At 60.5% G+C, this 57,671-nt stretch carries 42 protein-coding genes and 7 tRNA genes (2 of these 49 only partly in view); 27 read left to right on the top strand and 22 right to left on the bottom strand.

Annotation, left to right across the window (positions count from 1 at the left end; all coding sequences use genetic code 11):
• The 8 genes from nrfF to nrfA form a co-directional block, all read right to left on the bottom strand.
• Nucleotides 1-964, bottom strand: the 5' portion of a protein-coding gene (gene nrfF / locus I6L49_RS06555) for a heme lyase NrfEFG subunit NrfF (RefSeq protein WP_254127595.1). It extends 200 nt beyond the left edge of the window; 964 of the gene's 1,164 nt are visible here — the first part of the coding sequence; it begins with the start codon at nt 962-964; its stop codon lies beyond the left edge, outside the window.
• Between the two features lie 38 nt (nt 965-1,002).
• Nucleotides 1,003-1,593: a DsbE family thiol:disulfide interchange protein gene (locus I6L49_RS06550; protein WP_216950896.1), complete on the bottom strand. Its 591-nt coding sequence runs from the start codon at nt 1,591-1,593 to the stop codon at nt 1,003-1,005.
• Complete coding sequence (nrfE, locus tag I6L49_RS06545) at nt 1,590-3,557, bottom strand: heme lyase NrfEFG subunit NrfE (RefSeq protein ID WP_216950895.1); 1,968 nt, start codon at nt 3,555-3,557, stop codon at nt 1,590-1,592. The genes I6L49_RS06550 and nrfE overlap by 4 nt, the downstream gene beginning before the upstream one ends.
• A 46-nt stretch (nt 3,558-3,603) precedes the next feature.
• Nucleotides 3,604-4,047, bottom strand: a complete 444-nt coding sequence (locus I6L49_RS06540; protein ID WP_201987746.1) for a hypothetical protein — start codon at nt 4,045-4,047, stop codon at nt 3,604-3,606.
• A 119-nt stretch (nt 4,048-4,166) separates the two neighbouring features.
• Nucleotides 4,167-5,120 (bottom strand): cytochrome c nitrite reductase subunit NrfD, encoded by a 954-nt coding sequence (nrfD, locus tag I6L49_RS06535; RefSeq protein WP_216950894.1) that lies wholly within the window; start codon nt 5,118-5,120, stop codon nt 4,167-4,169.
• Between the two features lie 87 nt (nt 5,121-5,207).
• Nucleotides 5,208-5,900 carry a cytochrome c nitrite reductase Fe-S protein gene (nrfC, locus tag I6L49_RS06530; protein WP_216950892.1) on the bottom strand — a complete coding sequence of 231 codons (693 nt, stop codon included), beginning with the start codon at nt 5,898-5,900 and terminating at the stop codon, nt 5,208-5,210.
• A complete protein-coding gene (gene nrfB, locus I6L49_RS06525; RefSeq protein ID WP_216950890.1) occupies nt 5,897-6,496 on the bottom strand; it encodes a cytochrome c nitrite reductase pentaheme subunit in 600 nt (199 codons plus the stop codon). Before nrfB ends, nrfC begins: the two co-directional genes overlap by 4 nt.
• Before the next feature lie 53 nt (nt 6,497-6,549).
• Nucleotides 6,550-7,992 (bottom strand): ammonia-forming nitrite reductase cytochrome c552 subunit, encoded by a 1,443-nt coding sequence (nrfA, locus tag I6L49_RS06520; protein WP_216951607.1) that lies wholly within the window; start codon nt 7,990-7,992, stop codon nt 6,550-6,552.
• 720 nt (nt 7,993-8,712) lie between these two features.
• On the opposite strand from nrfA, the gene I6L49_RS06515 reads away from it, so the two are divergent.
• On the top strand, nt 8,713-19,407 hold the full coding sequence (locus I6L49_RS06515; RefSeq protein ID WP_216950888.1) for a retention module-containing protein: 10,695 nt from the start codon (nt 8,713-8,715) through the stop codon (nt 19,405-19,407).
• Between the two features lie 98 nt (nt 19,408-19,505).
• Here I6L49_RS06515 and glpC read toward each other — a convergent pair whose 3' ends face one another.
• From glpC to I6L49_RS06495, 4 genes are all read right to left on the bottom strand, one after another.
• Entirely contained in the window at nt 19,506-20,708 is a 1,203-nt protein-coding gene (gene glpC / locus I6L49_RS06510) for an anaerobic glycerol-3-phosphate dehydrogenase subunit GlpC (RefSeq protein ID WP_069529317.1), read from the bottom strand.
• A gap of 51 nt (nt 20,709-20,759) precedes the next feature.
• Complete coding sequence (gene glpB, locus I6L49_RS06505) at nt 20,760-22,025, bottom strand: glycerol-3-phosphate dehydrogenase subunit GlpB (protein WP_216950887.1); 1,266 nt, start codon at nt 22,023-22,025, stop codon at nt 20,760-20,762.
• On the bottom strand, nt 22,015-23,688 hold the full coding sequence (glpA, locus tag I6L49_RS06500; RefSeq protein WP_005352453.1) for an anaerobic glycerol-3-phosphate dehydrogenase subunit A: 1,674 nt from the start codon (nt 23,686-23,688) through the stop codon (nt 22,015-22,017). Before glpA ends, glpB begins: the two co-directional genes overlap by 11 nt.
• 242 nt (nt 23,689-23,930) lie before the next feature.
• Complete coding sequence (locus tag I6L49_RS06495) at nt 23,931-24,386, bottom strand: YchJ family protein (RefSeq protein WP_204483412.1); 456 nt, start codon at nt 24,384-24,386, stop codon at nt 23,931-23,933.
• Between the two features lie 123 nt (nt 24,387-24,509).
• Between I6L49_RS06495 and I6L49_RS06490 the strand changes: the two genes are divergently transcribed.
• The 4 genes from I6L49_RS06490 to I6L49_RS06475 all read left to right on the top strand — a co-directional run bounded on the left by I6L49_RS06490 (nt 24,510) and on the right by I6L49_RS06475 (nt 29,428).
• Nucleotides 24,510-26,177 carry a methyl-accepting chemotaxis protein gene (locus I6L49_RS06490; protein WP_005352447.1) on the top strand — a complete coding sequence of 556 codons (1,668 nt, stop codon included), beginning with the start codon at nt 24,510-24,512 and terminating at the stop codon, nt 26,175-26,177.
• A gap of 132 nt (nt 26,178-26,309) precedes the next feature.
• Nucleotides 26,310-27,521: an ROK family transcriptional regulator gene (locus tag I6L49_RS06485; RefSeq protein WP_005333476.1), complete on the top strand. Its 1,212-nt coding sequence runs from the start codon at nt 26,310-26,312 to the stop codon at nt 27,519-27,521.
• 174 nt (nt 27,522-27,695) lie between these two features.
• Nucleotides 27,696-28,451 (top strand): tRNA-uridine aminocarboxypropyltransferase, encoded by a 756-nt coding sequence (locus I6L49_RS06480; RefSeq protein ID WP_216950886.1) that lies wholly within the window; start codon nt 27,696-27,698, stop codon nt 28,449-28,451.
• Between the two features lie 200 nt (nt 28,452-28,651).
• Nucleotides 28,652-29,428, top strand: coding sequence for a TSUP family transporter (locus tag I6L49_RS06475; RefSeq protein WP_005333472.1), 777 nt, complete (start codon nt 28,652-28,654; stop codon nt 29,426-29,428).
• A gap of 76 nt (nt 29,429-29,504) precedes the next feature.
• On the opposite strand, the gene I6L49_RS06470 is transcribed toward I6L49_RS06475, so the two are convergent.
• Both I6L49_RS06470 and I6L49_RS06465 read right to left on the bottom strand, forming a co-directional pair.
• The gene (locus I6L49_RS06470) at nt 29,505-30,371 is read right to left on the bottom strand and encodes a LysR family transcriptional regulator (protein ID WP_216950885.1); all 867 of its coding nucleotides are present in this window, start codon (nt 30,369-30,371) and stop codon (nt 29,505-29,507) included.
• A 70-nt stretch (nt 30,372-30,441) separates the two neighbouring features.
• On the bottom strand, nt 30,442-31,359 hold the full coding sequence (locus I6L49_RS06465) for a DMT family transporter (protein ID WP_216950884.1): 918 nt from the start codon (nt 31,357-31,359) through the stop codon (nt 30,442-30,444).
• Nucleotides 31,360-31,532: 173 nt separating this feature from the next.
• Here I6L49_RS06465 and I6L49_RS06460 point away from each other — a divergent pair, with 173 nt between their 5' ends.
• The 3 genes from I6L49_RS06460 to I6L49_RS06450 all read left to right on the top strand — a co-directional run bounded on the left by I6L49_RS06460 (nt 31,533) and on the right by I6L49_RS06450 (nt 35,229).
• Nucleotides 31,533-32,411 (top strand): helix-turn-helix domain-containing protein, encoded by an 879-nt coding sequence (locus I6L49_RS06460; RefSeq protein ID WP_216950883.1) that lies wholly within the window; start codon nt 31,533-31,535, stop codon nt 32,409-32,411.
• Between the two features lie 262 nt (nt 32,412-32,673).
• A complete protein-coding gene (locus tag I6L49_RS06455) occupies nt 32,674-34,311 on the top strand; it encodes an ATP-dependent endonuclease (protein WP_069555949.1) in 1,638 nt (545 codons plus the stop codon).
• A 198-nt stretch (nt 34,312-34,509) separates the two neighbouring features.
• A complete protein-coding gene (locus tag I6L49_RS06450; RefSeq protein ID WP_005361023.1) occupies nt 34,510-35,229 on the top strand; it encodes a hypothetical protein in 720 nt (239 codons plus the stop codon).
• A gap of 94 nt (nt 35,230-35,323) precedes the next feature.
• Here the strand turns inward: I6L49_RS06450 and glgX are convergent, their stop codons facing one another.
• A complete protein-coding gene (glgX, locus tag I6L49_RS06445) occupies nt 35,324-37,387 on the bottom strand; it encodes a glycogen debranching protein GlgX (protein ID WP_058058466.1) in 2,064 nt (687 codons plus the stop codon).
• A 196-nt stretch (nt 37,388-37,583) separates the two neighbouring features.
• Between glgX and I6L49_RS06440 the strand changes: the two genes are divergently transcribed.
• The 9 genes from I6L49_RS06440 (at nt 37,584) to yjjG (ending at nt 41,023) form a co-directional block, all read left to right on the top strand.
• Nucleotides 37,584-37,660, top strand: a tRNA-Met gene (locus I6L49_RS06440).
• A gap of 95 nt (nt 37,661-37,755) precedes the next feature.
• Nucleotides 37,756-37,832, top strand: a tRNA-Met gene (locus I6L49_RS06435).
• An 88-nt stretch (nt 37,833-37,920) separates the two neighbouring features.
• A tRNA-Met gene (locus I6L49_RS06430) sits at nt 37,921-37,997 on the top strand.
• Between the two features lie 88 nt (nt 37,998-38,085).
• Nucleotides 38,086-38,162 (top strand) — tRNA-Met (locus I6L49_RS06425).
• 88 nt (nt 38,163-38,250) lie between these two features.
• Nucleotides 38,251-38,327 (top strand) — tRNA-Met (locus tag I6L49_RS06420).
• Nucleotides 38,328-38,415: 88 nt separating this feature from the next.
• Nucleotides 38,416-38,492 (top strand) — tRNA-Met (locus tag I6L49_RS06415).
• 88 nt (nt 38,493-38,580) lie between these two features.
• A tRNA-Met gene (locus I6L49_RS06410) sits at nt 38,581-38,657 on the top strand.
• Nucleotides 38,658-38,828: 171 nt separating this feature from the next.
• Nucleotides 38,829-40,328 (top strand): leucyl aminopeptidase family protein, encoded by a 1,500-nt coding sequence (locus I6L49_RS06405; RefSeq protein WP_216951605.1) that lies wholly within the window; start codon nt 38,829-38,831, stop codon nt 40,326-40,328.
• A gap of 14 nt (nt 40,329-40,342) precedes the next feature.
• Nucleotides 40,343-41,023, top strand: a complete 681-nt coding sequence (gene yjjG, locus I6L49_RS06400) for a pyrimidine 5'-nucleotidase (protein ID WP_005333455.1) — start codon at nt 40,343-40,345, stop codon at nt 41,021-41,023.
• 116 nt (nt 41,024-41,139) lie between these two features.
• Here yjjG and I6L49_RS06395 read toward each other — a convergent pair whose 3' ends face one another.
• The 3 genes from I6L49_RS06395 to dusC all read right to left on the bottom strand — a co-directional run bounded on the left by I6L49_RS06395 (nt 41,140) and on the right by dusC (nt 43,430).
• Nucleotides 41,140-41,859 (bottom strand): ABC transporter substrate-binding protein, encoded by a 720-nt coding sequence (locus tag I6L49_RS06395; protein WP_019445806.1) that lies wholly within the window; start codon nt 41,857-41,859, stop codon nt 41,140-41,142.
• A 160-nt stretch (nt 41,860-42,019) separates the two neighbouring features.
• A complete protein-coding gene (locus I6L49_RS06390; RefSeq protein ID WP_110303814.1) occupies nt 42,020-42,388 on the bottom strand; it encodes a conjugal transfer protein TraR in 369 nt (122 codons plus the stop codon).
• Between the two features lie 97 nt (nt 42,389-42,485).
• Nucleotides 42,486-43,430, bottom strand: a complete 945-nt coding sequence (gene dusC / locus I6L49_RS06385) for a tRNA dihydrouridine(16) synthase DusC (protein ID WP_047436768.1) — start codon at nt 43,428-43,430, stop codon at nt 42,486-42,488.
• A 123-nt stretch (nt 43,431-43,553) separates the two neighbouring features.
• Between dusC and I6L49_RS06380 the strand changes: the two genes are divergently transcribed.
• The 5 genes from I6L49_RS06380 (at nt 43,554) to nfo (ending at nt 48,939) form a co-directional block, all read left to right on the top strand.
• A complete protein-coding gene (locus I6L49_RS06380; RefSeq protein ID WP_216950882.1) occupies nt 43,554-43,931 on the top strand; it encodes a YbaN family protein in 378 nt (125 codons plus the stop codon).
• Nucleotides 43,932-44,065: 134 nt separating this feature from the next.
• Nucleotides 44,066-44,611 carry an adenine phosphoribosyltransferase gene (gene apt / locus I6L49_RS06375; RefSeq protein WP_005352403.1) on the top strand — a complete coding sequence of 182 codons (546 nt, stop codon included), beginning with the start codon at nt 44,066-44,068 and terminating at the stop codon, nt 44,609-44,611.
• Nucleotides 44,612-44,783: 172 nt separating this feature from the next.
• Nucleotides 44,784-47,336: a DNA polymerase III subunit gamma/tau gene (gene dnaX, locus I6L49_RS06370; RefSeq protein WP_216950881.1), complete on the top strand. Its 2,553-nt coding sequence runs from the start codon at nt 44,784-44,786 to the stop codon at nt 47,334-47,336.
• A gap of 114 nt (nt 47,337-47,450) precedes the next feature.
• Nucleotides 47,451-47,780 (top strand): YbaB/EbfC family nucleoid-associated protein, encoded by a 330-nt coding sequence (locus tag I6L49_RS06365; RefSeq protein WP_005333445.1) that lies wholly within the window; start codon nt 47,451-47,453, stop codon nt 47,778-47,780.
• Nucleotides 47,781-48,096: 316 nt separating this feature from the next.
• The gene (gene nfo / locus I6L49_RS06360; RefSeq protein WP_216950880.1) at nt 48,097-48,939 is read left to right on the top strand and encodes a deoxyribonuclease IV; all 843 of its coding nucleotides are present in this window, start codon (nt 48,097-48,099) and stop codon (nt 48,937-48,939) included.
• A 96-nt stretch (nt 48,940-49,035) separates the two neighbouring features.
• On the opposite strand, the gene I6L49_RS06355 is transcribed toward nfo, so the two are convergent.
• Entirely contained in the window at nt 49,036-49,941 is a 906-nt protein-coding gene (locus I6L49_RS06355; RefSeq protein WP_216950879.1) for a LysR substrate-binding domain-containing protein, read from the bottom strand.
• Nucleotides 49,942-50,043: 102 nt separating this feature from the next.
• Between I6L49_RS06355 and I6L49_RS06350 the strand changes: the two genes are divergently transcribed.
• The 4 genes from I6L49_RS06350 (at nt 50,044) to I6L49_RS06335 (ending at nt 54,488) form a co-directional block, all read left to right on the top strand.
• Nucleotides 50,044-51,036, top strand: a complete 993-nt coding sequence (locus I6L49_RS06350) for a TDT family transporter (RefSeq protein WP_216950878.1) — start codon at nt 50,044-50,046, stop codon at nt 51,034-51,036.
• Nucleotides 51,037-51,294: 258 nt separating this feature from the next.
• Nucleotides 51,295-52,284, top strand: coding sequence for a lauroyl-Kdo(2)-lipid IV(A) myristoyltransferase (lpxM, locus tag I6L49_RS06345; protein WP_216951603.1), 990 nt, complete (start codon nt 51,295-51,297; stop codon nt 52,282-52,284).
• Between the two features lie 152 nt (nt 52,285-52,436).
• Nucleotides 52,437-53,432, top strand: coding sequence for a lauroyl-Kdo(2)-lipid IV(A) myristoyltransferase (locus I6L49_RS06340; protein WP_206829764.1), 996 nt, complete (start codon nt 52,437-52,439; stop codon nt 53,430-53,432).
• A gap of 195 nt (nt 53,433-53,627) precedes the next feature.
• On the top strand, nt 53,628-54,488 hold the full coding sequence (locus tag I6L49_RS06335) for a PA4780 family RIO1-like protein kinase (RefSeq protein ID WP_216950877.1): 861 nt from the start codon (nt 53,628-53,630) through the stop codon (nt 54,486-54,488).
• 60 nt (nt 54,489-54,548) lie between these two features.
• On the opposite strand, the gene I6L49_RS06330 is transcribed toward I6L49_RS06335, so the two are convergent.
• The 3 genes from I6L49_RS06330 to I6L49_RS06320 form a co-directional block, all read right to left on the bottom strand.
• Nucleotides 54,549-55,073 carry a GNAT family N-acetyltransferase gene (locus tag I6L49_RS06330; protein WP_216950876.1) on the bottom strand — a complete coding sequence of 175 codons (525 nt, stop codon included), beginning with the start codon at nt 55,071-55,073 and terminating at the stop codon, nt 54,549-54,551.
• Complete coding sequence (locus I6L49_RS06325; RefSeq protein ID WP_216950875.1) at nt 55,070-56,308, bottom strand: GGDEF domain-containing protein; 1,239 nt, start codon at nt 56,306-56,308, stop codon at nt 55,070-55,072. Before I6L49_RS06325 ends, I6L49_RS06330 begins: the two co-directional genes overlap by 4 nt.
• A 208-nt stretch (nt 56,309-56,516) precedes the next feature.
• A complete protein-coding gene (locus I6L49_RS06320) occupies nt 56,517-57,008 on the bottom strand; it encodes a prolyl-tRNA synthetase associated domain-containing protein (RefSeq protein ID WP_216950874.1) in 492 nt (163 codons plus the stop codon).
• Nucleotides 57,009-57,174: 166 nt separating this feature from the next.
• On the opposite strand from I6L49_RS06320, the gene I6L49_RS06315 reads away from it, so the two are divergent.
• Nucleotides 57,175-57,671 carry the 5' portion of a DNA polymerase II gene (locus I6L49_RS06315; protein WP_216950873.1) on the top strand. The gene runs 1,930 nt beyond the window's last position, so only the first 497 of its 2,427 coding nucleotides appear in the window; it begins with the start codon at nt 57,175-57,177; its stop codon lies off the right edge, out of view.

The raw sequence follows: 57,671 nt of genomic DNA, 5'->3' as shown, positions 1-57,671 counted from the left end.
TTGCCTCGGGAGTCAGCTGCTGGCCCGCCTGATAGTAGAGCACAGTGGCTTGGGCGGCCTGGGTCGCTGCACTGGCTCCCCCCTCCAACAGGGCGATACGCTGATAGGCGAGCAGGGCGTTGTCATATTCGCCGCGATAGAGATAGAGCTGGCCGAGCGCCGCCCAGCTGTCGAGATCGGCGGGGTTGCGTTGAAGCTTCTGATGCAGACTCCCCAGCTCCTTGTCCTGCAGATCCCGCGGGCTCAACCCCGCCAGCGGATCGGGACGGGATGCATAATCCTGCCATGCCTGATAACGGCCGGTGCTGAGATACACAGCTGCAACGGCTACGCATGCCATGATGCCAAGCAGCAACAAGGCCCGCCCGTGCCGGTTATTGCGGCCGCGATTGTCATGCTGGTTGGCCAGTTGCGCGCGCAGGGCCAGCTCAGTCGCCGGGATGGCGTTGGCCAGGCGGGCGGCGCTCAGCTCCCTGTAGAGTGGTTGGTCGGGGGAGAGACCTGTCTGCTCCCCATGCATGATCAGCCAATTCAATTCGCTGCGCGGATCGGCCGCAGGTTGATGAATGGGTTCAATCATTGCTCTAACGACAGGGATGGCTTGTACCTTTGTGCGCGTGAGGCGGCGAAACAGGGTCAACAGCGCCAGCCCCAACAGCAGCAGGGGACCGCCCCACAGCAGCGCCGTGCTGGCCTTTAAGGGGGGATCGTAGCGGACGAAATCGCCGAAGCGCTCCGTCATGCGGGCGATCACCTGCTCATCTGACTGCCCCTCGTCCACCCAGCGGTAGACCTCTAGCCGCAGATCCTGGGCGATGGGGGAGTTGGACTCCACCAGATTCTGGTTCTGGCACTGGGGGCAGCGCAGGGCGCGGGCCAGCTCTTGCGCCCGATTTTGCAGCTCGGGGTGGCGAAACTGATAGGTGTCGACCCCGCTGGAATATACAGTTGCACTCAGCAGCATGCCGAGGGCCAGCAGGGCGCAGGTAAGAGAACGGCACATCATGGCTGTTTCTCCCGAGCTGATATTGCAATAGCTGGTGCAGTAGTGGCGGCGTTCATTTGCGCATCCGCTCGCGCCTTGTCGAGCAGGGGGGCAAACTGGCGTTGCCAGATCTCCTGGGTGAGCAGGCCGGTATGACGGGTCAGCAGGGTGCCATCGGCATCAAACAGATAGGTCTCCGGCGTGCCGTAGACGCCGAGCTCAAGGGCCAGTTTGCCGTCGGGGTCGGCCAGTACGGCGCGATAGGGGTTGCCCGCCTGGATAAGCCAGGCGCGGGCGGCATCCCTCTTGTCCCGGTAGTTGAGACCGTAGAGGGGCACTGTGCCCGCGAGCTCGCTGAGCAGCGGATGCTCGGCGCGGCAGTTGGCGCACCAGCTGGCCCAGACGTTAAGGACAAAGGGCTCGCCCTTGAGGCTGGCAGTCTGGATCGGACTCCCATCCAGCAGATTGTTGCTTTGCCACGCAGGCAGGGTACGGCCGAGCGTCGCCTCATCCTGGCTGTAGGGATTGTTGCCAAGGCTGAGCCAGAGCAGGATGCCGAGGCTCAGGGTAAGGAGCAGTGGAAGAAAGAGGCGCAGGCGGGATCTCATAACGCCTCCTGTTCGAGCCGGGGATGGGAGGTGCCAACCACAACGGGGCGGGAGGCGAGCAAGGGGTGACGGGCGAGCAGGCGCAGGGTGCCGCCCGCCATCATCAACAGGCCGCCGAACCAGATCCAGCGCACCAGCGGCTTGTAGTGCAGCCGCATGGCATAGGCATCTGGTCCCATCTTCTCACCCAGTACCACGTAGAGATCGCCGAACATTCCCCACGCGATGCCGGGTTCGTTCATGTTCATGGTGCGAACGCTGTAGTGGCGCCGCTCCGGCGTCAGCCGCGCCACATCTTTACCGTTCTTATGCACGCTGAGCGTGATCCGCTCGGCGGTATAGTTGGGGCCGATCACCGGCTCGCGCCCCTCAAAACGAAACTCGAAGGCGCCGAGCTGGTAGGGCTTGTCGGCGGCGAGTACGACGCCCCCTTCCTGACTGTGATGACTCACTTGGGCAATGCCGAGGGCGCATACCGCCACCCCGAGGTGGGCCAGCAGACTGCCGAGTCGGTTAAGGGTGAAATCGCGGAATGAAGTCAGTTGCAAGAGCGGGAGCAACAGACTGGCCATCAGCCAGAGGCTCACCATATTGGCGAGGATGCCAATCCAGCTACCGGAAAACGATCCCTGTTCCAGATAGGCAAGGCTAAGCAGCCCGCCGCCAAGCAGGCCAAACAGCGGCGGTAACAGCGCGTTGAGTCGGGAACCTGCGACAAGCAGCTGCCAGCGCAGGCGCGGCAGTTGGGTCATCAGCACCATCAGGCAAAGGGCCAGCGGCACGAAGATGGTATTGAAATAGGGGGCGCCCACCGACAGCGAGCCCAGATGGAGCGACTGGAACACCATGGGGTAGAAGGTGCCGAGCAGCACGCTGGCGCAGGCCACGCAGAGCAGCAGGATGGCGGCGCCGAGCAGCCCCTCTTTTGACAGCAAGCCAAAGCGGGCATAGGGGGCGCGAATATCCGCCCGCAGGGCAAACAGGGTGAGGGCGCTGGTCAATAGCAAGCCGAGCAGCAACAAGAGGGTGAGGCCGCGGCTGGGGTCCACCGCAAAGGCGTGTACCGAGGTGAGCACTCCGGAGCGCACCACAAAGGTGCCGAGCAGGCTCAAGGCGAAGGTGAAGATGGAGAGCAACAGCACGGCGTGGCCGTAGGCGCCGCGCTTCTCGCAGACTACAAGAGCGTGCAGCAGGGCAGTGCCCAGCAGCCAGGGCAGCAGGGAGGCATTTTCCACCGGATCCCAGAACCACCAGCCGCCCCAGCCGAGCTCGTAATAGGCCCACCAGGAACCCAGCACAATGCCGGCGGTGAGAAACACCCAGGAGCCGAGTGCCCAGGGGCGGCTCCAGTGAGCCACGGCGCCATCGAGCCGGCCCGAGTGCAGCGCCGCCATGGCGAAGGCGAAGTTGACCGCAAAGCCGACGTAACCGAGATAGAGCAGGGGCGGGTGGATGATGAGGCCGATATCCTGCAGCATGGGGTTGAGATCGCGCCCCTCCAGCGGCCCCGGGAACTGGCGGTCAAACGGGCTGGAGAAGATCAGGGTATAGAGGCCGAACAGCCCGACGATCAGCCCCATGATGGCCAATACCCGGGTGCGGATGAGCGGATCGACCCGCCTGGAGCAAAGGGCCACCAGCGCGCCCCACAACCCCAGCGCAAAGACGAAAAAGAGCATGGAGCCTTCATGGCCGCCCCACACCGCCGCCAGCTTGAAGCCCAGCGGCAGGGCACTGTTGGCGTGCTGGGCCACATAGCTGACGGTGAAATCATCCTGGCCAAAGCAGCTGGCGAGCAGCAGCAGGGAGGCCAATAGCAGGACGGCATTGATCAGCGCCAGCGGCGCTGCGCTGCGCAGCAGAGTCGGGGAGGCGAGCCGTAATCCCAGCCAGGGCAGTGTGCCCTGCAGCAAGGAGAGTGCCGCCGCCAGCAACAGTGAGAGATAGCCGAGCTCCGCCAGCACATAACCTCCAAATGCAATTAGAAATTAATTGAATTAATTACAAATTTCAGTCTTTCAACTCAGGCTCAGAAGGCGCTTCTGAGTAGACGTGGAACGTTTCCACAATGGTGCTTTGAGGAAACTCGCCTTTGAAATAGATCCAATGTTCGTCATCCGAAGGGACTGAGGGGGTATCAAGGCAATCATTGACTCGATAGATGGTTACGCCAGCTTTCTTTAATTCTGGGATGGACATTCGGATGACATGGCCGTTGGCAAACCTTCCATTTCCCAAGGCATAGCGTTTGGCTACTTCAAAATGCGGGGTAGTCGATATCCCTCCCGTTGGTTCACCATTCCCACCGTATTCGTGTGAGTGAATGGTATTGGTGATAGAGAGTCCGCATGTGAAATCTGAGTCTCCGCATTGAACTCTGTCATCACCAAACTCAGCGCCTTGCTCTGGATCATCCGATAGCGATTTGGGAACCATGGCATCGGTCACTGTCATATGGCAGTTGAACCCTCGATAAAGAAATTCCAACGTTGTTATCCCCATTTAGATTTCACTTGCGAATCAACGAGCCAGCGCCAGTCACCCGAAGGTGGCTGGCGCTGGTGATCATACCTTTAAACTACAGTCATCTGGCCGGCATAAAGCACGAAGTAGCGCAGCAGCAGGATCCCCACTAGGGTCAGGCTGCAGACCAGCACCAGATGGCCGTTTCGCTCCCGCAGGGGCGCCGGGGTCAGCAGGGCCAGCAGCTGGGGCAGCAGCATGCCGACCCCCACCACGCCGACCCAGAACACCTGAGCCCAGAAGCCGCTGCCGATGGCGGCCCACATCGCCACCTCTTTCTGGCCGCCACCGAAGTAGAGGCCGGTAAAGAAGCAGACCAGCAGCAGCACCTCCACCGCCAGCACGGGTCGCTCGAAGCGATGGACAAAGCTCACCCCCTGGCTGTGGTGGTTCTCCTTGAAGAGCGTCACCGCCAGCAAGAGGGTGGAGGCGATGCCGGAGCTGATGCCCGAGACCAGAAACAGCACTGGCAGCACCGGGTTGTTCAAGAGCGGATAAGTCTTGAGGGCCGACAACAGAAAGCCGGTGTAGGCCCCCAGCAGCACGGCGAGCAGCAGCAACAGCGGGGCCAGCAGCCGCTCGATGCGGGCAAGCCAGCCAATCAGCCCATCCACAAAAGCGAACTTCTCTTTCAGCAACCGGTGGCGCAGGGTTTCGATCTCGGCGCGAAACACCACCGCCAGCCAGGCGAACAGCACCGCCATATAGAGCTGAAACAGCATGACCCCCATCGACATCACGGAGTCGAACTGGTAGTGGAACATCAGCTTCCAGAAGGTCCAGGGGCGGGCCAGATGGAAGATAAGGATCAGCAGCCCCAATATCACGCTCGCTGGCGCCAGAATGGCGGTCGCCTTGATGATGCCGCTCTCGCTGCCTGCCCCCTTGCGGCGCAGCAGCACCGAGAGGGTGGTGGCCCCGGCGGAGATGCCGAGTAGAAAGAGATAGATGGCGATGGGCCAGTCCCACACCAGCGAGGAGAAGTGAAATGCGTCATGCAACATGATCCATTCCTCCTTCTGTTACTGCGGTAGATGGCGATCGGACAAATCCCCACACGAGGGAAGGGAAGTGAAATGCCTCTTGCATCGTCATGACTTTATCTCCCCTTTGGGCACGCGGTACATCTTGGGTGAGGTGCCGAGCGCCTGCTTGTAGCGATAGGTGGTCTCCTTCACCAGCCGTTTGGCGATGGGGCTGTCCGGATCATCCAGATTGCCGAACACCAGTGCCTTGGTGGGGCAGGATTCCACGCAGGCTGGGTCCTTGCCCGCCGCCAGGTTGGTCTTGCGGCAAAAGTCGCACTTGTCTGCCACTCGGGTCACAGGGTTGATAAAGCGCACCTGATAGGGGCAGGCGGCCAGACAATACATGCAGCCGACGCAGAGATCCGCGTCGACGTCGACGATGCCATCCTCCTTGCGGATATGGGAGGCGCCGGTGGGGCAGACATGCACGCAGGGGGCGTTGTCGCAGTGCTGGCAGGACTTGCGAAAGAAGCGGTACTCGGCGTCGGGAAATTCACCGACCGGGCCTGATCGGATGATCTCGAGGCGCGAGACCCCCTGTGGCACCTGATTCACCTCCCGGCAGGCATCCATGCAGGCGGTGCAGCCGATGCAGGCCGTCTCATCGTGGATCATGCCGTAGCGGACCCCGTCGATGGTCTGGCTATGGGCAAGGGGGGGGGCAAGGGAGCGGGTGTTGGCACGAGCAGTCCCCGTCATCATGATAAGGGCCCCTGCGCCCATGCCCGCCATAAAGTCACGGCGAGAGCAGCTCATGATGCCTCCTTGCCGGTAGCCGGTTTGGACTGCTCCTGCCGGGCCTTGCTGGCCTCATGCTGCTTGCTGTGACAGTCGACGCAGAGCTTGATGCGGGATTTTTCCGGGATCCCCACCATGGGCTCCTTGGCCGGATGCAACTGGTGGCAGCTGGTGCAGGTGAGCTTGGTGGCGTGCACGTCGTGGGCCCAGAGCGCCTCGTGAAGCGGTTTGGGCTCGTGGCAACTCATGCAGACTCCATTCTGCTCGCTGATGGGATAAAGCTTGATGCTCTCTTTATCCTTCAGGCTGTGGCTAAAGCGCATCACATCTTTGACCCCTTCCCTGTGCTGGGGGGAGGGCTGGCCGTGGCAGTTGGTGCAGGTGACAGGTGCCAGGTTGTTGGGATTGGTCGCCTGACCATGCTTGCCGTGCATTCCCTCGCTCTGCTCCTTGTGACAGTCGGTGCAGGCCTTGTCGGGATTGCGTAAAAATTCCACCTCATGTGTAGCTGGTACAGGGGCTGCTGCCGGCTCGGCCGCCTGACCCTGCAGGCTGGTGAGCAGCATGGCTGCCATCAGCATCAGTCGTAAAAAATCCATCGTTAAATCACCCATAGGAAGCCTCCATCCGCTGCGGGCCCGACTTGGCGCCGGGCCCGCAGGCGCCGTTACTGTGCCAGCCGTCCGGCCGCTTTAGCCTCGGCATCCCAGGCGGGGACCGTGGTCTTGAGGAACTGGGCCTTGTCGCTGTTGAACTGCTTCATATCCATGCCAAGGGCGGCTTGCGCTTTCTCCTTGGTGGAGATGTCGGGGATGGCGATCTCGTGGCTGATCCCCTTGCTGGCCAACAGGCGCGCCAGCTTGGTGCGGGCGTCAGCGGCTTTATCCAGCGCGCTGCCAAGTACCTTGAGGGCCACTTCGGGGGCGTGCATCTGCACCCCGTGGGAGGCGATGGCGTAGTCCCAGCGCCACTGGGCGTGACGGATGTCCTGCAGAATATCCTTCATCTCAGCCTCGGTGGCGCCGGCATCCCAGGCCGCCTTGGCTTCAAAGTGGGCGTGTACCAGCTGCTTCTCGACCTTCAGCTTGGTTTCGATTACCGCCTCTTTGCGCTGCTTGACGATCCCCTGCAGCATCTCCTTGCTCTGGGTATGACAGTTGCGGCAGGTCTGCTCGAAACGATCGAAGGGGTTCCCCACTTTGTGATCCGTGTAGACCTTGCCCTGCTCGTTCTGCACCTTGGGCATGTGGCAATCGACACAGGCGACGTTGTTCTGGCCGTGAATGCCGGCGCGCCAGGTTTCGTACTCGGGGTGCTGGGCTTTCAGCATGGGGGTTTTGGAGAGGGCATGAGTCCAGTCGGCAAAGCCGATTTCATCGTAATAGGCCTCCATCTGCTCCACCGTGGTGCCCTTGTCCCAGGGAAATTTGACCGCCTTGGTGGGGCCGCTGAAGTAGTACTCCACGTGGCACTGGCCGCACACCTGGGACTGCTGATCAAAGCGCCCCTGCTCCTTGAACTGCTTGCCGATGGCTGTCATGGCCCGATCGGCATAGGGACGGGAGAGGTGCAGGGCCGGTTTGCCCTCCTTGAACTCCTTCGAGGCGGTGTCGTGGCAGTCGGCGCAGCCGATGGTGTTGACTACTTCCGGCCCGCCCTTGGCCCACATCCCCTTGAAGTAGCCATCCTCACCCTGCTCGTCGATGACGCGGGCCACATCCGGGCCTTTGCAGCTCCAGCAGGCCATCGGCAGCGGGCCATCTTCGGCTGTCTTGGGGGCGCCGGTACGCAGGGTTTCCCGCACGTCGGTCAGCGCATAGAAGTGGCCCCGCGGCTTGTTGTAATCCTTGGCGAAGGGGTAACCGCCCCACAACACCACCATGTTGGGGTCTTCCGCCAGCGCGTCGGTGCGCTCCTTGCTTTCGCTGGTGGCTTGCCAGCTGGTGAACTGATCGGCGTGATCCTTGGCGAACAGCTCGCTGCGCGCCTCTATCTTGCCATTGGTGGTTGCGTCATCAGCCAGTGCCCAGCCGCTGGTGCCAAGGCTGGTAGTCAGCAGCAGGGTGGCGAGGCCCAGTTTGATATGCCTGTGTTGTGAACCCACGTTTATCACTCCCAGATAAATGTTTTGGTCTCGTCTGACCCGTTCCATCTTGGTGTGGATCTTCCCCCCGTCGGGCGGGGTGGGCAGACATTCGCTTGCGGGTGAATAAAACCGCGAAATATATGATTGCTCGAGGGTTACCCTAACAAATAGGTAAATTTAATGATGATTTATCGGAGGGAGAGTTGTGCCAGATCAATTGGCGCACAGGATTGATCGCTGAAATGAGATCTGGATTAAATTTTATGGAAACTCAACTTCTTGTTAACTGCCGAGCATTCGATGGCAGGCGTTTGAACGGTACAGTTGCGTACTGGCACTTTTTGCTGCTGATCCTGATTGCTGCCGTATTGTTCACATATTCTGGCAATATCTTATGCTAATAATTGACTGAATATGCAAGTTTGCGGTGTTGTGGTGTGAGCTTTTGACCTTCGGATTATGATCCATTTATTGAAGCTGCAGTGGATTTATCGTCAAACGACAGAAATGGTCACATGAGGTCTGATAGACCTATTAATAAAGGTGCTGGAATTGGGTTCATCCAAATCTCTTTTTATTAAAAAGGGCCTGTTAGATGCACAATCTTGTAAGTTATGGCCATTTTATGGCAATCATTGTCGAAAATAGCGAAAAGACCCACTTAGTCTGGTGCGGTATGATTATTGAACAGACAAGTACCCTGTAGGTACTGATGTTGGTGGTTAAGGTTTTGCTGGAGGTTGTATGGCTGAGTTGCAAATTGAAAAGTCCACGGTGATCTCCCAACTCGAGGGCTCCGTGTTTGTCATCAGTGCAGATGGATCTGTCATACGAGCAAAGGTGGGGATGGCATTGCAGCCGGGGGATCGCCTGCAAACTGCCCAAGGGGGCCACTTTCAACTAGCCGAGCCGGGCAGTGAGCCTGCTGGTGAGCAAGATATGGCCGCCCAACCTGAGCCCGCCACACCTGCTGCTGATGGGCAACCGGCCGATCCGGAACTGGCCTCGTTGCAGGAGGCGATCCGTCAGGGTATTGACCCGACAGAGCAGTTTCAAGCGGCGGCCGCCGGTAACGCAGCCGCTGCGGGCAATATCGGTGGTGTAGCAGGTTCCAGCTCGGGTGGATTTGTGGTGGTCGATCGTACCAATGACGCCACCCTGGCCGAGGCCGGTTTTGATACCGACCATGCGGTGCAACCTGTTGGCGATGAGCAGCTGTTTTCCGAAGAGCGTGATTTCTTTGCCGCCATCACCATCACCGAGCCCCAAACAAGCGACAACATTATCAACGCCGATGAAGCGGCTGGTGTCATCATTCGTGGTGTGGTGGATGATGTGGAGGTAGGCCAGCCAGTCACCGTCACCCTTATCGATCAGGCGGGCAATTCACTGACGGTGACGACTGTGGTACTGCCCGGCTTGGTGTGGGAAGCCAATTTTGGCGATGTGACCGGCAAGCTGGTGGATGGCCCGTTGCAGATTGTGGCCAATACCCAGGATCAGGCTGGCAACAACGCCAGCGACACCGGACAGACTCTGCTCGATACCATCACCACCATTACCCTCGATCTCGCCGATGAGAGCGACACCGGCGCCAGCCAGACCGATGATCTGACCCGTGACAATACCCCGCTGCTGGAAGGGAAGGGGGAGCCCGGCGCCACCGTCACCCTGAGCCTTGGCGGCAGCGTGCTCACCGTCCTGACGGTGGATGCCGCCGGTAACTGGCAATATCAGTTGCCGCAAACCCTGGCCGATGGCCAGTACCAGTTTCAGGTCAATTCCGTGGATATTGCCGGCAACCGCGCCAGCGATACCCTTGTTATCAATGTCGATACCCAGGCCTTTATCGATATCGATGATCTCGATACCACTGCCCTGTTTGGCAACAGCAGCGCCACCCTGAGCGGTTCCACCAGCAATGTGGAAGCGGGTCAGAGTGTCACCATCACACTTGTTGACAGCAATGGCCAGCCGCTGTTGACCACCTCGGCACAGGTCGGGGCCGATGGCCGCTGGCAGGTATCAGGTCTTGATCTCTCCGGTATCAATCAATCCTTTGAAGTGCGTGCCAGTGTCACCGATCTGGCGGGCAACAGCGCCAGCGATGGTGCACCGCTGATCGGTCTGAGCGAAACCCTGACGCTCTCCGAAGCCGGATTGGCCGGTGGCCCGATCACCACGACCGGTAGTCTAAATACCGGTGCTGGCCAGGATGGCAATCTGCAAGTCCAGTTCGCCGCTGATCAGAGTGCCTTGGAAGGGCTGGGGCTCGTCAGCCATGGCGCGCCCCTTGGCTACACCATCAACGGTCAGACCCTGACCGCCAGTGCCGGTGGGGCGACTGTCTTCACCCTGACCCTCAACAATGACGGAAGTTACCGCATCGTCTGGAGTCAAAGCCTGGATCACGGTCAGGACGTGTTGCGCCTGCCGTTCAACCTCGAATATCGCGACAGCGACGGCGATCTGGTGAAGGCGCCGCTGGTGATCAATCTGGTGGACAGCAATCCGCCCAACTTTGACGTTGATCTCCCGCCCATTACCCTGACCGAAGATGCCTTTATCAACGGTGCTGCCGTAGTGGGTGAGAGCCGTTTTGTAGTCAAACACGGTGTCGATCCTTTGTTGGCGGATTCGCTGGTGTTCAGTAATCAGAACAGTACCCTGACTACCCTCAACGGCTCGGGTCTTGCCAGCGATGGTCATCCGCTGACCTTTGAATTTGCCGATGATCGCACCTTGGTGGGTTACTACCTGGATGGCAGTGGCCAACGGGTGGAGGTGCTGCGCGCCGAATTGAATGCGCAGCAGCAGGGCAGCGATCTGGCTGGGCGGGTGGTGGTTACCCTCACCGGCCCGCTCGATCATCAGGGCAGCGACATGCTTTCCCTCGATTTGCAGGTGAGCGCCAACGAGATAGATGGGGACAGCACCAGCGCCAACCTGACCCTGACCGTCAATGATGGCAGTGATCCCGCATTGGGCATCGACAAGGGGGTCGCCCTGCAAGAAGGGGGCAACCAGAGCATCGATGGCCAACTGCCGGTGACGGTGGGGAGTGATCGTCTGGTCTCCCTCAACTTTGAGGCGAACCAGCCGGCGTTGGTGGGGCTCACCAGCCAGGGCAAGGCGACGACTTACGAGGTTCAAGACAACCAGCTGATCGTCAAGGATTGGCAGGGCAAGCCGATCCTCACCGTTACCATCGGGCTGGATGGCAAATACAGCGTCTCCCTGACCGGCGTGTTTGACGAACCGGAAGCGACCAACAGCCTCAACCTAGGCCTGAAGGTACAGGGCACCGATTTTGACGGCGACAAGAGCAACCTCGGCACCCTCAATATCACCATTACCGATGGTGCCTTACCGCAGGTTAATCCTGTCTCCCTCACGCTCACCGAAGATAGCAACTGGCAGCAGGGCCAGACCCTTGACGGTGATTTGACCATCACCGCGGGCAGCGATCCGCTGGCCAGCATCACTTTCGATGCCAATCAGCCGGGGCTGCAAGGGTTCACCTCGGGCAAGCAGGCCGTGACGATCACGGTGGCTGATCATCTTATCGAGGGACGTACCCCAGATGGCAAGCTGGTGTTTGAGCTGACCCTCGGCAACGATGGCAAATACAGCTTTACCCTCCATCAACCGCTGGATCAGGGCAGTGCCGACAGCCTGCTCAAGGCGGGCTTTACCCTGCTCGACAGCGATGGTGACAAGGTATCCTCCACTATTACCGTGGCGGTGGGGGATGGTGCCAATCCGACCATCTCCGCCGTGACCGGCACCACCATCACCGAGATGGCGCAAGGGGAGGCGGCTGCCGTCAGCATCATGAGTTTCTCGGTCGCGCACGGTAGTGATGCCCTTGACCCTAACTCCCTTGGCTTTGATATCGCCGCTATCCAGAGCACCCTGACCGGACTGACCAGCCACGGTAACCCGGTCACTTTCGCCGTTGATCCCGCAACCGGCCAGCTGGTCGGAACCGCCGGTGGCCAGGTGGTGCTGCGCGCCGAGCTGAGCCTGGTCGATAACAACGGTAACTGGATCGTCACCGCCAAGGTCACCCTGAGCGGCGAGCTGGATCACAAGGGGAGTGAATCCCTCAACCTGCCGCTGGCCGTCACCTTGGCTGACAAGGATGGCGATCGCATCGGTACCACGCTGCCGCTCACCATTGCGGACGGCAAGGCGCCGAGCTTTATTCCGGGCAAAGGCGTGTCCCTGGATGAGGGGGACCTCACCGGCAGCAACAGCTTGAGTCAAACCGGTCACTTCGATGTGCAAGCCGGGTCGGATCGGGTGATCGAGGTGGCGTTTGCCGATGCCAGCGAACAACCTGCGCTGACCGCATTGGGTAAACCGGTGCAGTACGAGCTGGTGGATGGTGACCCGCTGATCCCGGGCAGCCAGCTGCTCAAGGGTTATGTGATGGTGGATGGCCAGCGGGTCGAGGTGTTCGAGGTCAAGCTGATTGGCAGCCTCGATCAGGCGGGCAAGAACGGGTTTGACTATCAGGTCACCCTCTATCAGGGGCTTCATCAGGGCGGCAACGCCGTGACAGAGCTGCCCATCAAGGTGAGCATCAACGACTACGACAAGGCGGGCGGTAACAACGACAGCACCAGCGGCACCCTCAATATCCAGATTGGGGAAGGGGAGAAACCGACCCTCACCCTGACTGGCGTCACCTTAAGCGAAGGGCGTTTCGATGGCGCGAACTCGACCACTGATGACCAGCAGGCGATCGGCAAGATCACCATCAACGCTGACTCGGATCCGGTGACCGATGTGCGATTGACCCTCTCCGGTCAGGTCATGGATGCCAGCGGCAAGCCCATCACCCATAACGGCGAAACCCTGACCTGGAAAGCGGTTGGCACCGATGGTCACACCTTCCAGGCGGTGACCAGTGGTGGTCTGGTTGTGATGACGGTCTCCATCCCCACAGTGCCCGCCACCATCGCCGCTCACACCAGCGCAGAGATCGGTTATCAGGTAACGGTACATACCAACCTGGATCACGGGGCAGACAACAAGCTGGAACTGAATCTGCCGGTCGAAGTCACCGACAGCGACGGCAGCAAAAATCAGGGCACCGTCACTGTCACGGCGACTGATGGCATCAACCCGATCATATCCGCCATTGAACCGGTTCGGGTCGAGGAGTCGGATCTCGATGCAGTGAACGGTCAGCATCCGGGGACCACACCTGCAGGGAGTGGAGAAACCGATAGTGGCAAGGTGACCATCACTGCCGGTTCGGATCGGGTTGCCTCCCTTGAGCTGGATGTGGCTGCATTCAATCAGGCCAATCACCTCACGTCGGGTGGCAAAGCGGTTACGCTGGCTGCACACAGTACCGGCTGGTATCTGGCTACGGCCGAGGGGGGCAAACCCGTTTTCTGGGTCCACCTCGATGTTAACGGCAGTTACAGCGTCCATCTGGTAGGCCAGCTTGATCACGGTGCACAGGGCAAGGATGAGTTGACCATCGAAGTGCCGCTGTTTGTCACCGATCATGATGGCGATCGCAGTCCGAACGTCAGCGTGAGCGTGACGGTACAAGATGACATGCCTATCGGCACTGTGTTGGCACATACCCTGAGCGAGGGGAGCAGTACCGTGACCGGCGATCTGCTGCCTACTGCCAATGAAGGTGCGGATGGTGCCCGCGTCGAGTCGATTACCATCAATGGCCAGACGTACGCCATCAATGGCTCTTTGATACAAGATGTGATGAGCCCCGATGGCAAGCAGGTGATGGGAACCCTGACCATCTCTGCCGATGGATCCTACTCCTTCAAGCCTGCGGCCGGTTTCAATCACGATGCAAGTCAGCTCAGTCAGGTGGTGACAGCCCATCTGGTCGATGGCGATGGCGATCGTGCAGACAGCACACTGACCCTCAATCTGCAGGATGAAGCGGTGCGCTTTACCGTTAGCGCAGCCATTGGTAACGAAGATCAGGGGGCGCAAGACCCGAGGCAGGGTATCCCTATCAACATGCAGCTCGATATTGGCGATTTCGATCGCGGTGAGCACGTGGATCAGTTGCTTATCCAGGCGCCTGCCAATGCCCATGGCACCTTCTATTACAACGGCGTTGCCCTCACCACCACGGCTGATGGCAAGTGGTTTATCGTGCCGCCAGCGGCCATGGTGACCAGTGATAATGTTCACTACACCACTCAGGGGGTGACCTTTGTGCCTTCAAGCAACTGGTCGAGCTGGAGCAATGGCGGTCAGCCGCTGCACTTCCAGGTGCAACTGCAGGTCGGTGTCACCGAAGGGGCGGCACCTGCGGCTGTAACGGGGGATCTGGCTGTGACGGTACGCGGTGTTGCCGACAAGCCGATGTGGGACACAGCCAACACCACTCGCCACTATGACACCAATGAAGACAGCACGGGTATCAAGCTGGACGTCAAGGCGAGCCTGACTGACACCGACAGCTCCGAGACGTTGACCTATCAGATCAAGCTGGAAGCGGGCAAGGGAACCTTGATGCTCAACGGAGTCGAGCTCAAGCCAAATAGCAGTGGTATCTACACCGTTTCGGCCGGCAACATCAACAAGGTGACTGTGGTTCCGGGCAAGGATTTCAGTGGTGACATCAAGCTGTCGGTGACGCCGATCAGCACCGAGAAGAACCCGATCGCTCAGGGTCAGGGTACGGCGCAGGGAGACAAGATTGATCTGGTGATCAACGTCAATCCGGTGGCCGATGACGCCAAGCTCACCGTGCGGGACATTCAGGGCAAGGAAGACACCCTGCTCGATCTGGGCAGCAAGATCGCCCTTGCTCATCTGGGTGACAAACTCGATGGCTCCGAACAGATGTTTGTCCGCATCAGTGGCCTGCCTGACGGCGCAACCTTGTTGCTGGGTGGTTCCGCCGTTGCACAGAACATAGCCGGTTACTATGAGGTTCCTTTTGATCGGATTGGCGAACTCAAACTGCAACCGCCGAAAAATAGCAACGTCGATTTCGATCTGACCATCAAGGGGGTGGTGAAAGACACGGCGACCTTGACCGATGCCAACGGCCAGACCCACATCGTGGTGAACGAAAAGGAGACCGGCTCCCAGACCCTTCATGTGGATCTGGTGGGGGTGGTGGATCAGCCTCACTTCGAGCTTGGCAATACTGGCTGGGAGGCCGAGGGGACAGGCTATGCCATCACTGTGGGCGAGGATGGGCGGGCACCGCTCAACTTTACCCTCACCTCGGGCGAGTGGGTCGATACCCCGCATGACACTTCCGAGAGCCTCAACGTGGTGCTGCAAGGGCTGCCGGAAGGTGCTCGGGTCTTTGATGCCAATGGCAAAGAGCTGACTCTTACCTTTGCCGGACTTGACGCCCATGGCAAGCCGACCTATCAGGTCGATGTCTCCGATTTTGGCAACCTGCTTATTCAGCCGCCCCATAACAGCACGGCGGATTTGAACCTGATCGCCAAGGTGGTGGTGACCGAGAACGATGGCGACCACAAGAGCTTCGATGTGCCGCTGCATATCAAGGTGGAACCGGAGATTGACGCCACCGACTACAGCAAGACCAGTCATGGCCTGGAAGATCAGTTCACCGTGCTGGACTGGCATCCGACCCTTACTGACGGCGCCGAGAAAGTCACGGCGCTGAGTCTCTCCGGGGTGGAGGATGGCTACCAAATCTGGCTGCGAGTCGGCAGTGTCGAGAGCCAGCTGACCGTGGTCAGTGGCAAGGTCACCCTGACTGCCGCCCAGCTCGACAGCCTGCTCAACGGGGGGCAACTGCTGGTGAAGGCGCCGGAGGATAGCGATCGGGATACCAATATCCAGAGCCATGTCACCGTGACCCAGCATGATGTGGATTCGGGCGCGGTGGCCGAGAAGGTGATCGATGGCAATCTGCATGTCGATATCCAGGCCGTGGTGGAGCCCGATGGCGTGCTGACCCAGAGCGGTGGAGCTCTCGTGGGGCAGAGCGGTGCTGATATAGACCTGACTGGACGCTTCGTCTTTACCGACCTCGATCCCTCGAGCGTGGAGGAGATCGACTATCTGGTGATCAACCTGCCGGTGTTGAACGGTGGTGCAGGGGATCAGTTCGTGGTGGTAGGCGGTATCAACAACGGTAACGGCAGCTGGATCGTGCCGGCGGGCAATCTCGGCAGCTTCAAGCTGCATGCGCCGGACGGGTTTGTCGGCAAGGTCGAACCGATCCGCATCGATGCCATGGTGATCGACCGGGGCGATGATGGCGATGCCAGTGCCCATGTCAAAGTGAGCCTGGAAACCAGTGCCGAATTTGAAAACAAGCCAGTGACGCCCAAGACACCGGCAGCGACCGTCGATATCGACGACAACGCCGTGCTGGTGGGCAAGGAGGATATCCGGGTTGATTTTGGTCAGCAGCTCAAAGGCGTGATCCATATCGGCGCCGCCGACCAGGCGAGCGACGAGGTGACCATTGTCCTCAAGGGGTTGCCGGCGGGCGTGACCATCAGCGGGGCCGAGTACAACATCTCGACCGGTGAGTACGTCATCAAGGTGCCGCCGTCACTGGCGGGCCTGGAGGGGTTGACCCTTGGCTTGCCACAGGACTTTGCCGGTTCGCTCAATATCGAGGTGAAGGTGGTGAATACCGATACCGCCAGTGGCGATATCAAGGTTGACAGCAGCACGGTTAGGGTCGATGTGGCCCCCGTAGTCGATGTGAATGGGGGTCGTGGCGAGCATCCGGAACTGACACTGACCGTGCAGGACACCAACCAGGATGGACAGCCGGACAATCTGGAAGATAGCAAGATCCACCTCGATCTCTCGGTGAAACTGGCCGATATCAGCCCCTCCATCGCGGGTGGCGGCCTCGAAACCGTGGAGCGGGTCACCATCACGGTGGATGCCAAATATGGTTACTTCCTCGATGGCAGCGGCAAGCCGGTCAACATTCTGGTTGTGAGTGATATGGCGGCACTTAAGGATTTGGTGTTTGTGCCCAAAGAGCATTTCAGCGGTCAGGTACCGCTCGACATCAAGGTCGATATCGTCGATACCGCGCTGGTCGGCGGCCAACAGGTGACTGACAGCGGCAGCTGGAGCGGCCAGGTAGGCTTTGAGGTGAGACCAGTCAACGATCCGGCCCAGCTTTCGGTGCACAGCGTCACGGGGAGCGAGGATGACACGGTCAACCTTGCCGGATTTGGCGCAACCCTAATCGATAACGATGGCTCGGAGCAGATCGTCGCGCTGCAGATCAAGGGGGTACCGGATGGCTTCACCCTGTCGGCTCCGGCGGTCAACAATGGTGGCGGCGTCTGGCAGGTACCCGTGGGGACCGATTTCTCCAAGCTGACCCTGATCCCGCCAGCTGATTTCAGCGGCACCGTGGAGCTGTCACTCAGCGCCTTTACCCTGGACAAGGGGCTCACCATCCCGCTCGAAACCAGTGGCAGCTTTACCGTCACCGTCAATCCGGTGGGGGATGCCCTTATCGCCGACATTCAGGGTCAGGCGAGCGGTACCGAAGGGGATGTGATCACGCTGGATCTGGGGCTGGAGACCCGGGATAACCAACCAACCGGCGGCAATGCGGGTAATGTGCATGAGAATAAACCGGAGCAGGTGCGGGTCACCATCGAAGGGGTGCCTGACGGTGCCCAGATCCGCTTGCCAAATGGCGTAGCGGGGACGGTTGTTGATCTGGGTGGCGGTCGCTGGCAGGTCACCACCGAGGGCGGCAAGCTGGGTGCAGTCGAGCTGGTGACCAATGATGCCAACGGTGCACTGGATCTCAAGATCACCGCCCAGAGCCTCGACAACGGCGCCCTTGGCCCCGAGGTCAATGGCACCATCCATGTGGATGTAAGCCCGGTCAACGATGCGCCAATCAACGTATTGCCAACGACCCCTCAGGTCGCGCAGGAAGATCAGCCTTTTGTCATCCACGGTTTGCAGGTGAAAGATGTGGATGCGGGCCACAGCCCCATCAAGATCACCCTGTCGGTGGAGCATGGCACCCTGACGCTACCTGCTGGCAGCGGCGTGACGGTGGTCGGCAACGGCACCGGTTCGCTGGTGCTGACCGGCACGCTGGCCGATCTCAATGCCTTGCTCTCTGGCGGGGTCACCTATCAGGGCAACAGTGATTTCTACGGCAATGACGCCCTGACCATGGTCACCAACGATCAGGGAAACACGGGTAGTGGCGGGGCACTCAGCGATACCGATGTGCTGCCCATCGAGGTGCAGCCGGTCAACGATGCCCCGGTCAATCAGCTGCCTGGCAGCATGACGGTGAAGGAAGATGGCTCCCTGTCGCTCTCCGGTGTCAGCGTGAAGGATGTGGATGCAGGCAGTGCGCCTGTCTCCATGGTGCTGCGGGTCGAGCATGGTGTGCTGACCTTGCTGGGTGCAACCGGTGCCGTGATGGTGCAGGGGGCGGGTACCAGCGAGATCACTCTGGTGGGGTCGCTGGCTGATCTCAACCAGTTGCTGGCAAGCAACCTGCACTATGAACCGGTCAAAGATTTCTGGGGAGAGGATACCCTTACCGTCACTACCTCCGATCAGGGCAACACTGGTGCGGGTGGCCCGCTGAGCGACACCGATCAGGTGACCATCACTGTCACTCCCGAGCCGGATATGCCGTGTCTGACGGTGGATCAGCATGCGTTCCATGCCTTGCAGGGGGCCGTTATCCCCCTTGGCATCAACGCCAGCGTGGTCAATCCGGCCACCGGCGAGCTCTCCATCCGCATCAGCGGCCTGAATGGGGCGCAGGTGCAGGACGAGCATGGTCAGATCGTTGGTCATGCCGATGGCAATGGCGACTGGCTGATCCCGGCCGATCACTCGGTTCCGCTCTACTTCAGCGGTTTTGGCGACGGTGACCATGTGTTGGGGATCAGTGCCGAGTCGAGTGTCGGCGGCTCAACCGTCAGCACGCCCCTTGAGACCATCACGGTGCACGGCCAGAGTGGTCATGAGCTGGTCGGTTCCGATCGGGGGGATTGGCTGTTTGGCTCCTCTGGCGATGACCGTCTATTGGGGGGGCATGGCAACGACATTCTCACCGGCGGGGCTGGCAGCGATCTCTTCGTTTGGCAGCACGGGGACGAGGGGAGTCAGGGACAGCCCGCCATCGATACCATCACCGACTTCCATCCGGAGCAAGGGGACAAGATCGATCTGGCTGATATGCTGCAAGGGGTCACTGGCAATGGTGTCGATGATCTGCTCAAGCATCTCTCAGCCTCGGTGACCACGGGGAGCAATGGCCTGAGCGATGTGAATCTCTCGGTTTCCCCCGCGGGTGATGGCCAGATAACTCAGCAGATCACCCTGAAGGATGTGGACCTGACCAGCTGGAATCTCACCAGTACCTCGTCCCACGATATCCTGCAGAGCATGCTGGAAGATCAACATAGCCTGATCATCCAGCACCCCTGATAGCGAGCGTGAAGCGTAAAAAGAAGAGCCGGCAATTGCCGGCTCTTTGTTTATCTCTGCGTGGATTGTTTTTATGCGGCCGCAAGGGCCGAGGGGATTCAGGCCAGCGCCTGGGCCAGCAGGTGGATCGGATGTTCACAGCGGAAGCTGGTGCTCATCTCGATCTGCCATTTGCAGGTCTCGCAGTCGGTGATCACCAGATCGGGGGAGAGGCGGTTGATTTGATCAAATAGCCCCTCGCCGATGGTCTGGCTGGTCTGGTAGTTCTCCGACTTGAAGCCGTAGGTGCCGGCGATGCCGCAGCACTGGGACTCCAGTACCGTCACCTTGACCCCGGGAATGGCGCGCAGCAATTCGAGGGTGTAGATGACGCCCCCCATCTTCTCCATGTGGCAGGGGGTGTGGTAGGCGATGTGCAGATTGAGCGGCTTCATCGCCGGTTTGTTGCCCTTGTAGAACTCGTTCCACAGGAAGCGGGTCACTAGTGAGATGCGATCTCGCACCTTGTGGTTGTCCTGCTCCAACAGGTGGGGATATTCATCGCGCAGGGTAAAGCCGCAGGTGGAGGAGGTGGCCAGCAGCGGCATCTCGTTCCCCAGCAGGGAGTTCTCCATCTGCTTGATATTGAAGGCCGCCTGCTGCTTGGCCTTGTCCATAAAGCCGTTGGCAATCAGTGGCACGCCGCAGCACTTCTCCCGTTCAAGCAGCTGCACGCCGATGTTCATTGCGTTGAGCACCTGTACCAGCTCCTTGCCAAGCTGCGGGTGGTTGTAGTTGACGTAGCAGCCGTGGAAGTAGGCGATCTGGCGCTTATAACTGGCCTGGGTCGCCTTCTGCTTTTTGTACCAGCCGCGGAAGGTGCCCTGGGAGTATTTGGGCAGGTCGCGGTGGGAGGAGACCCCCAGCGCCTTGTCCAGCACCAGCTTCATCGGCTTGAGACCGGTGGTGAAGTTGACCACCGGAGCCATCAGGGTAGACATGCTGCCCATCAGATCGGTGTGGGAGAGCACGAACTCGCGGATCCCCGGTTTGAAGCCGCTGTATTGGTGCTTGGCCTTGGCGATGATATCGCCGATGCGCACCCCGCTCGGGCAGGCAACTTCGCAGCGCTTGCAGTTGGTGCAGTGCTTGAGGGCGCTATCGAACAGCTCGGGGCTCTTGATCCGCAGCCGCTCGCCATCCGGGCCCGCCTGTTTCGGGCCGGGGTAGGCGGGGTTGGCCTTGGCCACCGGACAGTAGGCGGTACAGACGGTGCATTTGATGCACTGATCGAAAGTTTGGTTGGCGTGATCCAGTAGCATGTCAGTTCTCCTCCCGGCGATGATGAAGACACGGGATATGGGACGTAGTAATCATTGGGCCGCGCCCAGAATATGGCCGGCAGCCTGCCAGCCGGTGGCAACGGCAACGCCGGAGCCGGAACCTTCACGAATTGGGTCGTAATGGGCCAAGACACTGCCCGTGCCATAGAGGTTGGTGAGCGGCTTGCCGCCACGCAGCACTCTGAGCTTGTCGTCGGTCTTGACCCCGAAGCCCATAAAGGGGTGGTGATCGAACAGGCGGCGACCGGCCCAGGCGTCACGCTCCTCCAGACTCAACACATCGGCATCGAAGATGGGTTCGCGAATGCCACGCAGACGGGACTCCAGCCCGCGGCTGAAGAAGCTGCCGGAGGCAAGCACGAAGTTGTCTGCCTCAAACAGCTGATCATCGCCATTCTGGGTATGTACGCCGACCACCCGGTCACCTTCGTAGCGGGCGCCCAGCACCCGCTCGCTGGTGAGGAAGGTGCCGCCAAGGGCCATAAAGCGGCGCTTGAGCGCCTCCTGCATCCGCATTCCGATCAGAGACGGCGGCATGGTGGCCACCTCCTTGATGGTGCAGCCGGTGCGCTGCTCCAGCTCCGCCAGACGCGCGCCAACCAGTCCCAGAGACAGGCAGGCGGGCAGCACGATATGGCGGCAGCCGGGTACACCGCTCTCCTGCACCATGCGGCTGATCTCGCGGGCCAGGTCCGCTACCAGATGGTGTTTGTCACACAGGCGCGCGATATCGGCTGAGCGAAACTCGTGGGGATTGCGGCTGAATTCCGCCAGCTGGGGCAGGCGGATTTCGCCGGTCAGAATGCGGCAGTGGGCAAAGCGCGGATGGGTCGCCAGATTGGCGGCCGCCAGTGCCGGATGAAAGTCGCGAAAGCCCTCAAGGGTGGCCAGCAACAGCACGTCCGGGATCGGCGCATCGGTGACACAGGCGCAGGTATCGGGGGAGAGCCAGGTGCGCTTGAGGGTACCGATGGGGGTCAGGCGCTGGTGGTTGGTCTCGTGGCGAACCAGCGGCAATCCCTGTTCGGCGCAGTGGCGCTGCAGATCGGCCAGACTCGCTTCGATATTTTGCATTCCTACTTTGCTGTAGGGGTGATCCGGATGGGCAGCCATAAAGGCGGGCAAGGCGGCGCGGGGATCTCCCTCGCTTTCGAGCAGATCGACCGAGCCGGAGGAGAAGTGCAGGGCACTCTGGCCGGAGGCCATCAGCAGGGTCTTCTGGCCTGCCTCCACCAGCCGCAGGGCAGCCGAGAGTCCCGCCATGCCACCGCCGATAACGATATTGTCAAACTTCATGACGGCTCTCCTTGTGAGTGGTCTCGCTGGTTGAGCCGCGTGGGGTATCGGCAACCAGTTGCGGCGCCGTCCATTCCCCCAGGCCAAACAGCCCTTCGTAGATCCAGTAGGTGAACTCGGCCTCGCGCAGGGCATCGCCCCACAGAACGGGGCGGGTTCCCTTGTAACGCTCCTCCAGGAACTGGCGCAGCATGACGCAGGCCTGACGGCCATCGGCCTTGCCGTACTCCTGCATCAGACCGGCGGCGCGGTAGGCGCAGAGCTCGCCCTGACAGGGCCCCATCCCCAGACGGGTGCGGCGGCGCAGATCGATGAGGTTGTCCACATCCAGCTCGCGCAAGGCGTATTCGATTTCGCCCGCGGTGACCATTTCGCACTCGCAGATCAGGGCGTTGGCCTTGGGATTGTCACGGAAGAAGGCGATGACCCGCTCGCCGTGGCGGTACTGGGCGGAGCCTTCGACCGGCACCGAGAGACCGGGGGCGGAGACCTTTTCCGGATCCCGCGAGCCGGGCAGGCTCAGTTCGGCGGTCTGGCAGGGCTTGCTGTTGCCGAGTTTCTTGGCCAGCAGGTCGGTGGCCCATTCCGCCATCAGGCGGTAGGTCATCAGCTTGCCGCCGGTGATAGTGTTGAAGCCCTTGAGGCCATCGCGCTCGGCGTGATCCAGCAGCACGATACCGCGGCTGATGTTGCGGCCGGTGTCGTCACCGTCCACCGCCACCAGCGGGCGTACCCCGGCGTAGGCGCGCAGCAGACGGGTGCGGGCCATGATGGGGGCGAGCTTGATCCCTTCGCGCAGCAGCACTTCGACCTCTTCGGGCTCGACGGTGAGCTGGTCAATCTTGTTGTAATCGATGCGACTCGAGGTGGTGCCGATGAGGGAGATTGTATCGCCTGGCACCAGAATGTCCGCATCCGCCGGTTTGCGGGCGCGGTTGAGCACCAGCTGGTTGATGCGGTAATCCATGATGAGCAGGGAGCCCTTGGCCGGGAACATGCGGATGCCGAGATCGGCATATTCGCAAATTTGCTGGCCCCAGATGCCGGCGGCGTTGATCACCTCCTGACACTCCACCTCGAACGCTTCGCCGGTTCGGGTGTTGATGGCCTTGACCCCGTGCACCCGATCTTGCGTGCGCAACAGCCCCAGCACCTTGCAGTGGGTGAAAATGCGGGCGCCATGTTCTTTGGCGTCCAGCACGTTGGCTGCGGCGAGGCGGAACGGATCGACCGTGCCATCCGGCACATGGATGGCGCCGATCATCGCCGGGTTGGCGTTGGGCTCCATGCGCAGGGCTTCACCGGGATCGAGCTGGCGGGTTTCGATACCGGCCAGGGCGCAGGCATCCATAAAGGTAGTTTGGAAATTGATGTCATCTTCCGGCAGGGTGAGGAAGAGGCCGCCCGTGTCCTCGACACAGTGGCTGGCGATCCGCTTGAGGATGCGGTTTTCCTGGATGCATTCGCGGGCGGACTCCTGATCTGTTACCGCGTAGCGGGCACCGGAGTGAAGCAGGCCGTGGTTGCGGCCGGTGGTGCCGGCGGCGATATCATCGCGCTCGAGCAGGATGCAGTCGATGCCGCGCAGTGCGCAATCGCGCATGATGCCGGCCCCTGTGGCACCGCCGCCTATGATGACGACTTGTGTAGTTATTCTTTTCATTGTTGCCCGTCTCATCTCTTCCAGATGAGGCCAGTGTGGCCTACTTCTGAGTGGAAATGTTTGATATGGGCCAAATTTGCGCTCGCAAACGCTCATTTGCTCGCGCGTTAATGAGCATTATGTGACATTTGTCACGCTTGTTATCGCAGCGGTTAATGGACTGGTGGCGAATAACAGGCACAAAAAAGGGGCATTGGATGCCCCTTGTCACTGTTTGACGAGTCTGGTGGGTGTGTTATTGGTCAGCCGCAGCACTTCTTGTGCTTTTTGCCGCTGCCACAGGGGCAGGGATCGTTGCGGCCGGTTTTGAGGGGCGCCGGATCCTGCTCTCCATCGGTGTAGACCCAGCGGCCCTGATAACGCACGAAGCGGGAACGCTCATGGAGGCAGTGACGCTCATCCCCCTCCAGAAACCAGGCTTTGAACTCCACCATCCCGGTTTCATCCTCCGGGCCGCCCTGGCTGGCGATGATCTCGAGACCATCCCAGCGGGTGTCGATGCGTGAAAGCTCTTCGGCGGTGAGACCGCCAAGGTGAGCCGGATGCCAGCTATGGACCAGATACTCCCCCAGACCGAGCACAAAAGCGCTGTAGCGAGAGCGCATCAGCTGCTCCGGGGTGTCAGCCACTGCGCCACTGTGACGTGAGCCACAGCACAATTCGAGAGAAAGGGTTGAGCCGCAAGGACAAAGATTCATGATTTTCACGTTCTGGCCGATTTGTTTAAGGGAATTGTAACGAAAGCTGGGCTCGCCCTGCCAGCACCTATACTGATGAGTAAGCAAGGAATTCCAATAAAAACAGCTGCAAGGATGTGAAAGATGACGCTAAAGCAGAAAATCCTGTTACTGGGTGCAGTCCCCGTACTGTTGATGGCCCTGGTGGTCAATCTCAGTAACTACATGGTCTCCAAGCGCGATCTGGAGTCTGATCTGGTGGTGGCGAGGGAAAATGCCATCAAGGAGCGTAAAGCGCTGCTCAGCAGTTACATCATGATGGCCAAAACCGCCGTCGATGCCGTGTATTCCCTGCCAGATTCACCGGAAAATCGTCAAAAGGTCAAAGAGTTGCTCAGGCCGCTGCGTTACAGCAGTGATGGCTACTTCTTTGTCTATGACTTCGAGGGCAACACCATACTGCTGCCGGTGCGTACCGAGCTGGAGGGGAAAAACCGCTGGAACGACAAGGATGCCAAGGGCAAGTTGCTGATCCAGGAGATCCTCAAGTCGGCCCGTCAGGGGGATGGTTTTACCGAATACTGGACAGCCAAGCCCTCCATCGGTCGCGATGCCCCCAAGCTTGCCTTTACTCTGGTGCTGGACAAATACCAGTGGGCCATTGGTACCGGTTTTTATATCGATGATATCGACAACGAACTTGCGGCCTTGCGGGCAGAGCGCGAGAGCAACATGCATGCGTCGTTGCAGAGCAGTGTGCTGGTGATCCTGCTGATCCTGGGTATCACCCTGGCGGCGACCGTCATTGTGGGCAACCGGGTCACCAAGCCGCTGGCGGATGCGGTGCTGGCATTGAACGATATTGCCAACGGCGACGGGGATCTGACCCAGCGCCTCAAGGTGCAGAGTCAGGACGAGATTGGCCAGCTGGCCAGCGCCTTCAACCGCTTTGTCGAGCGGATCCAGTCGGTGGTGAGTCAGGTGGGCGAGACCAGTAATCACCTCTTCAGCGCGGTCGACAAGTTGCACCATCTGAGCGAGCACTATGACCATCAGATGCAGGGCCACAGCCGCGAGACCGATCAGGTGGTCACCGCGGTGACCGAGATGAGCTCCACTGCGCAGGAGGTGGCGGCCAGTGCCTCCAATGCCGCGACGGCAACCAGCGATGCGGCTCGTGAATCGGACGCCGCCCGAGGAGTGGTGAGCGGGGCTATCAACAGTATCAACCGGCTGGTGGGGGAGGTGCATACTGCCTCCGGCGTTATCGAACAATTGGCGCAAGAGACCGCCAAGATTGGCTCGGTGGTGGAGGTCATTCGCGGCATTGCCGAGCAGACCAACCTGCTGGCGCTGAACGCCGCCATTGAGGCGGCCCGCGCCGGTGAGCAGGGGCGGGGCTTTGCGGTGGTGGCGGACGAAGTGCGTTCGCTGGCCGGCCGTACCCAACAAAGCACCAAAGAGATCAACGAGATGCTGCAACGTCTGCAGGGCGGGGTGAAGCAGGCGGTGGAGGTGATGCAGGCGAGCGAGGATCGCAGCCAGGAGACGGTGCAGGAGGCGAGCCATATCGCCAGCTCCCTCGATAGCATGGTGATGGCGGTCAGTACCATCAACGACATGAACATCCAGATCGCCACCGCCGCCGAGGAGCAGCACGCGGTCTCCGAGGAGATCAACAAGAACCTGGTGGCCATTCAGCAGATTGTCAGCGAGCTGACCAGTGCGGCGGTGGAATCCAACAGCACCACCCGCGATCTGGCCAGTACCGGTGACAAATTGCGCAAACTGGTCTCGCAATTCCGTTATTGATCTTGCAATGGTCCGTGACGGCCACCACAAGATGCGGCCTGACCCCCGGTTCAGGCCGCACTTTATTTGGGGATTGACCAATAATGTGTGAAAATTGCCAGCCTCTTTTTTTCAGCCTTTGCCCCATACCCTATGAATGAGATCGTGAAAGGTAGTATCGATTTGATCCGGCAGCTCAACTACGGCCTGGTCTATGCCAGCCTGGAAGAGCACAAGGAGCTGTCGCGCACCGATCTCTCCCGCCTGACCGGCCTTTCGCCTGCCAGTATCACCAAGATCACCAGGGAACTGCTCGATGGGGGTCTGGTGGTCACCTGTGGTGAAAGTTCAGTGGGGCGCGGCCGTCGTCAGACCTTGCTGCGCATCAACGAGCGCCGCTTCCAGTTTCTCTCCATGCGTCTTGGCCGTGGCTACGTGGATATGGCGCTGTTTGACTTTTCCGGCCGTTCGCTGGCCCGCCAGCGCCACCTCTTTACCGAGGAGGAGCGCGCCGATCTGCTGGGCAGTCTGGTACACGCCATCAAGGTGTTTTTGCCGAGAAAGTCTCTCAGTCTGGCCTGTATCGCCCTCTGTCTGCCGGGTCAGGTAGAGCGCCACTCCGGCATGGTCAAGCACTTCCCCTTCTACGATCTGCGCAACTGGCCCCTTGGCCCAACTCTGCAACAGGCGTTCTCGGTACCTGTGCTGGTGAGCGGTGACGTGCGCACCTGGATCCAGGCCGAGCGGGAGTGGGGGGCCGCCAAGAATTGTGCCGATGCGGTGTTGGTGTTTGTCCACAACGACATCGGGGTCGGCATGGTGGTCAATGGCCAGCTCATCGAGAGTGAAAATGCGCTGCTCGGAGATCTCAGCCACCTGCAGCTCGAGCCCTATGGCCAGCGCTGCTACTGCGGCGGCTTTGGCTGTGCCTGCACCCTGGTGACCAATCAGGCGCTGGAGGCGCAATACCGGGATCTGCGCGAGCGGATGCAGGAGCACGACTTGCCCGAGAGCGTCACCATCCGCGAGCTCTGCGAGCTGGCGCTTGCAGGCAACAGCCTTTGTCAGGATATTCTCCATCAGGCGGCGGGTCGCCTCTCCAAGGTGCTCTCCAATCTCATCTGCCTGCTCAATCCGGGCAAGCTGCTGCTCGGGGGGGAGATCACCCGTGCCGATCGGCTGCTGTTTCCCATGCTGCACCAGTCGCTGGCCAGCCAGTTGCCCGCCGAATATCTGGTGCGGCTGCAGATTGAATCGACCCACTTCTACGAAGATCCCACCAAGCCCACTTCGGTGCAGGTGCACAAGGCACTGCGCGATGGCAGCCTGTTGCTGGAGCTGCTGCGCAGCTGTCAGGAGTCGTAAGACAAGAGAGGTTGGCACTGTGTTGGGCGAAAGGGGCAGGGATTGCTGTTCCGCCAGCGCGTAACTCGGTACAATCTTGCGCTTTTCCGGCAGCCCCCCTGTTATCGCGCCCTATGGCGCCGTGACATGTTGGCACCGCTGCCGTTCCTGTTTTGACTCCAGTTGTGAACCTAGATGAAGCCTGTTCCTGATCACGCCGTCAACCGCCTGCGGGCCTGGCGCAAGAGTATCTCTACCCGACCGTTTCTTGCCCGTGGCGGCACCCTGGCTCGCTGTCCGGCCTGTCAGCTGCGCGAGGATTGGTGTGCCTGCGAGTGGCGCCCCGAGCTCAAAGCGGAGGCCGGTTTCTGCCTGCTGATGTATGATAGCGAGCCGATGAAGCCCTCCAACACCGGTCGCCTGATCGCCGATGTGTTGCCGGATACCACCTGGGCGTTTCTCTGGTCACGTACCCAGCCCCATCCCGAGTTGCTGGCCCTGCTGGCCGATCCCGTCTGGCAGCCCTATGTGGTCTTTCCCGCTTGCGAGAAGGAGCCTGCCCGCCTGACCGGCGAGGTGACGCTGGCACCGGGTAAAAAACCGCTCTTTATCCTGCTCGACGGCACCTGGCCGGAGGCGCGCAAGATGTTCAACAAGAGCCCCTATCTCGACGGTTTTCCGGTGCTCGCCATCAAACCCGATACGCTCTCCACCTATGGTATGCGGGTGGCCAACTGCGAGGAGCACCTTTGCACCGCCGAAGTGGCGGCCTGTGTGTTGGAAGTTGCGGGAGAGCTCAAGGCGGGGCAGGCACTGCAGCACTGGTTCAATCTGTTCAGCAGCCGCTATATGGCCGGGCGGGTCAGCCGTTTCCCCGGTGCCGATGAGGAGCATCTCTGTGAGGCACTGGCGGCCATCAAGGAAGCGAACGTCGCTTCACCGGCTTGCTAACTGACCCTCTGAGGGGGCAGGGGCCTGACAGCTCAAATCAATGAAAATCAGGAATCAATTGTCTGCCACTGTTTCGTTAGATTCATGGTCAGGGGCCCGCTAGGATAGCGGGCAGCCTGTGCAGCCCCCCGCACAACGTCGTTTTGGTTATATCCGGTCGCCCGGCCCCTTCGGGCAACCCACTCTCGTGAGGTCTATGGATGGAATTGGAACTGGTTACCCTGTTTGCCCTGTTCGGTGTAGCGCTTGTCGCCGGCTTTATCGATGCCATCGCTGGTGGCGGCGGTCTGTTGACGGTACCGGCTCTGCTGGCCACCGGCATGCCGCCCGCGCTGGTGCTCGGCACCAACAAGCTGCAGAGCAGTTTTGGCTCCTTCTCTGCCACCTGGTTCTATGCTCGCAAGGGGCTGCTGGAGTGGGCCATGATCTGGCCTGCGGTGATCTGCACCTTTATCGGCGCGGCCATTGGCACGCTGGCAGTGCAGACCATAGACGCCGCCATTCTCGAGCGCCTGCTCCCTTTCCTGCTGATGGCTTTTGCCTGCTACTTCTACTTCTCGCCGCGGGTAAGCGATGCCGAAAGCTCCCGCCGTCTGACTCCCATGCTGTTTGCGCTGCTGGTGGGGGGCGGTGTCGGCTTTTATGACGGCTTCTTCGGGCCGGGCACAGGTTCGTTTTTTGCCATCGGTTTCGTGGCGCTGGCGGGCTTTGGCATGGCGCGCGCCACCGCCCATACCAAGCTGCTCAACTTCACCTCGAATATCGCCTCCCTGCTGTTCTTTGCGCTCGGTGGCAAGGTGGTGTGGAGTGTCGGTTTTTGCATGGCGCTGGGGCAGTTTATCGGCGCCCGCTTCGGCTCCAAGATGGTGCTGAAAAAAGGGGTGAAGCTGATCAAGCCGCTGCTGGTGACCGTCTCCCTGCTGATGTCCGCCAAGCTGGTGTGGAGCCAGTATCCCGAGCTGTTTGCCTGGATCTGATGTGCGCCTTGCTTGCCGCATCGCAATTGTTAACGGGGCCCTCGGGCCCCGTTGTCATATCTGGTGTTTTACAGCGCTAGCGCGGTGTGTCGCTGCAGTGGCGAAAGTGTTGGTGCAGGGCGCTCACCAGCCTGGCGATCCGCTCTCGTTTTAGGCTGTTTGGCCGGTAGACCAGATGCAGGGGGCGGCCCAGCCCGGGCATTGGACGCGCAATATCCCCCTGTTCTCCCACCTGCCCCAGCAGGCCAGCGGGGAGCAGTACCGGGCCAATGCCCGCCTTGGCGAGTTCGATGAGCGCCAGATAGGAGTCGAGCTCCATGGCGGGCTCCAGCCCCAAATCAGCCAGCGGTTCGCGCAGGTAGCGGTTGGAGGGGTTCTCCAGATCCATGGTAAGGATCTTGCGCCTGCTTTCTGCGCTGGCTGGTGGCAGGCTCTGCTGCGTTTCGCCCACCAGATAAAAGGGCTCCTCAAGCAGCAGATCGGCGCCAAGGCCATGGCCGGGCGGGAGCCGACCGGCGCAGATGCCGAGCAGGGCATCGCCGCTGCGCACCCGCGCCAGAATGACCGGCGTGTGGTGGGTGGAGAGGGCAAGGTGGGGATCGTGCTCCAGATAGTCGCGCATAAAGTGGGCGAGATAACCGGCCAGCAGGGTTTCGGAGCAGGCGATGGGGAGGGGACTCTGATCCGCCAGATCCTGGCTATCGGCCAGCACTCCTTTCATCTCTGCCAGACTCGGGGCCACTCGCTCAAGTAGCTCCTTTGCCTGCGGGGTGAGGCGGATCTGGCGCCCCTCCGGCTCAATCAACTTCTTGCCAAGGCGCTGCTCCAGCTGGGCAATCCGCTTGCTCACCGCCGACTGGCTGATATAGAGGCGACTGGCCACCTTGGCCATGGTTCCTTCACTTGCCAGCAGGCTCAGCGTCTCCAGCCCTTCCAGTAACATCTCGCCCCCCTTGTTTATCGCCATCAGGATCGTCACAGATTGATCAGCGCTACCTTAGGTGCTGACTGGCTCAGGAGCAAGGGTCGTTTGCTGTCTTGGCCGGTCGAATGCGCCACTCGCTCAAGGGCGGCGCGAAGATCACCAGATTGCCGATCAGGCTGATCACCACTCCGGCCACCGAGACCGGCTGCCAGACAAAACCTTCGTAAAAGGTGGAGAGGGTAAGCGCCACCAGCGGAAAGAGCACGGTGGCGTAGGAGGCCTTGCTGGCACCGATGCGCCCCACCAGCGTCAGATAGGCGGTAAAGGCGATCACCGAGCCAAACAGGGCGAGGTAGACCATGGCCGCCAGATAGTGGCCATCGGTTGGCACCACCAGTTGCTGCCCGAGCAATGTGACCCAGCCCAGCAACAGCACTGCGCCGTAAACCATGCCCCAGGGCACCAGTTGCAGTACGTGGTAGCCGTGGCGCTGGCCCCGTGCCGAGACCAGATTGCCCAACGAAAAGCAGAGGGTGCCACCGCAGGCGAGCAGCAGCCCCTCCCAGCCGTTTGCACCCAGTTGCGCATCCGCCAGCACCGGCCAGAACAGTAACAGGGTGCCAAAGAGTCCCAGCAAGGAGCCTTGCAACCAGCGCAGGGTGGGGCGCTTGCGCTCGAACAGCCAGAGGTTGAGGCCGTTGAAGATGCTGGCACTGGCAAAGATCACCGCCGACATGCCGCTCGGGATATAGCGGGTGGCGTGGTAGAAGCAGAGAAAGTTGGTGGAAAAGAGCAGGGCACCGAGCAGTGCGGCGTAACGCTGGCCGTGCCAGGGGAGGCGTGGAAAGCGGCCGCTGGCGGTGAGCAGGGCAAACAGTGCCACCGCTGCCAGGGCGAAGCGATAGAGCACCGAGACCTCGATGGGAATGGGGCCAAGTTGCCAGGCGATGGCAATCCAGGTGCTGCCCCAGATAAGCACGGTAGCAAGATAGAGCATCAGGTTCATCACAGTTCCGGTGAGTCAGGGAGAGATGATCTACTATGGGGCGAGCCCTGATGGCTGGATTGCACCATCTTGCGGTTTTTCATCGCCCTGCGCTGTCATCTGCGGGCGCGGTCGGTAAGATGGATGGCAGCGGCATAACCCGTACACATAACCGGAACAGGTGGCAGGGGCGAATGAAAACAGCAGGGGTATTTGATGCACTGGTCAGCACCGGCGCCCGGCTGGAGGACGCCTGCTGGCTCGAACCCGGGCTCGGGGTGGCCAGTTGGCGCAACTGCTATGACCAGACCCGTTATCACAAGCCGGGCCACCACACCCTGAGCGTCTATCTGCAGGGGGGCGAGCAGACCGAGCGACTCGATGGGCCGGGTGGCCACGGCGGCACCGGCAAGGTGTGCATCATGCCGGATCACCACAGATCCGAGTGGCTGGTGCGCGAAGAGTTTCGCTTCTTTCATCTCTACTTCACCCCGGCTCACCTCACCCGTATCGCCGAGGAGGTGTGTGACAAGGAGGGGCGCCACCTGCAACTGGTGGACAAGACCTTTATCGACGATCCGCAGGCGGCCGAGCTGGTGCAGCGCCAGCTGATGCAACTGCAGTGGCAGCACGGGGTCGATCGGCTGGCGCTTTCACACGGCGCCTGGATGTTGATCCTCCACGCCTACCGCCACCACACCGAGGAGGCTCCCGGTTTGCCGCCTCTGCGCGGCGGGCTGGCGCCCGTGGTGATCAAACGGGTGCAGGAGTATCTGCAGGCCCATCTGGCCGATTCGGTCACGCTGACAGAGCTGGCCCAGCAGGCGGGGCTGAGCGAGTATCACTTTGCCCGCATGTTCGGTCAGAGTCTCGGCTGCCCGCCCCACCGCTATCTGCTTGGGCTGCGGCTCAAACGGGCCAAGCAGCTGTTGGCTGGCCCTGAGCCGCTGGCCAGCATCGCCAGTCAGTGTGGCTTCTCTTCCCAGGCCCATTTCGGCAATCGTTTTCGTGAGGCGTTTGGTTTGACGCCGGGGCAGTGGCGGGCGCAATTGTCATCTTCTCGTCACAGATAACCCTGAGACTTTGGGCAAAAGAGGTGTACTCTCTACCACTTATCCATTGAAAGGAATGCCCATTGAATTATCGCAAACGTCAAATCCGTACCCGTCATCTCTGGTTCAGCCACTGGAATGCCCCGCAAGATCGCACCGCTGTTGTTACCCCTCCCGAACCTGCAGTGCCTCACAGTTCACGTTGAAAAAGCCCCGCCTGCGATAGGATTTTTCCGGTAACTTTGCCACTATTGCCCCATCACAATGATGTGGACATGGCTGGATGTTTCTGGAACGTATTGAAGTCAAAGGTTTTCGCGGTATAAATCGCCTGTCGCTCGGGCTGGATCAGACAACGGTGCTGATTGGTGAAAATACCTGGGGCAAATCAAGCCTGCTGCGCGCCCTCTGGTGTTTGCTGGGGCAGGATGCCGAGCCCTATCAGTTCACCGCCGAGGATTTTCACCAACCGGAAGATCCCGAATTGGCCCCGGCGCGCCACCTGCAACTGGTGCTCACCTTCAGTGAGCACAGACCCCAGATGTGTCAGCACTCCCGTCGGCTGGCCCGTCTTTGCCCCTCCTGGGTGCTGCACAAGGACAAATTCCACCGCATTCACTATCGCGCCAGCGCCGAGCTGCAGGCGGATGGCTCTGTGCTCACCATTCACGACTTTCTCGACGGGGTAGGCAAGAGCTTGCCCATCGCCAATACCCACGAGCTTGTCTGCCTGCTCATCACCATGAACCCGGTGTTCCGGCTTCGGGACGCTCGTACCGCTCGCAACGGGGTGGAGACATTGCAGTGGGGAGATCTCTCCGAGCATCGCCTGAGCGAGCTGGCGGACAAGCTGATCGACGAACCCCAGCGGATCGGCGAGCCGGAGCTCAAAGAGGCGTTGCAGGCGGTGCGCCAGCTGATGGATCACTACTTCAACGCCCTGGCCCCCATCAAGAACAAGCCGCGCAGTCAGCGCGACATCATCAATCGCCCCATGACATTGCGCAATCCTGGCAACCTGCATACCCTGCTGCGCCGCGCCGATAACCGCGCGCTGCAGCTGGCGATGGCGGGGATGGCGGCTACCCTGCTGCAAGCGCGGGGCAACCGGGAGCTGGAGGAGGGGGCCCGTCCCATCATGATCCTGGAGGATCCGGAGAGCCGGCTGCACCCGACCATGCTGGCGCTGGCGTGGGGGCTGCTGGAACAACTGCCGGGCCAGAAGCTGCTCACCACCAACTCGGGAGATCTGCTCTCTTCCCTGCCGCTCAATCAGGTGCGGCGGCTGGTGCGCCGTCAGCAGGATATCCTCTGTCACCAGCTGGGGGGGGAGCGCTACAGCAGTGACGATCTGCGCAAGATCGCCTTTCACGTGCGGATCAACCGCCCCATGTCGCTGTTTGCCCGTTGCTGGCTGCTGGTGGAGGGGGAGACCGAGATCTGGCTGCTCTCCGAGTTGGCGCAGATCTGCGGTTACAGTCTGCGGGCCGAAGGGGTGCGGATCATCGAGTTTGCCCAGTGCGGCCAGTCGCCGCTGATCAAGGTGGCGCGGGACTTTGGCATCGAGTGGCACCTGCTGACCGATGGCGACGAGGCGGGGCTAAAGTATGCCACCTCGGCCCGTGGCCAGCTCAAGGGCGAGCGGGAGCGGGACCGACTGACCCAGCTCCCTGCCGCCGACATCGAGCACTACCTCTATCACAACGGTTTTGAAGCTGTGTTTCGTCGCGAGGCCGGGGTGGGCGGGCGCGCCATGTGGAGCGCCAGTCACATCATCAACAAGGCTATCCATCACCGTAGCAAGCCGGGAATGGCGCTGGCGGTGGTGGAAGAGGCGGAGCGGCTCGGCGCCGAACATATTCCGCCGGTGATCCGCCAGATGTTTGCCCGGGTGGTGGCGCTGGCCCGCGGTCAGGGCTAACGCCAGCGCCGTATTCCGTCCCTATGGACATGGCTGCCAGCAGGGCGCCCCTCAAGGTGGGCCCTGCTGGCGGCAAATTGCCCCTGATTGTTTGCCCACGATTGTTTGTCGCGATTGGGGATAGCCGCCGGTTTGGGTATACTCGCCCCTCTCTGGCGCCCCGGTGGCGCACCTCGAATCTTTACTGCTGGAGGCATCGTGTTCGTCCAACTCCCTTTTTGGCTCTTTCCCCTCACCGGATTGATGGCGCTTGGCGCCCTGATCGCCCTCGGTATCGTGCTGTGGCGCGGTGATATCTGCCCTGGCCAACGCTCGCGCATCAGTCAGCAGCTCTTCTCCATCTGGGTCATTACCGCCCTCTCCCTGATGCTGGCGGTCGAGGCCAAGGCGGCCAGCTGGCTCATCTGGAGTGGTGGGGCCGCACTGGTGCTCGGGGTTGGCTTGTCGTTGGCCCAGTCACGGCTGGAGGGCAAGCGTTCAGTCCCCTCGACACTGCTCTGGCTACCGGCGTTGCCGCTCGCTCTCTATGGCATCGGGCTGCTGCAACTGCAGGGCTGGGTGAGCGGTCTACTGCAGATGGCGATGCTGGGGGCGGCCTTTGCCCACCTGATGCTGCTGCGGGCCCGTCATCGTCTCAAGGCATTCAACACCCTGTTGCCACTGGCCGGTCTGGTGGGGGCGATGGCCAGCCTTGTCTGGCTGGCAGTGCTGGTGGGCTGGCAAGGGAGTGAGGCCAATCTCGATGCCCTGATCCCGGCGGTGGTGACCCAGGCAGCGTTGCTGGTGGCCTCTCTGCTGCTCTGGTTCAGCCCGCTCTACTTACAGCGTGATACCGCGCCTGTGGTGGTCTCCACCTCCCTGTGTGGCCTGCTGATCGCCCAGATTGCCGCTACCAGCGTGTTGCACCAGCTGATCTGACACTGGCGCTGAAAAGAGAAAGCCCCGAGCCAACACTCGGGGCTTTTCCATATCTGGCTTGCAGGTATCGCTGCTATCAATTCACAGCAATCGATCAATAGAAATCGTCGGCCCCGCAGATAAAGAGGCAACTGCTGCGCGGCTGGGCCAGATATTCGCGGGTCAATCCCTCCAGCGGCATGCCGAAGGTGCAGATATCTTGCGGCGAGGGGAGGGCGGTATCGAGGATCCGCCGCCAGTAGCCGCCGACCCCCTTTGGCGGGCTCGGCAGGTTGAAGGTGAGGGGCTCCCAGTAGGCGTTGAACAGCACATAGAGCGCCAGCTTGGTTTCGCTCGACAGCGCCGACATGGCGATGGCGTGGGAGTGGGGGCTGAAATCCGGTTGCCCGGCGTTGACCCCGTGCCAGCAGATCTCGCTGTGGCGCAGGATCTCGGTGAGCGACAGCGGCATGCTCTCCTGCTCCGGGCGCTGGAACAGGTGTTTGCGGTATTGGATCAGCTCCTTCATAAAGCGGAACATCTCCTGACTGCGGGCATTGGGCAGCCAGTTCATCCAGCAGGTGGCATTGTCCTGACAGTAGCCGTTGTTGTTACCCCGCTGGGTGCGCAGCAGTTCATCCCCCATCAGCAGCATGGGGGAGCCCACCGAGAGCAGGGTCGCCACCATCATGTTTTTGGCCTGGCGCATCCGCAGGGCGTTGATCTGGGGATCTTCCGTTACCCCTTCATGGCCGTGGTTCCAGCTGAAGTTGTGATCGCAGCCGTCACGGTTCTCCTCCCCGTTGGCCTCGTTGTGTTTGCTGTTGTAACTGGCCCAGTCCCACAGGGTAAAACCGTCGTGGCAGGTAACGAAGTTGATGCTCTTCTCGGGATCGGCGTGGTGGTAGTGGTAGATGTCGGGGCTGCCGCAGAGCCGCTCGACAAAGGCGGTTACGCTGTTGTCATCCCCGCGCAGGAAGCGGCGCACATCATCCCGGAACTGGCCGTTCCACTCACGCCAGCGGGCGCCGGCCAGTGACCCCACCTGATAGAGCCCCCCCGCGTCCCAGGCTTCGGCAATCAGCTTGATGTCGGCGATGTTGGGGTCGGTATCTATGGTGCGTAGAGTGGGTGCATTGGCCTGCGGTTGACCCGATTCATCCCGTGACAGAATGGCGGCCAAATCGAAGCGGAAGCCATCGACGTGCATCTCCTGACGCCAGAAGTGGAGGCTGTCCATGATCATCCGCAGCACCACCGGATGGGCGCCATTGAAGGTGTTGCCGCAGCCCGAATAGTTGGTGTCCTTCTGGTTGTTGTCGAGGATGTAGTAGGCCTCGTTGTCAATGCCGCGAAACGAGAAGGTGGGGCCATCATCACCCCCCTCGGCGGTGTGGTTGTAAACCACGTCCAGGATCACCTCGATATTGGCCTTGTGCAGCGCCTTGACCATGTCGCGAAATTCGGTCAGCGGATCATCGCCACAGGCGTATTGGGCGTGGGGGGCGAAAAAGGACATGGGGCTGTAACCCCAGTAGTTGGAGAGTCCTTTGGGCGCATCCTGAGGATCGAACTGGAACACCGGCAGCAGCTCGACGGCGGTGACGCCGAGAGATTGCAGGTAGGGGATCTTCTCAATCAGCCCGAGATAGGTGCCACGCAGCGCCGGATCGACCCCGGAGCTCGGGGACTTGGTAAAGCCCCCCAGATGCAGTTCGTAGATCACCGAGCGGGACAGAGAGTGAGCGGGCAGTTTGTCTCCTTCCCAGTCGTAGTGGCGAGTATCGACCACCTTGTTCTTGGCGCAACAAGCCAGATTGCTGCCTGGACGGGCCGCCGCCCATCGATCGTAATTGGCGCCAAGCTCGATGCTGCGGCCGTAAGGGTCGAGCAACACCTTCTCGGCATCGAAGCGGGTGCCGCCATATGGGCGCCACGGGCCCTGAATGCGATAGGCGTAACGTTGCCCGACCGAGATCCCCTCTACATGGATATGCCAGTAGTAGGCGGTGCGGTTGAGGCGCGGGGAGAGGGGGATCACTTCGGGGGTCGCATCGTCTGCGCTTGCGAAGAGCAGTAGTTCGACCCGGCTGGCGAGGCGTGCCCAGATCGCGAAGTTGACGCCGTTACTGTCGGGTGTGGCCCCCAACTGACGGCAGTGACCGGCGGAGATGCGCATATTCTACCTACCCAAAATGAGGAGTGTTCACCTTATTGAGTGTAGTGCCGGATGCCTGGCAAGGACTCGATTGCCTGAAAAAACAGCATGATGCTGCTAATGACCGCACTATTTGTCCGATTAATCTACGAATAAACTTTTTTTGAGATATTTACTTGCAATCTGTGCGCTGGCGCCTATTATTGGCGACCTCAGACGCGGGGTGGAGCAGCCCGGTAGCTCGTCGGGCTCATAACCCGAAGGTCGTCAGTTCAAATCTGGCCCCCGCAACCATCTGAGATCCTGACTAGTCAAACCGGTGTAACCGGTTGGTGGGAAAAGAGAAATCGAACTGGCTACTGCTCGGCCACTTCGAGAAAAAATTCGGACGCGGGGTGGAGCAGCTCGGTAGCTCGTCGGGCTCATAACCCGAAGGTCGTCGGTTCAAATCCGGCCCCCGCAACCAACTTTTTCGTCAGCCTGCGATTGCGTATACAACCGAAGGCAGACAAACGCCATCAAGCTACTGCTCGGCTTGAGGGTGACAATTCGGACGCGGGGTGGAGCAGCTCGGTAGCTCGTCGGGCTCATAACCCGAAGGTCGTCGGTTCAAATCCGGCCCCCGCAACCAACTCTTTCGTCAGCTTGCGATTGTGTAAACAATCGAAAGCAGACAAACGCCACCAAGCTACTGCTCGGCTTGAGGGTGACAATTCGGACGCGGGGTGGAGCAGCTCGGTAGCTCGTCGGGCTCATAACCCGAAGGTCGTCGGTTCAAATCCGGCCCCCGCAACCAACTCTTTCGTCAGCTTGCGATTGTATAAACAGTCGAAAGCAGACAAACGCCATCAAGCTACTGCTCGGCTTGAGGGTGACAATTCGGACGCGGGGTGGAGCAGCTCGGTAGCTCGTCGGGCTCATAACCCGAAGGTCGTCGGTTCAAATCCGGCCCCCGCAACCAACTTTTTCGTCAGCTTGCGATTGTATAAATAGTCGAAAGCTGACAAACGCCACCAAGCTACTGCTCGGCTTGATGGTGACAATTCGGACGCGGGGTGGAGCAGCTCGGTAGCTCGTCGGGCTCATAACCCGAAGGTCGTCGGTTCAAATCCGGCCCCCGCAACCAACTTTTTCGTCAGCCTGCGATTGCGTAAACAATCGAAGGCAGACAAACGCCATCAAGCTACTGCTCGGCTTGGGGGTGACAATTCGGACGCGGGGTGGAGCAGCTCGGTAGCTCGTCGGGCTCATAACCCGAAGGTCGTCGGTTCAAATCCGGCCCCCGCAACCAACTTTCTGTACGTTCCCTTCCTGCATTGCCAATCATTGAACAATCCTTCTTGATGCTCGTCACCATCTGGTGATTGCTGCTATTTCTGACGCTTTTTCAAGACCAAAACTGGTCGTATCAACCATTTTTTGGGTATCATCAGGTATCTCTTCATGGATGAGGCACGCGCCTGTGATCACTCCCTTCACCTATCTTCCTCCTGCTATTGAAAGCCGGGATGCCACGCTGGCCGAAGCCCTTGCCCAAGGGCTGCCGTTGCAACTGCTGCTGATCGCCGAAGAGCAGAAGGAGTCCTTGCTTTCGCTCCCCGCCCTTGCGGGTCTCCAGACCCAGCTTGCGCTGGGGAAAAAAGCGCCCTTTACCCTGATGCATGGCAATACCCTGTTGCAGGTGATGTTTGTGGCCGGCAGTGTGACGCGGGATCACTGCCTCTATAAACAGATCCGAGGCTGGATTGCTCCTCTTTCTGGGCTCAATGTGGAGCGGCTCGGGCTGCATCTGGAAGGTTTTTCTCCCTCCGAGCGAGTGATGCTGGCCGAAGTGATGTTGTCGGCCCTGCTTGCCGCCAATATTTCGTTGCCCACCAGCAAGCGCCGTAGTGAAAGCAGCTGGAGCTATCAGCAGATCAAGGTTTCACCCGCGGTGGTGCTGGACTTGGCGCGCCTTTACAGCGAAGCGGGGGGCAACGGGCTGGCTCGCCATCTGGCGGTGTTGCCTGCCTCCGAGCTGACGGCCGCCAGCTATCGCGAGTTTGTCAGCAAGCTGGCGCAAGATGAGGGGTGGCAGTGCCATCACTATGATCAGGCACAGCTGGCCGAGTTGGGGGCGGGGGCGTTTCTAGCCGTTGCTCGTGGCTCGGAAGACAATCAGGGAGCTATGGTCAAGCTCAGCTACTATCCACCCAAGCCGGTGCGCCGCATTGCATTGGTGGGCAAGGGGATCTGCCACGACTCTGGCGGTTATAACCTCAAGGTCTCTGGCAGCATGTATGGCATGCATCTGGACATGGGGGGCAGTGCGGTGGCGCTCGGCACCCTCTACGCCATCAGCCGAGCTCAGCTACCGTACGAGGTACACTGCTGGCTGGCCATTGCCGAGAACCATATCGGCCCTCACGCCTATCGCCCCGGCGAGGTGGTGACTGCCATCAATGGCACCTCCATCGAGGTGGTCGATACCGATGCCGAAGGGCGAATGGTACTGGCCGATACCCTGGCGATGGCGGTGCAGGATACCCCGGATCTGCTGCTCGATTACGCGACCCTGACCGGGGCCTGCAAACGGGCGCTGGGTAGCCGCTACAGCGGCGTCTTTACCAATCGCAGCGAATGGATGGCATCGCTGGTCAATCTAGGTCAGCGCAGCGGCGAGCGGATCTGGCCCTTCCCGCTTGATGACGATTACGACGACAACATCGAAAGCGAGTGGGCCGATCTGTTGCAGTGTGCGCCGGGCAGTTCGCCGGATCACATCGATGCGGCCCGTTTCCTCGCCCACTTCGTGCCCGAGCAGACCCCCTGGCTGCACTTCGACCTGAGCGGTTTTCGCAACAAAGGGGGCAATGGGGTGGTCTCCAGCGAAGTGACCGGCTTTGGCGTGCGCCTCACGCTGGATCTGCTGGCCAGCCCGCTTGGCAGAGTTGGTCGCCAAGCCTCTGAACAATCTGAATGATAACAAGGAGTTATGTGAAACAACCAAGCTATGACTGGGTGCTGTTCGATTTGGATGAAACCCTGCTCGATTTTCCGGTTGCCTCTGCGCTGACGCATACCTTGCAGATCTATGGCGTACAGGCTGATGACGCCAGCATGGCGCAGTACCACGCCCTCAACCACGGGCTCTGGCAGCAGTACAACGACGGCGAGATCGATGCAACGGCGTTGCAGCAGACCCGCTTCTCCCTCTTTGCCCAGCAGGTTGCCGCTGATCCCATGGCGATGAACAACACCTTTCTGGAGCAAATCATAGCCCTTAGCATGCCTCTCGAAGGGGTGGTCGAGACCCTGCAGCAGCTGCGCAGCAAGGTGCGGATGGGGATCATCACCAATGGTTTCAGCGTGCCTCAGCGGGGGCGGCTTGGCAAACTGGGCTGGAGCGAGTGGTTCGAGCCGCTGGTGATCTCCGATGAGATCCGGGTGACCAAGCCGGCGCCAGCCATTTTCCAGCACACCCTCTCCCTGATGGGGCAGCCGGATCCGGCCCGGGTGCTGATGGTGGGGGATAATCCGAAAACCGATATTGCCGGGGCGGCGGCGCAAGGGCTGGCAACCTGCTGGTACAACCCGGCGCGGCAAGCGGGCGAGTGCGATGCCACACACGAAATCCACCACTTCGCCCACCTTGCCGACATTGTGCTGGGACGCTGATAGCCAGGTTTAACCATCACGTTATCGGTGACCAAAACGTCCTGGCAAGTTGCAACCAGGGCTGTTTGAGACAGGATTGGGTTTGCTTGAGACTACAAGGGGAGCAGATGCTCCCCTTACTTATGAGTGTTTTCCTGTGAATGCAGGGATCTGAACTGGTAGCGATCGAGGATCTGCTGATAGTCGGGACTCTGTTTCAATTGATCGATAGCCTGATTGATCCGCTGCAGTTGCGCTTCTGTGGTGCTCTCTTTGCTCAGCATCAGGTGAACCGGTGTCTGTTCGATATGCAGCAGAATATACAGCTTGTCCTGCACGCCATCCTTACCCTGCCACTCCTGCAGTCCGTGGGGGTCCAGAATAAACCCCTGGATCCGACCCCCTTGCAACATCTTCAGCAACTGATCCAGCCGCAGGCGCATCTGCAAACGGGGCTGCAGCTCGGGCCTTGCCATCAACTGGCGGAAGGTATTGCCGTAATCAAAGCCCTTGAGCACCCCGATATGGAAGTCAGGGGTGTTGATCAACTGCTCCAGGGTGGTGATCCCGCGCCAGCGTTCGGCATCTTGCCGACGGATGACGATGGCCGTCTCCTCTTCCCGATAGGGGTGGCTGAAGCGGGCATATTGCTGCCGCTCGGCGGTGATATTGGCTGACATGGCCAGTTGAACCGTGCCGAATTTCAGCTCGTGCAACACGCGAGCCCAGGGCATTTCACTGAATTTGGCCTGATAACCGGCCCGCAGGAAGATGGCGTTGAGCAGCTCCACATCCAGTCCGCGGAGCTGTTGCTGTTCATTGCGATAACTGAAGGGCTGCCAGTCGACCCAGCCCACGACCAATGACTCTTGTGCCGTAGCCTGGCAACACAAACACCATAACAACAAGAGTCTGTACACAACGCATACCCTCGAACAGGCTGATACGGTGAGTATTGGACAGGAACGACGGAGTAACCAGTGCTGAGGGTTGAGCGGATGCACAGATGTGCATCCATCACAGTTCGTGGGCGTGGAATCCCTTGCGGTAACGGGCTTCGCAGCGCGGGCAACGTTGCAGGGTCGGATCCTGTTCCAGCTGTTCGATGGAAAGCGGCTCTTCACAATCGGAGCAGAGGCCATAGAGGCCGAGATCCATCTGGCAGAGTGCCGCGTCGATCCGCTTGAGGCGGGCCACACTCTGCTCTACCTTCGGCAGATCCAGTCGGCTGGTCAGTTCCACCAGTTGATCCTGCTCGCAGTGATCGACCTGCTCGGCCCACTCGTCACGGCGGCAGGCTTTGAGCTGACCGATCAGCGTTTCTCGTACTTGGGCCCAGTCTGACAGCAGGCGATTACGCCAGACAGTCAACTGTGCTTGCGTCATTTCACACACATTATCCCCCACAGGACAGACGACAGATTCGGGGCAGTATAGGGATCCGATAACTCTATCAAGATGATATGCGTCAAGTTAAACGTGGTTAGCCGTGGCTTTTGGCTGCTTGCAGCAGGGCATCGCGGATGGGAGCCGTCTCTTTGAGCACCCGGATCTCCTGAAACAGCAGGTCCGCTTCGGGATATTCCCGCTTGAGATAGCTGAACCACTGCTTGATGCGGCTGGGGTAGTAGTCGGCTTTTTCGCTGGCCAGATCCTGCTCGGTATAGCTCACCATCAACTGCAGCACCTCGGCCCAGCTCATGTGCGGGCAGCCGGTTTTCATCACGTTGGCCAGATTGGGCAGGGAGATGGCGCCGCGCCCGACCATCAGGGCATCGCAACCCGAGACCCTGGCGCAGGCGAGGGCATCTTTGTGATCCCAAATCTCGCCGTTGGCGGTGACGGGGATGGGCAGGGCGCGGCGAATGGCATCCACATACTCCCAGTGGGCGGGGGCCTTGTAGCCTTCGCGCTTGGTGCGGGCATGAACGGCCAGCTCGTTGGCGCCCCCCTGGAAGACCGCCTGGGCGTTCTCCAGATAGAGATCCTTGTCGTCGTAACCGAGGCGAATTTTGGCGCTCACCGGCAGATGGGCAGGCACCGCCTCGCGCACCGCCTTGACGATGCGGTAGATGGTCTCGGGCTCTTTGAGCAGCACCGCACCGCCCTTGCTCTTGTTGACCGTAGGGGCGGGACAGCCGAAGTTGAGATCGACACCGGGGGAGCCCAGCTCGATGGCGCGCACGGCGTTCTCGGCCAGCCACTCGGGGTGTTGCCCCAGCAGTTGCACCCGCACCGGGGTGCCTGCGCGGGTTTTGCCATCTTGCAGCAGTTCAGGGCAGAGGCGGTAGAACACCTTGGCGGGCAGCAGCTGATCGACGACCCGGATAAACTCGCTTACGCAGAGATCGTAATCATTGACGGAGGTGAGTACCTCCCGCATCAGGTGATCCAGTACCCCCTGCATGGGGGCCAAAATAACGCGCATAACGGCTTTCCGACGAGAGTGGCAAGAAAAAAGAGCGCAGATTGTAGTGGGGTTGCGGCCCGCTGTCAGCACCCGCTCAAACTCTGTTAGGCTAGAGGGAGATAAATCACGCAAGGAGAAGGAATGAAGCGTTGGTGTCTGATGGCGCTCGGGTGGCTGGCATTTGCCACCGGTATTGTGGGCATTGTGCTGCCGCTCTTGCCGACTACCCCCTTCATGTTGCTGGCTGCCGCTCTGTTTGCCCGCTCATCGCCCCGTTTTCATCGCTGGCTGCTGACCAATCCCTGGTTTGGCCCGCCCATCGTGGATTGGCAGCAGTATCGCGGTATTCGTCGTCAGGCCAGACGGCGCGCCATTATCTTCATTTTGCTCACCTTTTCGGTGTCGCTGGCGGTAGTGCCACTGCTGTGGGTCAAGGGGCTGCTGGTTGTCATAATGGTGATCCTGCTCACCTGGTTAATGCGTCTGCCAGTGCTGGAGCCAGTTGCAATGGCGAAGTGAAGTCCCTAAGCTATTGCAGCAATAATGCTATGGAGTCGGCCTGTCATTTTTGCGTGACAGGCTTTTTTATTTCCCGCAGAAGGGAATTGAGAAAAAATGGCCACCCCTGGGTCAAAAAAATAAGCGGTCAACACATGAATCCGGAAACCCTGAAATTTATCGAAGCAAGCATCAAGACCATTCCCGACTATCCGAAGCCGGGCATTCTGTTTCGTGACATCACCAGCCTGATCGAGAACGCCGAGGCCTTCAAGGCCACCATCGATCTGCTGGCCAATCATTATCGTGATCAAGGGATCACCAAGATTGTTGGCACCGAAGCTCGCGGCTTCATCTTTGGCGCGCCGGTTGCCTATGCCATGGGGCTGGGCTTCGTACCGGTCCGCAAGCCGGGCAAGCTGCCGCGCGAAGTGATCGAGGAGTCCTATGCCCTCGAATACGGCACCGACACCCTGCAACTGCACACCGATGCCATCGTTCCCGGTGACAAGGTGCTGGTCGTGGACGATCTGCTGGCGACCGGCGGTACCGTTGATGCGACCGTCAAGCTGATCCGCCGTGCCGGTGGTGAAGTCGCCGATGCGGCCTTCATCATCTCCCTGCCGTCTCTGGGTGGCGATGCCCGCCTGACTGCTGCTGGCATCAAGGTAGTCTCACTGGTCGAGCTGGCCGGCGAGTAATGCCTCTTCGGCCCGATACTCTGTATCGGGCCTGCATTGAACCGGTGCCCTTGTGGGCATCGGTTTGAAAATCAAGCGATCCCTCCCGCTCTGACCGATAGCCGATACAGCCAGCCCGCCATTTGTGTTAGCATCCGGCCTCAATGCCCTGTCTTCCCTGCATGATGGATTTATGAGCTATCAGGTTCTGGCGCGTAAATGGCGCCCCCATACGTTTGAACAAGTGGTAGGCCAGCAACATGTGCTGACCGCCTTGACCAACGCCCTGGATCAGGGACGGCTGCATCACGCCTATCTGTTGAGCGGTACCCGTGGGGTCGGCAAGACCACCATCGCCCGTATTCTGGCCAAGAGCCTCAACTGCGAGCAGGGGATCAGCAGCCACCCGTGCGGTGTCTGCGATACCTGCCGCGAGATCGATCAAGGCAACTTTGTCGACTTGCTGGAGATTGACGCGGCGTCCCGCACCAAGGTGGAAGATACCCGCGAGCTGCTCGACAACGTGCAGTACCGTCCGGCCCGCGGCCGCTTCAAGGTCTACCTCATCGATGAAGTGCACATGTTGTCGCGCCACAGCTTCAACGCGTTGCTGAAAACCCTGGAAGAGCCGCCCCCCTATGTGAAGTTTCTGCTGGCCACCACGGATCCGCAGAAGTTGCCCATTACCATTCTCTCGCGCTGCCTGCAGTTTCATCTGAAGAGTCTGGATCAGACCCAGATCGCCAAACAGCTCGAATGGGTGCTTGATCAGGAGGGGCAGCCTTTCGAGCCACGCGCCCTGCTGGCCCTGGCCAAAGCTGCAGATGGCAGTATGCGCGATGCCCTGAGCCTCACCGATCAGGCGCTGGCCCACGGCAACGGCAGCGTGCGCCTCGACAGCGTGCTGGCGATGCTGGGCACGCTCGATCACCGCCATCTGCACCAGCTGCTGGAAGCCATTTTACGGCAAGATGCCCCTGCGACCATGGCCAAGATCACCGAGATCGCCACCTTGGGCCCCGATTTTGATCAGCTCCATGCCGAGCTGGAAGGTTTGTTCCATCGCATCGCCATGGCACAGCTGCTGCCTGCCAGTGTGCAGGAGCAGGGGGCGGATGCCGATTCCCTGCTGCAACTGGCCAAGGCGATGAGCCCGGAAGAGGTGCAGCTCTGCTACCAGATTGTGCTGGGTGGCCGTAAAGATCTGCCCTGGGCCCCCGATGGCCGCACCGCGCTGGAGATGACCTGCCTGCGGATGCTCGCATTCTCCCCAAGGCGCGATGCCCTGCATCCGGCCAGCCTCACTGCGTTGCCCCCGTCAATGACGAGCAGTGCGGCGAGCAGCGCCACGCCGGTAGCCTCCTTGCCGGGAAAGCGCCCGGCCGCTGAATCGGCCGCACTGGCACCGATCAGCGGCGCTGTGCCCGCGGTTGATGTCTCCCTGCCTGCGATGACGGATGACATCGGCAACCCCGCCGATAGCGAGGAGGAAGCGCAAGCCGCCGAGCTGTTCAGCCAGCAGGATGAGCTGCTGCGTGAAGCTACGGGGATGGGGTATCAACCCGAGCCCGCGTTGCCCCATGTGCAGCCCGATGTGTCTGCGCACTCAGCCGCAAAGCCCGTTGATGCTGATGATCGAGCGCCTGCCGCAGCCGATACCGACTATTCCCGTGGCGAGTCGCTGACTGCCAGCATCGAGCCCGCGCTCGAACCGACAACCGCGCCGGTTAGCGCACCTGAAGCTGTTTCAGCGGTATCGAGCATGCAAAGCCTGCTTGGCAAGCGAAACATGCTGCGCAGCCGCCAGCGAGGTCAGGATGCCCCGGCGGCGCCTGCGCCGCGCGCAGTACCAGTTGCGCCAGCTCGCCCTGTCGCGCCAGCTGCTGCACCGGTCGTCTCGCAACAGCCAGCTCCGGTCGGCCAACCGGCCGGGCAGGGGATGGCGGCGATGGGTCACTATGATGATCTGCCGCCAGTGGATCTCTATAACGACAGTTACGAGCCGCAGGGTGACAACGGGGAATACGAAGAGTACCTCAATCAGGGCTTTGCCGAGCAGACTCCGGTGATGAGCCACGCCCCTGTCACGGCTCCGGCCCAGCCAACCGATCTGCCACCCTGGGATCTCGACGGGCAGCCGAGCTATCGACCCGGTGAGCGCAGCGCTGCGGCGCCAGCGGTGACGCTCACCCCAGCGACCCAGCCGCCCGTTGCCAGCACGGCGGTGGCTGCTGCCCCTGTGACGCAGGATGAACCCCCTCAACCAGTGATGGAGACCATCGACTGGGATGAGCTCGAAAGCGACAGCGAGCCGCAAGAGGGGGAGGCGACCCGTCTGATTCCCTCCTCGCTGCTCAATGGTTGCGGCGACCCTTGGGCCGAGTTGATCGCTCACACTCAGGTGGGAGGGCGGCTGCGCCAGCTGGCCATCAACTCGGTGATGACGCGGGAAGGGGACAAGGTACTGCTAACCCTCAAGCCCGAGCAGCGCCATCTGGTGAGCGACAAGGCGCGCGCCGATCTGGCCGAGATCATCGGGCCAGCGCTGGGTCAACCGGTGCAGGTCGAGGTAACGCTCGGTGTGGTGCCTGACAAGGAGACCCCCCTCGAGATCGAGCATCGCCTCTATCTCGGGGTGCGCGAGCAGGTGACCCGGGATCTGGAGCAGGATCCCAACGTGCAGTTTTTAGTTCAGCGGTTTGGTGCCGTGCTCCATCACGAGAGCATCGAGCCCCTCAACCGCTAAATTCCGTGGCCGGGAGCTTGCTTCCGGTTGAAAAGCAGTTTGGCTGTCCCCATCTAGGACAGACAAGCCCACAGCCCGGCGCTGGATGCCGGATTTCAAGACGAGAGACGACATATGTTTGGTAAAGGTGGAATGGGGAACCTGATGAAACAGGCCCAACAGATGCAAGAGCGTATGCAGAAGGCGCAAGAGCAGCTGGCTCAGATGGAAGTGACCGGTGAAGCCGGTGCTGGCATGGTCAAGGTCACCATGACCGGTAGCCACAGCGTCCGTCGCATCGAGATCGACCCCTCCCTGATGGAAGATGACAAGGAGCTGCTGGAAGATCTGGTTGCCGCCGCTTGCAACGATGCCGTGCGTCGTGTGGAAGAGCAGAACAAGGCCAAGATGGGCGAACTGACCGGTGGCATGCAACTGCCGCCAGGCTTCAAGATGCCCTTCTAAGGCGACTCTCCCCGCGCATTCTTGCTCCCTTGTCGCTGGCCATTCGGGTCACGGCAAGGGGGACGGCCGAGAGACCCAAAGACGCAGCGTTATTGCTCAGGCGATACGCTGCGTTTTTTATGGGCGCCATGCTGGCGCGGGCGGGCTCTAACTATCCCTTCTGGGGAGAGGTTGCCACAGCGCAGGCCGATTACGCCATGAAACGCAGCGCCTTGTATAGGCGGCACTATTTGTCGATACCCGCTATCGGATATCCCGGTTTGGCGTGGCCGGGCTGGATCGGCATAATGGCGGCTTGCCGTATCGAGGAGATTGTATGAAATATATCGGAGCCCACGTCAGTGCGGCTGGCGGGGTGGAAAATACCATCGCCCGCGCCCAGGCCATCGGGGCCAACGCGTTTGCCCTCTTTACCAAGAATCAACGTCAGTGGCAGGCGGCCCCCTTGTCGGATGCCACCATCCGTGCCTTCAAGGCGGCTTGTGACAAGGCCGGTTTTCTGCCGGAGCAGATCCTGCCCCACGACAGCTATCTCATCAATCTGGGCCACCCGGATCCCGATGGTCTGGCCAAATCCCGCGATGCGTTTCTCGACGAGATGAAGCGTTGCGAGCAGCTGGGGCTTTGCTATCTGAACTTCCACCCCGGTAGCCATCTCAAGCAGATCCCTGAGGCGGCCAGCCTCAAGTTGGTGAGCGAGTCCATCAACTGGGCGCTGGAGCGCAGTGAAGGGGTGACGGCGGTGATCGAGAATACCGCCGGGCAGGGGACCAACCTCGGCTGGTCGTTCGAGCACCTCGCCACCCTCATCGAGGGGGTGGAGGACAAGAGCCGGGTCGGGATTTGTTTCGATACCTGCCACGCCTTTGCCGCGGGTTACGATCTGCGCACCGCAGAGAGTTGCGCTGCCGTCTTTGCCGAGTTCGACCGTACGGTGGGTTTTCACTATCTCAAGGGGATGCATATCAACGGCGCCAAGTGTACCTTCGGCAGCCGGGTCGATCGCCATCACAGCTTGCGGGAGGGCAATCTGGGGGAGGCAGTATTCCACCACATCATGAATGATGATCGTTTCGATCGCATTCCGCTGATCCTCGAGACCATCGACGAGTCCATCTGGGGCGAGGAGATCAGCTGGTTGCGCAGTCTGGCGCAGTGATACCGAACAAGCGAATCAAAGAGAGGGAGCCGTGGCTCCCTCTCTGCTTTTTCCGTCATTGGGGGGCGGGTCTGCCAGCGGCGCTCCGAGCGGGCGTTACTCTGCGCGGCTCACCTCGGCATCCTTCACCTGAGCCCGGCAGAAGTGGATAAAGTGGCGCAGGGAGGTGGAGTGGTACTTCTGCTTGTGCCAGATAAGGGAGAGCTGGCGCGGGAAGCGGCGGGAGAGGGGCAGGGCGATCAGCCGCCCATCTGCCAGGCGATCCGAGGCTGCCAGCCGGGAGATAAAGGAGATACCAAGCCCTTTCTCCACCGCCAGCATCACCGCCTCCAGGGTGTTGAGTTCAAGCCCTGGTTGCCAGCGGGGCAGCTCGGGCTGGATCTGCTGGATGAATTGCTCGCGGCTGCCCGATTGTGCTTCACGCAATACCCAGGTCTCGCCCCCCAGTCGGGAGAGGGAGAGATCCTTCTTGTTGGCAAGCGGGTGATCGGGTGGGGCCACCACCAGCATCTCGTCCTGCAGCCAGGGTTCGGCGAGCAGGTCGGGGTGGTGGTTCTCCCCCTCGATCAGCGCCATATCCAGCTCGAAGTTGGCCAGCGCATGACAGAGCAGGTGAGTGTTGTTGATGGTCACCTTGGGGGGGAGTCCCAGCTCCTGTTTGCTGCTGGCGAGCAGGGTGGGGAGCAGGTAGTTGCCGATGGTCTGGCTGGCACCAAGGCGAAGCTGGCCGCTCGGCTCGGCATTGGGGCTGAACAGGTTCTCGATATCCTGCATCCGGGTCAGCAGCTCTTCGGCGGCCGGTTGCAGCAGGCGCCCCTCGTTGTTGAGCTGCAATCTGGGGTGAATGCGGTCAAACAGCGGGGTAGAGAGCTGGCGCTCCAGCTCCTGCAGCGACTGGGAGACGGCCCCCTTGCTCAGGCAGAGCTCGTTGGCGGCAAGGCCAAGGTTTCCATAACGGGCAATGGTGGCGAACACTTTCAGTTGCTGCAGGGTCAGTTTCATCGTGTTTGGTTTTCCTGAATGATTGATTTAATTCATTTAGATATCGTAAACGATAAGGGACCATTATCCTATCGCCATAGTCATCAATAGAAAGGTGTCATCATGATCGCAAGAACCCGTAAATCACTGGCTGCCGCGCCAACCCCCATGGCGGGTCTGGCGCTGGGCATCGCCAGCCTTGGTTGGTGTTGGGAAAATGCCGGTCACTTCGATGGCCGGATGCAACTGCTGGGCGCTGCCATTGCGGCCGTGCTGCTGGTGATCCTGACCTTCAAGTTTCTGCTTCACCCCCGCCTGCTGTTGCAGGATCTCGCTCACCCCGTGGTGGGCAGTGTGGTTCCGACCTATGCCATGGGCACCATGGTGGTCTCCAAAGCGCTGGGTATGATTGCGCCGCAAGCGGGTGAGGCCCTCTGGCTGTTTGCCGTGGCGGTTCACCTGCTGTTCCTGGCCACCTTTATCTGGCATCGCGCCAAAGAGTTTGAAATCCACCACATGGTGCCGAGCTGGTTCGTGCCGCCGGTGGGGATCATCGTGGCTGACGTCGCCTTCCCGGGCGGTCAGTTTGCCCCGCTGGCCAACGGCTTGCTCTGGTTCGGGATCATCTGCTATGGCCTGATGCTGCCGCTGATGCTCTATCGCCTGATCTTCAGCCATGAAGTGCCGGATGCCGCCAAACCGACCATCGCCATTCTGGCGGCTCCTGCCAGCCTCTCTCTGGCCGGTTACCTGACCGTCAGCCAGGAGCCGTCACTGCTGCTGGTGGCAGTGCTGTTGGGGATCGCCATCCTGATGACCGGTATCATCTATCTGGCTTTCATCAAACTGCTGCGTCTGCCCTTCTCGCCGGGTTATGCCGCCTTCACCTTTCCGCTGGTGATCGGTGCCACCGCTCTGTTCAAAGTGGCTCATCTGGTTGAAGGGTTTGCGCAAGGGAGTCACTACGTCGAGCAGATCAGACTGCTGGCTCACTTCGAGCTGGGGGTGGCTACCGTGATCGTCGGGTATGTGGCACTGCGTTACCTGATGTTTTTTCTGCCGCAGCGTGATACCGAAATGAACAACGGCATGGCCTGCCAGGGCGCTCACCGTTAAATCTTGAAGAAGATGTGACGTTGGGAAATGGATAAGCAGTGCGCTCCGAGAGCGACGGGATAAACGACCAGTCATACGATGGATGGACAAAGAGCCTCCACCCTGGTTGTGTAACGAGCAAAATGCCCCGCAGTGCGGGGCATTTTTTTATGGTTTTTTGATGTGGCGCCTGTGGCGGGCTATTTGCCATGGATTTAACTGGTATTACCTGTCAGGACGACTACAATGCAGCACCACTTTTTCGCTCGACCCCACTACATGTCGTCCCAAGATCCCGTATTTAACTCCTCTTTTGAAGCCCGTTTTCTGCATCCTCGCTACTGGTTCAGCTGGCTGGCGCTCGGTGTGCTGATGCTGCTGGCCTTTGTGCCGGTGCGATTGCGCGACCGTTTGGCCGAAGCCTTGGCACCGCTGGTGTTTCGTATCTCGAAAAAACAGATCTATATCGCCAGAACCAATATGGAGATCTGCTTCCCGGACAAGAGCCCGGAAGAGCGGGATGCGATTGCACTGACCTCGATCCGGGTCGGCCTCAAGAGTCTGTTGGGATTTGGCGAGTTCACCATGCGCAGTCAGCGTTATCTGATGAGCCGGATGCAGGTGATCGGTTGGGAGCATATCGAGGCGGAGCGGGCGGCCGGCCGTCCGGTGATCCTGGTGGTGCCCCATACCTGGCCGGTGGATGCCGCCGGTTACTGCTTCACCCAGCGCGGGGTACCCATGTGCACCATGATGAAACGGGCGCGCAATCCGGTGTTTGACTGGCACCTCAACCGGGCGCGAGCCAAGAACGGTTGCCGTGTTTATGAGCGCAGCGCCGGGATCAAGGCGGTGATCAGGACCATCAAGAGCGGTCGCAGCTTCTTCTATCTGCCGGATCAGGATCATGGCCGCGAGAAGAGCATCTTCGCCCCCTTCTTTGGCTATCCCAAGGCGACCCTGCCTGCCTTGCCCCGTCTGGTGCAGGTCAGTGGCGCCAAGGCGGTGCCGCTGCTCGCCTGCTATGACGAAGCGAACCACTGCTACCGGCTGGAGATTGAGGCACCGTTCGACAACTATCCCACCGAGGATGTGATGGCCGATACCTGTCGCATGAACGACATGGTGCAACAGCAGCTGATGCGCCATCCGGGTCAATACATGTGGTTCCTCAAGATCTTCGATACCCGTGAAGATCAGGAGGGGCTGGATGGCCTCTACGAAGAGGGGATACGCCGGATCCGCAAGGGATTGTCGCCCCACGGCTGACCCAGAATTTGCGTTGATTGAAATGGCCTCAGGTGGGCCATTTTTTTTATGATAACTCGTCTGATCAGTGCCTTGCTGGTCGATGGCCTGCCTCCCCAGGGTAGAAAAAAATGTCAGGATAACTACAATAACCGTTTGTTTTTGATGACTTGATGGTCGCCATGTCTGCGTTAGATCCGGTATTTGATACCTCATTTCATAGCCGCCTGCTGCATCCCAAATGGTGGGGCAGCTGGTGCGCGCTGGGCCTGCTCTCCCTGCTGGCATTTACCCCCGCGAGATTGAGGGATCGCTTTGCCGATCTGGTTTCGCCGACCCTGCTGCGTTTTTCGAAAAAGCAGGCCTATATCGCCGATACCAACCTCAAGATCTGCTTTCCCGAGCTGGATGCCGCCGCACGGCAAGCGCTGCTGCTCAAATCGATCCGGGTCGGGCTCAAGACCTTTATGGGCTTTGGCGAGCTCAGCTGGCGCAGCAAGGCGCGGCTGACCCGCCGCATCAAGGTCACCGGCTGGGAGCATGTGCAAGCGGAGCAGGCTGCGGGCCGCCCGGTGATCCTGGTGGTGCCTCATACCTGGGCGGTCGATATGATTGGCCGCTACTTCTCCATGATGGGGATCGAGATGTGCACCATGATGAAGAGCCCGAAAGATCAGGTGTTCGACTGGTACATCAACCGCGAGCGGGCCAAAGGGGGCAAGGTCTATGAGCGTAGCGCCGGGATCAAACCGGCGATCAAGTCGATCCGCGCTGGCGCCAGTTTCTTCTATCTACCGGATCAGGATCACGGCCGCGAGGCGAGCGTGTTTGTTCCCTTCTTTGGCCGCCCCAAGGCAACCCTGCCAGCCTTGCCCAAGCTGGTGAAGCTGACCGGTGCCAGAGCGGTGCCCATCTTCGCCAGCTATGACGAGGATGAGGGTTGCTATCTGCTGGAGATCGAGCCGCCGTTTGACCCTTATCCCACAGCCGATCTGCTGGCAGACGTCAATGCCATGAACCGGGTGGTAGAGATGCAGGTGGCGCGCCATCCCGAGCAGTACATGTGGTTTCTCAAGATCTTCGAAACCCTGGAGCATCAGGAGGGGGATGACGGCCTTTATGAAGCGGGGATCCAGCGCATTCGTCAGGGTTTGCCGCCCGAACCTTGAAAATTGGCCCGCTTGCGGGCCATTTTTGTTGGTACAGGGGGCTCGCGCTTATGGCCCGCTGCTGGTGGTTTTTAAGGCGAACGGGTGGACAAAAACAGCGCAAACAGGGGATAACAGGGTGTCTTATGAAAGGGAGAGGCAGGTGAGCGTGCGCGGAGCTATCTTCGAGAGCGGAAATAGGGTAAAAGGGCGGCCATGAAAATTCCAAATCGAATCCAACCTCTGGTTGATGACGGCCTGGTCGATGAGGTCGTCAGCCGGTTGATGAGCGGCAAAGAGGCCGACGTCTATGTGGTGCGCTGCGGCGACGAGATCCGCTGCGCCAAAGTCTATAAAGAGGCGTCCAAGCGCAGCTTCAAGCAGGCCGTGGTCTATCAGGAGGGGCGCAAGGTGCGTAACAGCCGCAGCGCTCGGGCTATGGAGAAGGGCTCCAAATATGGCCGCAAGCAGCATGAAGAGGTGTGGCAGAACACCGAGGTCGACGCCCTGTTCAAGCTGGCGGCGGCCGGTGTGCGGGTGCCACAGCCCTATGTCTGCCTCGATGGTGTCCTCTTGATGGAACTTATCACCGATGAGGATGGCAATGTCGCGCCGCGCCTCAACGATGTGGCACTCACCCCCGAGCAGGCGGTCATCGACCACCACAAAGTGATCCGCTATGTGGTGCGGATGCTCTGCGCCGGTCTTATTCACGGCGATCTTTCCGAGTTCAACGTGCTGGTGGATGAGCAGGGCCCCGTGATCATCGATCTGCCGCAGGTGGTGGATGCCGCCGCCAACAACCAGGCCAAGGCGATGCTGGAGCGGGACGTCAACAACATGCGCAACTACTACGGTATGTATGCCCCCGAGCTGCTCAAGACCCGTTATGCCCAGGAGATGTGGGCGCTGTTTGAAGATGGCAAACTCACCCCCGAGAGCGAGCTGACCGGTCACTTTGAAGAGAGCCGCGCCGCCATCGATCTCGATTCGGTGCTGCAGGAGATAGAGAGCGCCGAGGAGGAGGCCTATGCCCGTCAGGCCCGGATGCAGGCTGAGCAGGAAGACAGCTACTAACGGTCTTGTCACGTTCGCAAAAAGAGCGCCTTCGGGGCGCTCTTTTTATTACTGCTGCGGTTATGGTCGGCTGGGGCAGGGGGCTAGCTGATACATCTCCAGCCAGTTGCGATCCCCCGGATGGAAGCGCCGTCCCAGCAACACGCCCCCGGCGGCCGTAATGACCTTGTGGGAAGCCAGATTGTCTTGGTCACAGCTGATCAGCACCGGCGCTGTCAGCACCTGTTGTTGTACCCAGTGCAGCAGCACGGTCGCGGCCCCTTCGCCACGGCGAGAGGGGCGGGTTTCGTAACCGATATGACCGAGCCATTGGCGGGTTGCCTTATTGTCACCGTGACGAAGACGCAGGGTGGCGATGATCTCCTCGCCATCGAGGGCAAAATAGGTGGTGGTCGGCAGGTATCCACTGGGCAAGTTGCGCCCTTTGGCGTGATCCAGCAGGCTCTGTAGCCAGCCGTCCGGGTCAAATTGCGCCACCTGATAGAGCGGCTGTCCGTCCTCGGCGCATTCGGTGACATAGCGACGGTAAGCCGGGGCATCTGCCAGCCTGGCCGGTCGGCACTGCAGAGTGAGCACTGCGCTCATGACAGGAGCGCGCAGGGCGGCAGCGGCTGCGGCTCGTTGTGGTGGAGCTCCTGCACGCAGGCCCGTTGCCTCCCAGCCTGTTTGGCGGCGTAAAGGGCCTGATCCGCGCGCAGGTAGGCCGCTTCAAACCCCTCGTCAGGGTGCAGCGAGGTGAGGCCGATGCTGAGGCTGATGGGGCCACCGGCCAGCGACCGAGTGGCGTCTGCGACCCGCTGCTGCAGGGTCTGGCAGCAGGCCGGCAGCGTTCGCGAAGTCTCCATCACCAGCAGCGCCAGCTCGTCGCCGCCAAGGCGCCCGGCTAGCCCCGCCGTCGGCAGGCTCTCCCGGATCACCCGTCCCACCGCCCGCAGCATGGCGTCGCCAGCGGGATGACCGTGGCGGTCATTGATCTGCTTGAAGTTGTCCAGATCGATCAGCAGCAGCTGGCCGGGGCTAGCCATCTTGCGGGCACGCAGGGCCACCTGGTGTTCGAAATAGTGTCGGCTGTCCAGTCCGATCAGGGCATCCAGGTTGGCGCGCCGCTCCAGCTCGCGCTGGGTGGCGAGCAGCGCCTGCTGCTGACGGGTGTGCACCAGGCTCAGCAAAATGAAGCTGCGTGCAATGGTAAAGAGCAGGCTGAGCAGGATCACCGGGCCGAGCAGGGGATCGGTGAGGCTAGAGGCGGCCGACTCCGGCCACCACTGATGCTTGGCCATCCTGACCAGTTGCAGGGCCAGTTGCAGCGCAAGCAGCAAGATGGCAAAGCGCAGCACCCGGTAGGCGGGGGCCAACCGCTGATAGCGCCAGAGCTGCCACAGCAGCAGGCACATTTGCAGCGAGATGGCCCCGGATAGCACCACGATCCGGCTGTGTATGTCATCCTGCGGTAGCTGTGTGGTGGTGACAGCGAATAGCAGGAAGCCGGCGAGGGCAAGGAGCGGGCAGAGCCAGCCGAAACGGTCGGCCTCGCGCCGGAAGAAGTGGCGCAGCCCCCGCTCATAGAGTAGTGGGGTGGCGATGATCAGCAGATTGGTAAGCAGGATATTGGCAAGGGAGATCTCTCCCGTAAGGGGTCGCAGCAGCAGGCAGCCAAAGGCGGCGGCGATGGCCAGTTCGCTGGCCGACCAGTAGAGCAGGGAGAGCAGCGGTCGCTGGGTATGCCACAGGTAGGCGAAAATGGCCGCGACCCCGATGTGCGACAGGCTGACGAACAGCACCAGACTCAGCAACTGGGCCGAGGAAAACAGACTCTGCATCAAGGGTTTGGGCTCTTCCTGCCGGGAACGGCGCAGCGGCCTCAGGGCCGGGTGACTGTGCCGGATCACAGCATGAATTGCGCCACTGAGCAATGGGTTAAGTGATCCGGGCACGATCGCGGCAACAACCGCCACAAGAGGGCTGCTGACTCGATTAATCAGGGGCGGTGCATGACGCCGGGGCGTTTATGCTTCCCACACTCTTGGGTCAGTCAATAATGACCGGCAGCCGCATGACGTTGGCCTCCCGACCGAGGTGGGCCAGCAGGCGGCGCACATCGTCGAGGCGGACAATCAGGGTAGCGGTATTGACTAGTGGATGACACTGCATCTGCTCTGCTTGCCAGATGGCCTCGTCCACCACCAGCTCTACCGCTTTTTCCCTGTCGCGCACCATGGCGAGCAGGGTTACCGAGCCCGGGGTAAGGCCGAGCACCGCATCGAGCCGCTCGGGGGAGCCAAAGCTCAGCCGCTTGACGCCGAGCATGGCAGCCAGCGCCTTGAGGTCGACCCGGTGATCCTCCGGACTCACCACCAGAAACAGCCGCTCGCTTTTCGGATCGCGCAAAAAGAGGTTTTTGGTCTTGGCTGCGGGCAGGTCGGGCAGCAGCTTGCTCGCCTCCTCACAGGTAAATACGGGGGGATGATCGACACGCTGGTAGGGGATCGCCAGCTGATCCAGCAGGGAATAGATTGCCACAGAGACTCCTTTTGTCGGCGAAGAGTGGTCAGAACGGGATGGGCGGGAATCACGACCGGATCGAGCTTACCAGTTTGACTCCCGCCTCGCAGCCAGCGTGACGATTGCGAGAAGGCACTGTATGAACGTACAATAGTTCCATTATCGGACAGCCCCTTTACGCTTCATGACTGCAACCCAGCCCACCGTACCCGCCACTCCGCCTCTCGACGGTTTTATCCTGACCCGCCACGGTCGGGACGTGCGCGGTCGTAACGGGCTGCCTGCAACCACCGAAATCGTGATGTGGCTCTGGAGCGCGCAGGGGCCGGTGCGGGTGGTGGTGTCGGGGCAGGAGCCGGTGTTCTTTTTGCCACAGAGCCACATGGCAGAAGCCGCCGAGTTGTTCAAAGGGGCCGGGGTGAGCGGGCGGTTTCGCCGCCTGCCGATGCACACCTTCGACGGTCGCCCCGTGGTGGGCTGCTATTTCGCTACCCTAAGCGCCTTTCACCGCGCCATCGAGCTGCTGCTCATTCGTGGGCTGGAGCACTTCGAGGCGGATATCCGGCTGCCGGAGCGGTTTCTGATGGAGCGTTTCATCACCGCTGGCGTGCGCTTCGATGGCCGGGCGGTAAAAAAGGGGGGCAAGCAGGGCTACTGGGAGGTGAACGAGGCGCGCTGCGC

This window comes from Aeromonas sp. FDAARGOS 1419, from assembly GCF_019047045.1.
Taxonomy (GTDB): domain Bacteria; phylum Pseudomonadota; class Gammaproteobacteria; order Enterobacterales; family Aeromonadaceae; genus Aeromonas; species Aeromonas veronii.
The sequence above is the reverse complement of the archived record's forward strand: the minus strand, read 5'-3'. Positions and strand labels throughout refer to the sequence as shown.

What these genes read in the sequence shown, in the direction of transcription:
- nfo (WP_216950880.1), top strand. Translation starts at nt 48,097, where the DNA reads ATGAAATATATCGGAGCCCACGTCAGTGCGGCTGGCGGGGTGGAAAAT.
- I6L49_RS06550 (WP_216950896.1), bottom strand. Translation starts at nt 1,593, where the DNA reads ATGAGATCCCGCCTGCGCCTCTTTCTTCCACTGCTCCTTACCCTGAGC.
- I6L49_RS06350 (WP_216950878.1), top strand. Translation starts at nt 50,044, where the DNA reads ATGATCGCAAGAACCCGTAAATCACTGGCTGCCGCGCCAACCCCCATG.
- I6L49_RS06485 (WP_005333476.1), top strand. Translation starts at nt 26,310, where the DNA reads ATGAATGAGATCGTGAAAGGTAGTATCGATTTGATCCGGCAGCTCAAC.
- apt (WP_005352403.1), top strand. Translation starts at nt 44,066, where the DNA reads ATGAATCCGGAAACCCTGAAATTTATCGAAGCAAGCATCAAGACCATT.
- I6L49_RS06355 (WP_216950879.1), bottom strand. Translation starts at nt 49,941, where the DNA reads ATGAAACTGACCCTGCAGCAACTGAAAGTGTTCGCCACCATTGCCCGT.
- I6L49_RS06480 (WP_216950886.1), top strand. Translation starts at nt 27,696, where the DNA reads ATGAAGCCTGTTCCTGATCACGCCGTCAACCGCCTGCGGGCCTGGCGC.
- I6L49_RS06330 (WP_216950876.1), bottom strand. Translation starts at nt 55,073, where the DNA reads ATGAGCGCAGTGCTCACTCTGCAGTGCCGACCGGCCAGGCTGGCAGAT.
- dnaX (WP_216950881.1), top strand. Translation starts at nt 44,784, where the DNA reads ATGAGCTATCAGGTTCTGGCGCGTAAATGGCGCCCCCATACGTTTGAA.
- I6L49_RS06475 (WP_005333472.1), top strand. Translation starts at nt 28,652, where the DNA reads ATGGAATTGGAACTGGTTACCCTGTTTGCCCTGTTCGGTGTAGCGCTT.
- I6L49_RS06465 (WP_216950884.1), bottom strand. Translation starts at nt 31,359, where the DNA reads ATGAACCTGATGCTCTATCTTGCTACCGTGCTTATCTGGGGCAGCACC.
- I6L49_RS06490 (WP_005352447.1), top strand. Translation starts at nt 24,510, where the DNA reads ATGACGCTAAAGCAGAAAATCCTGTTACTGGGTGCAGTCCCCGTACTG.
- I6L49_RS06495 (WP_204483412.1), bottom strand. Translation starts at nt 24,386, where the DNA reads ATGAATCTTTGTCCTTGCGGCTCAACCCTTTCTCTCGAATTGTGCTGT.
- lpxM (WP_216951603.1), top strand. Translation starts at nt 51,295, where the DNA reads ATGTCGTCCCAAGATCCCGTATTTAACTCCTCTTTTGAAGCCCGTTTT.
- glpA (WP_005352453.1), bottom strand. Translation starts at nt 23,688, where the DNA reads ATGAAAAGAATAACTACACAAGTCGTCATCATAGGCGGCGGTGCCACA.
- nrfD (WP_216950894.1), bottom strand. Translation starts at nt 5,120, where the DNA reads ATGTTGCATGACGCATTTCACTTCTCCTCGCTGGTGTGGGACTGGCCC.
- I6L49_RS06325 (WP_216950875.1), bottom strand. Translation starts at nt 56,308, where the DNA reads ATGCAGAGTCTGTTTTCCTCGGCCCAGTTGCTGAGTCTGGTGCTGTTC.
- glpC (WP_069529317.1), bottom strand. Translation starts at nt 20,708, where the DNA reads ATGCTACTGGATCACGCCAACCAAACTTTCGATCAGTGCATCAAATGC.
- I6L49_RS06380 (WP_216950882.1), top strand. Translation starts at nt 43,554, where the DNA reads ATGAAGCGTTGGTGTCTGATGGCGCTCGGGTGGCTGGCATTTGCCACC.
- glgX (WP_058058466.1), bottom strand. Translation starts at nt 37,387, where the DNA reads ATGCGCATCTCCGCCGGTCACTGCCGTCAGTTGGGGGCCACACCCGAC.
- I6L49_RS06460 (WP_216950883.1), top strand. Translation starts at nt 31,533, where the DNA reads ATGAAAACAGCAGGGGTATTTGATGCACTGGTCAGCACCGGCGCCCGG.
- I6L49_RS06335 (WP_216950877.1), top strand. Translation starts at nt 53,628, where the DNA reads ATGAAAATTCCAAATCGAATCCAACCTCTGGTTGATGACGGCCTGGTC.
- I6L49_RS06455 (WP_069555949.1), top strand. Translation starts at nt 32,674, where the DNA reads ATGTTTCTGGAACGTATTGAAGTCAAAGGTTTTCGCGGTATAAATCGC.
- nrfB (WP_216950890.1), bottom strand. Translation starts at nt 6,496, where the DNA reads ATGGGTGATTTAACGATGGATTTTTTACGACTGATGCTGATGGCAGCC.
- dusC (WP_047436768.1), bottom strand. Translation starts at nt 43,430, where the DNA reads ATGCGCGTTATTTTGGCCCCCATGCAGGGGGTACTGGATCACCTGATG.
- glpB (WP_216950887.1), bottom strand. Translation starts at nt 22,025, where the DNA reads ATGAAGTTTGACAATATCGTTATCGGCGGTGGCATGGCGGGACTCTCG.
- I6L49_RS06365 (WP_005333445.1), top strand. Translation starts at nt 47,451, where the DNA reads ATGTTTGGTAAAGGTGGAATGGGGAACCTGATGAAACAGGCCCAACAG.
- I6L49_RS06540 (WP_201987746.1), bottom strand. Translation starts at nt 4,047, where the DNA reads ATGACAGTGACCGATGCCATGGTTCCCAAATCGCTATCGGATGATCCA.
- I6L49_RS06390 (WP_110303814.1), bottom strand. Translation starts at nt 42,388, where the DNA reads ATGACGCAAGCACAGTTGACTGTCTGGCGTAATCGCCTGCTGTCAGAC.
- I6L49_RS06515 (WP_216950888.1), top strand. Translation starts at nt 8,713, where the DNA reads ATGGCTGAGTTGCAAATTGAAAAGTCCACGGTGATCTCCCAACTCGAG.
- nrfC (WP_216950892.1), bottom strand. Translation starts at nt 5,900, where the DNA reads ATGAGCTGCTCTCGCCGTGACTTTATGGCGGGCATGGGCGCAGGGGCC.
- I6L49_RS06340 (WP_206829764.1), top strand. Translation starts at nt 52,437, where the DNA reads ATGGTCGCCATGTCTGCGTTAGATCCGGTATTTGATACCTCATTTCAT.
- I6L49_RS06470 (WP_216950885.1), bottom strand. Translation starts at nt 30,371, where the DNA reads ATGTTACTGGAAGGGCTGGAGACGCTGAGCCTGCTGGCAAGTGAAGGA.